The organism is Pedobacter sp. ASV28 (genome assembly GCF_016428855.1).
Classification (GTDB): Bacteria; Bacteroidota; Bacteroidia; order Sphingobacteriales; family Sphingobacteriaceae; genus Pedobacter.
The window spans coordinates 1-55,498 of the sequence record NZ_JAELTN010000035.1; the positions used below are offsets into that span (position 1 = coordinate 1).

Genomic DNA, 55,498 nt, shown 5'->3' on the forward strand with positions numbered 1-55,498 from the left:
CCCCCCCCCCCCCCCCCCCCCCCCCCCCCCCCCCCCCCCCCCCCCCCCCCCCCCCCCCCCCCCCCCCCCCCCCCCCCCCCCCCCCCCCCCCCCCCCCCCCCCCCCCCCCCCCCCCCCCCCCACTTTTTCATACGCAGGTCTCGTGGGCTCGGAGATGTGTATAAGAGACAGCTTTTAGCCAGTCCCTCCATTCCTCTCTGTTTGTTGGATAAAAGGTTTCTATATGTATTTTATTCGCCATGTTTTGTAGGTTTTGAAGTTAATCCTTAATCAATATGCTGTTTTCTAATCTATGCCACAAATGTAAAATGGCATGGTGACAGCCTTATGTCAGTGGAAATAAGAAAATTATTATTCATTATTTTTCCTATAAACGGGTAGGAATCATTGATCAATTCAATGTCTCCGATTGACCATTCAGCTAATATTTTTGTCGTTTCACTGAATAAATCACTCGGACAACTCTTTTTGATCTTCTTCAGATTCGACCAACTCAACTTTTATGACTATCGTATCCTCTCTTCTGTTGGATGATGGAATTGGAATACCTCCTCCAAGGCCAACGCCAACCAGTGCTAGAACCATAAAAAAGACAAGTGTCAATAGTCTGAATATTCTCTTGAAATTCTTCATTATTGCACAATAAATTAAGGGGATAACCGCTTGGTAACCCAGTTGTTTTATGAAATAGAATGGGGCCAAATCATTTGGCAGTGGATAAGAATTTTATCCTATTAAGGATTGGGAAGTGTCCTCGTCGGAACTTTGGGGAATGGTCTTTACCTGTATAAAGTGACTAGTAGGGTGCTGTATGTAAAGTGGCCGGGAACTGTTGTCGAGCCTAACTTTAATCAAACTATTGTAAGCGAATAACTCGTTTGCGCAATTGTGGTAGATGTATTTTATAGGTTCAGCAAGTGCTTTAAGCATAGATGCTTTCTGATAAGAAATGGTTTGCTTGCCAATCTGCTGAAGATTTGAAATGGAGACTTCCGTTTGGGTAGCCTGCTTTTGTGTCGATGAAGAACCGTAACTATATCCCGAAAAAGTAAAGATGCCAAAAAATAAAGCTACCATCAGTAACCATTTTGTAAGCCTGTCTTTATGTTGTTTAAATCGGATATCCATTATTGCCTTTTCAAAGATAGTTATTTTATCATGTTGGGGTTAATTTAATACTTGAAACACAGTGATATGGGACGTTATCTATTTCTTTTAATTCTTTTTATGCCATTACAGCCACCATTTTCAAGGCCTGTTTTCCTAAGCTTTGATCTCCCTTAATTTCCACTTTATCCATTACCTGATCAGAAGACCAACTTTTTGAAAACAACTTCCAAGCGGTATGTGGATCGATGATCACTTTAGCATTTGGGTCGATATCGAGATCTTTATTTAAAACCCAACCGCTTTCCATTTTAGTGATGTTCCACTGACCACCGATAGCCGTAGATATTTCTAGTGAAACCGTTGTTCCGTTTTGGGCGCTTACCTGCCTAAAAGTAGGAGCAAAGGCAAGCATAAGTGTATCAAGAAATGGATAATATAATTCTTTTGTGAGGATGGCTTGTTGGTTAACGGCTTCTCTGATTTGTTGTTGGTGCAAGAATTTCTCGGTGTATTCGCGAGCAATATGAAACCAATTTGGGGAAGTTTCCTGTCCTGCCCAAGCCACAGAAAATATGGCATCTCCAAATGGATTTAGGGACTGAAGGTGTTCGGTGTACTGTTTTCCTGTGGTTTCCAAAAGGAACGTTAATATTTGAGGACTAAGTCTTTTGGTGGCATTTGTCCAAGTCATGTTCAGCTTGTTCAAAAATGAAACCAGGTCTTGGTAAGAATTTACATTTTCTGGCTTTTCCCCGAAATAGGCATCTCTGGAAGTAGATAGGCCCCTTAAGTTTCCGTCAAGTAAATGAGAGGCAATGTCTTTAACTGTCCATAATCTGGCTACTGTAGGTAAATCCCATTCTTCATCGCTGAGCGAGGATAAGAGCTGGATAAGCTGTTTATCGAGAACTGGAAACAGGTGCAGCGTTTCTATTGGGAGGTTATTATGCTTTAGTTTGGTCATAGACTTGCAGATAAGAATGTAAATTTCTTCGATTTTATTCGCTACATTTTGCCTTTGACTAAAAGTAATAAAAGATTGTCAATCTCCTCAGAAGTCTTTTTCCAAAAAATGGCCATCTTTAAGTAGAAGCAAATACCTTTTGTTTTGGGGCGAGACCGAATACTTTCCTAGTAAAAGGAATAAGCATCACCTTTATCATATAATTGAAAAAAAACAGGCCTTGTTTCAGTTTGTTTTTGCTGAACATGGCAAGCATTTTATTTAGGGCGTTCGGCTGGTGCATCCATTGGGTGTTGAACAATGTCATTTGGCCAACGCTTTCAAATCGGCTAAACATTTTTCTCTCGTAGGTTTGGATGGCTTTTTGTGTATCTGTAAAACTGGGATCTGTTAGGGCTTCACTCAACTGTAGTGCGTCTAGCATGGCCATGTTAACGCCCTCGCCTGCAAATGGAGGCATCCAGTGAGCGGCATCGCCAATCAGCGTAATGTTTGCTTTGGCTTTCCATTTCTGATCTAATGGCATACAATATTGTGGTCTGGGAATGAAAAGGGTATCTTCACTTTGGAATAGCTCGTGCCATATTTGGTCCCATTCGGCATATGCTTGTTTAAACCAGGCCAAAACCTGTTTGTTGTCTTTAAAGTCGATACCACTTTCCCTGTACCAAAATTCACTGGTTTTATGGCTTGTGGAAAAACCAAGGCTGCCATCTCCTTTTGCGCTTACAATTAGGGTTTTATCGTTTCCGTAGGCAAATATTTTTCCACCTTTCAACAGCCGATGAATATTTGGTGCTGTTTTGTCTGCATTTTTAACCGAGCCTTCCACCATGGTTATTCCTGTCCAAAAGGGTTTGATAGGCGTTACGAAAGGTCTGATCTTAGAATTTGCCCCATCTGCGCCGATTACGATATCGGCAATAACTGCATGTCCATTTTCGAAAATGATTTTCCATTGATCTGCTAGGGGTTCGATGGATAGGATATGACAGTTCCAGTGAACGGTATTGGTTGCCAATGAATCAAGTAAAATATTTCTTAAAGGGCCCCGGTCAATTTCTGGCCTATAGTTCTTGTCCTCAAATTGGAGATGGTTTTCTTCCAGGTGTTGGTCAAAATATATTTTGGCCTTATGGTCTACCACTCTTGTAAGGTCTGCACCAGGTCTGAAATTAGCTTTAAATTCATCCATCAAACCTGCTTTTTCCAATGCAGCTAAACCAGAATCGGTATGTAGATCCAATGCACCACCTTGAATTCGAGCTTCTCTGTCAAGGTCTCTTTCATATACATTTACGTTTAATCCTTTAAGTTGTAAGAGCCGGGCTAAGGTAAGTCCACCCGGACCGCCGCCAATTATGGCTATTTCTTTATGCTTTAACATCGTTGTAAAATTTTAAGATTACGATGCAAAATTACTTAGTGGGCAAAGCGGATAATAGTATAAATCGGTCGTTTTTGTTTTTGGAAAGTTCTTTTGGGGTAACCCCCGACATTCTTTTTATCTCTTTGATAAAATGGGTCTGATCGGTAAAATTGAGTTCTGGAAATAATTTACCCTCCTTGATGTGCTGTAGAGAAGATCGAAACCTAAAAATATTGCAGTAGGCCTTTAGGGAAAGGCCAAATTGTTGGTTGAAATAACGATTGATCTGCCGACTACTCCAACCTACTTTTTCTGCCAATTCCTTTACGGGCAGCGTGCCATGTGAGGTATAGATCAAATTGAACAAACGCTGCTTCCTTTGGTCAATATTGGGTTTGATGAGCGAAAGCATTTTTGTAGCAGCTTTTTGGCAAAATAGCTGGAAATCGTTTAGGTTGCTGTCTGTTATGCCCCAAAAGCCAAGTGGTAAAGGGGTACCATCATTTAACAGGGAAACAACTTTATCGTCCAATAAATATTCTATGGCCAGTAGTTTGAAGCTTACCGCGAATAAAATGGTATTTGAAGGGACAGTTGCTTTTTCGGGTTGGGTATCCAAGCCCCTAAGTATGGCCTGAAATAACACTTTGTTGGAAAGGGAAAAAATGATATCAAACCTGCCATCTGGTAATAGCACAATCTGATGGTCTTTGCTGGAAGGATTGGAAATCATCCAAAAACTCTCCACAAAATCGTTTAATGGCTGTGGAGGCTTAATGGTTTCCCACTCCATGTCATTTGTTTCCTGCATTTTTCAGCCTTCAATGTATTGAATAAAATGATGGAATTTATAATACAAATTTTATCAGTCGATGTTGTTGACTAGGGCAATTACCATTCCATCATGTTCTTTAGCGCCAACGGTCTGTAGAATTGTGGCAGTCACGCTTTTATTGTCCCTTAAACTTTCGTTTAGTTTTTGAACTCCTTTTACTTTTTCATCGGTAGTATTGCGATCGAGAACTTTTCCTTCTCGTATAACATTATCGCATACGATTAAAGTTCCAGGTTTGGAAAGTTTTAGGGCATAGTCGAAATATGCGGCATAGGGAGGTTTATCGGCATCAATAAATATAAAGTCAAACGGCTGTTTAGTTTGGGCAATAAGGTCGGGTAGGAGCTCTATTGCCTTACCAATTCTTATTTCAACTTTTTTGGAAAGCCCTGCATTTTCAATGTTCTTTCTAGCCACTTCTGCATGGTGTTTGTCTACTTCCAAGGTAATGAGCTTTCCATCTTCGGGTAGTGCCCTTGCCATCCAAATGGTGCTGTATCCAGCTAAAGTTCCCAGCTCTAGTACTCTTTTGGCCTTGCAGGAGCGCATAAGAACCTGTAAAAATTTGCCATGATTTGCCGATACACTTATCTGCGGCATATTTTCGTTATGAATGGATTGAATGGTATCAGTCAATGCCTTATCTTCTGGTGCCAATAAATCACTAATGTAGTGGTCTACTTGTGAAAAAATATCTTCGTTCATTTTATTGAAATTGTTATTTATAACTTTTTCGATGTTAGTATCCCAATCTTGTTAAAAAGCTTTCTCTGTATTCATTTACCTGTTTGCCAAATCTTCTATCGTACCATATGAAATGTCCGGCACCGTCAAGTATATGCAGTTCACAGTCATTGCCCAAGGCTTTCATTTTATTTGCAAAATCTATTACAGGCTGTAAGGGTACGTTGTTGTCTTTATTTCCTTGAAGAATAAGGATAGGGGGCAAATTTTTGCGCAGCTGATGGAGTGGGGAAATACGTTTCAAAAATTCTTTATCGGTAAAATATTGTTGCCAAAAATCGCCTTGTGTAAGGTCTGTAGCTACGCTGTTGAGCATAATGGCATTGGGTACCGAACTTATCTTTTGGTTTTCATTTTTTTCGTCAAGCGTGTCTATTACCGCTAGTGTTAGGGCCAGATTTGCTCCTGCTGAATTTCCTGAAGCTACGATTTTATTGGCGTCGATCTGTAGGCGATGAGCATGGGTACGTAGATAGCGGATAGCCGATTTTCCATCGGCAATGGCATCGGGCGGTAATGTGCCCTGGCGGTTACGCAGCCGATATTCTACGGCTACCGCAACCCATCCTTTTTTTGCATATTCCTGACAGGTGTAGAAAAACCAGTCTGGCATACCTTCGCTCCAACCACCACCATGAAAGAAAACTATAGTAGGGTGTTGTAACTGATTATCCTTTGGTTGGAAAATGTGGAGATCAAGTATCGTTTTTCCTATGGTCTTGTAAGGTACTATCAAATGCCCTTTTCTTCCTTCCAGTCCATCACGGTATAAACTGTCAATTTTTGTTTTTAGGTTTTGATCGATATTGCTTTTGTCAAAAAGGGCTACTTGTTGTGCTATGTTTTTCACGCCATAATTATCTATATGCTGATAGAGTAGTTCGTAACTCATCTGGTTCCGGATTTCCGGATTTTTAAAGATCTGCTTTATTGTTTTTAGGCCGGCATCCAGACGTTGATTATCGGAGTTTTTGTATTTATTTCGGTTGTACTGTAGTTCCTGATCCAGTTGTTGTTCCAAAACCGATTGTAAATATTGGCGGAAAGCTTTGTATTTCAATAAGGACGGATTGTTGGTATTAATCTGCTCTAATCTATGTTTTGTACCGGAACTTAATGTTGTCAAATTTCCTGTAATGCGTTTGTGTACCGGAATATAATCTAAAATGAATTTATCAAAAGTGTAGTTCAGGTCGGTGTATTGCTCTTCAAAAAAAGCATTTCCAATTTCGGGATTAGAGTTTTTTAAATGGTTTAACGGGTTTATGAAGGTGTTTCGCAAGGAATCTATCTTTTGGATGAACACTTGCTCTTCTGCGCCATATAATGTAGAAATACGGCTGTTGAAATAAGCATTAAATGATCTACTTATCTGTTTTTGTTCTTCTAGAAATTTAGCTTTTGCAATGCTATCTTTAGGATTTGTTTGGGCATGAATTTGAAATGAGACAAAAATATAGGCGAGTGTTAAAAACAGATATTTCATTTTTGTGGTTTAAAGATTAATACAAATTTAAATTTAGTAATTTTTCGATACGAAACACCAGTAAATCATCTTAGTGCGTAAGTTGTTGTTTTCGTGTTAATGTTGTTGGTGTATAGCCAAATTGCTTCTTAAAGGCATAAGAAAAATGAGATAAGTTTTCAAATCCAACTTCATAGCAAACATCAATTGGTTTTTTGTGCTTTTCTACAAATTGATAGTGTGCTAATTCGAGACGCTTTTGCGTAAGCCATCTTTGTGGGGTCATGTTAAAGGCCCTATTAAAATCACGCTTAAAGGTAGTCAGGCTACGACCTGTTAGGTAACCAAATTTTTCCAGTGGTAAATTGAACATAAAGTTCTTTTCCTTATAGCTGACCAGATCAATCTTGCCAGGTTCCTCAAAGTTTGCCAATATATTATCTATTCCCTTATCAATTGTTCTAAGAATGGTAATGGCTTCCATAATTTTCAATGAAGCGATATCTTCTGGCAGTTCTCTCATTTCAAAATAGGTAATTAAGGAGGAGAGGCAGCTTTCCAATAAAGGATGGTTATTGAAACAATTTATTTTTGGTGTTTCTAAGGCTTTTGGTTTCACATTCAGATGGCTATAGAATTCCCTTAGTCTGTTGGTTGACAAATGCATAACCACTGTTTGGTGGGGTTGTCCGTCCTTTGGGTAATTAATAATGGTAGCCAGCTGGTTTCTGGGAATTAAAAAAATATCTCCTTTTTTAAAGAAGTAAGTGGTATCGGCCTGTATAATTTTGGTTTCACCTGAAATGAACCAAACCAGCATATGGTGATCAAACATGATGTCCGATTTAAAAAACTTATCCTCGTAGGCGGAAAGCTTAATGTCGGCCGTTATATATTTTGCCTTGTAATCCATGGGGCTGTTTTTACTTGTCTTTTTATAGGGAAACCAGTGATACAAAAATAGCAGGAAATATGCCTTTTTCTTCATATGGTCAATATTATTGGTTATAACATAGCTGAAGGCTATTTACTAATCGACATTGAACGTTAGTCCGGTCATTTTCTCACTTAATGTCCATAAATGCTTTGCGTTGGTTTCGTCCAATGAATAAGGTTTTACACCAGTGCTATTTGTGGTACCGAGTGCTATTTCAGCAATGTCTGCATCTTCACAGTACACTCCTCCTATAGTATTGAGCATAGGACTGGTAGCACACCAAACGGTGGTAGCGGCACCTTGTGGAATGGTTTTTAGTGATGCCGCTATTTCTGGAAGAAGCTTGCCATTGGAATCGCACAAACGAGGTTTACCAAGTTCATGTTGTGCCTAGAAGGATAATAATAAATTGTAGCTATTTAACCTTTAAAGCAATTCGAGTTCTTTTTTTAAGTTTTGTTTTGCCTGTTTTTCCAATTGGTGATGAAAGAAATCTGTTTTGAAGATTTTTTCCATGGCGAGAAAATGATTTAGTACCTTTTTTCGTCCTGGGTTATAGAGAAAATCGGGGTAAACCGAGTATTCTTTTCTTACCTTCTGGGAGTAGTGTGAATAGGTTTCCCATGTTTGCCCCAGTATGGAAAGATCCGCATCGGTAAAATAGTTGGTATCACTGTCAGTGGACTGAATGTGTGATTTAGTGGCTAATATTTGTGCCTTACAGTGCTCAATTATAGGGTTAGGTACAAGAATTTCTTTCATTCGCTTTTCTGCCAATTCAGCACTTTTTTCTTCGTTGTCCGGTTTCAGGGGATCACAAATGATGTCGTGATAATAGAGCGTAAATAAAACGGTTTCCCAATTTTGCAATTGCGCTTTTACCTCCATCAATTGTTTCAGCAGGGAATCGAGATGTTGTAAGGTATGATAATATCTTTTGGGGTTTGAATAGCTGTTGTCGATCTCAATCCATAGTTCATTGATCCGATTTTTATCGTCTGTATATTTTATCAATAATTTTATGAAGGTTTCTTTTAGCATTATGTATCTCTTAATATTATGGCATCAGGGTTTAAACAAATAACGTCGTCATTTCTATGAGGAGGCATGAAGAAGAGAATTGAAAATCAACGAAGTTAGATCTGATCTTCAGATATTTCACTTTATTTGGGTATTTTGCCAATGATTGGACCAAATTAGTAGGGTTTGTTTATCCTTAATCCTCATTTTTTTTTGTGGCTATTGTCTTATGGTTCCTGCTCCATTCGCTCCAGGAGCCCACATAAAGTTTTGGAATGTCCAAGCCTGCATAAGCAATGGCCAGCAGCGAATGACAAGCGGTGACCCCAGAACCGCAGTGAACAATGATATGCGTATTTTTAATATCCCCAAAAATTTTTTCGTATTTCATTTTTAGTGCTGCTGGCTGTAGAAATAGGCCGTCTTTGTCCAGGTTTTCCATAAAAGGGACATTGATGGCACCCGGGATATGTCCTGCAATGGGGTCTATAGGTTCTATATCTCCGTTGTAGCGATCTTCATCACGTACATCGATGACAATATGGTCTTTATCTTGCGAAACTTTCTCCACTTCAGCCATGTCTGCCAGGGGCAACCGCCAATTTTCTATTTGATAAGGCGCTGTAGGTTTGGGCATTTCAATAGTTGCATTTATGGGGAAACCTATCTTTTCTGCAGCTTGAAATCCTCCATTAAGCACTTGTACTTTTGGGTGTCCGACCGATTTTAGCATCCACCAAAAACGAGCTGCAGCATTTGAGCCATTGTTGTGGTCGTAAACTACCACATGGCTATTTGTGGAAATACCAAAGCTTGACAAGGTTTTAGCAAATTTTTCAATGGTGGGCAAAGGATGCCTGCCTCCATTGGATAAGTCTTCTTTGATGTCTGCCAATTGGGTATTCAGCTCCATGAACAAAGCGCCCGCTAGATGCTTTTTCTCGTAATTGTCTTTTGCATTTTTTCCATTACTGGCCTCTACAATTACCAAATTGTTGGTGCCTGTTAGTGTTATTAATTCTGTAGCTTGTATAATTGGTGAGATATGCTCGGTCATTTCTTTTCTTTTTAATTCATTTCTTAAATGCTGATAGTGTTTGGTCTATTAAATGGTCTATCTCTAAGAATTGGTTGGCAAGTGAATGTTCAACTTCCATTTTCTTATTTGCATTAAATATTGAATTTTTTTGTCTTTCTACTATAATATTCTTGATCAAAGTATTCGCGAGGTACAAACTATTTTTTATGGGTAGCCAGTTTTGCAGCAAAATAGGCCATGGGCAGGTATGCTCCGATTAGATCGACTAAGGTATACCAAAGTGGGGAAGGTAGCATGAAAATATTAGTAATTCCTCCAATTAAGAAAAATACACCAATACCCAAAGCAAATTTCATTTTATGATTGGTGGCAATTAAGGCAGCTAGGAATGCACCTACAAAAGTACCGAGTGCATGGGCTAGGAAGGGGAAAATAAAGTGTTTGGGCCCGAATAAATGCATAGATGCTTTTAAGCCTTCCATGGTGGTTACGTCTGCCCCGTTTGGAGGGGGAATGATGGTACTACTGATCATGATCAGTCCCATATTTACTAAACTGCCAATGATAATACCTGCTATGACAGCCAAAATGTTTTTGATGAGAGTCATGCTTTTTTATTTTGATGATTCAACTTGGGAATGATTTGCGGGTTCTGGAGAATGTGGGGTAAAAAGAGAAAGAAAGTCATAAGGACTCGCCAAATGAGGCTAATGTTTAAAAATACACAATTTTTAAATAAAAAAGTTGGTGGATAATGGTTTTTGATAGAAGATAAATTTGGTCTGTTAAGCTTACTTATTCGTTATCAGGCTTTTATATTGCCAGTTTTAATCCGTTCATACAGTCTAATTATGGTGTAGTTTAATCCATTTTGATTACAGTAATATTCTTTAATATGCCCATAAGTTTCATAAGGTGAATGTTGAAACCTTTTTCTATGTCATTGTAATATATAACTTCGATTTATATGGAATATTAAAAGGGATTTCGAACAATTGTGGGACTTATACTTTTTAATTTATACAAATCATCGGCTTTCCATCTTTGAAATTTAATAAGAAAAGCTCGATTTTATTTTGGTATTAAAACGGTACTTTTTTTTCTCTGCATGCTCAGCGTTGGTCTTTATGTGTGTTAATACCCTGTTGTGAATTTTGTGAATGATATAATTGCTCCAAAGTTGCCAATAAAATGCTGGTTTTATGTTGTGGTAATACCAAGTGGTTCCTTCTAAAAGTGTCTTGCCATTTGGCAATGCCGTCAATTTGAATTGGCCCTGTTTAGAAACAAAATAGTCGTGCAAATGTGGGGCGTCAATATTCCAGAAACTAAGTTCTTTCATTGGTGCAGGTTGTTCAACTACGTCAAACTTTAAAAGTCGTGGCTCATTCCAAACGGTTATGGGTTCTACAAAACTTCCCGTCGTAAAATTGCAATGCCTAACTGCACCAACGCTTGTTCCTTCAATTTTTGCATCTATTGGATAGGCAATTCCCGTTTTAAAAATAAATTCGGTCGGCTTGTCAAGTTGCGGAAATTCAATAACGTTTTTCCAAACTGTTTGTGGGGGCGCATTAATTTCGATAGAAGTGACAACAGAAGTCAAAGCTGGTTCGTTGTTTTTTTCTATAAACGCCATTGTAGGAATTATACCAACTAAAAGCAGCAAAGTTGTTGATGCGTTATGGGGTGTTTTGTTAATTATGGCATGGCCAATTAAACTGCCAATCCAAGTCAATAAAAGTGCGATTGGGGCAGCCATGGCAATGCATATTATCCCTTCAATTGCGAAAACCAAAAGTCCTGCTGTAAAAATTGTGAGCGTCAATAATCCGATTTGCCACGCTTGCCTCTTTGTTATTCCTTTCTTCCGCCCATATAAGATGGTTGAACCGGCACCAATGAAAAGAGGTGTTAGAATGAACAAAGCTATTCCGTATTGTCCAATTTCGTAAATGCCCCAAAGTGTTAGCAGGCCCGAAACGATAACAGTTAGTCCGATTGCTGTCCATTTGCGCTTTCTGTTATCAGTTGGTAATATTTTTTCTATCAGTTGCTTCATTGTTGCGGTGCTCTTAAAGTGGTTTTGTGCTCGGGAAATCGGAGTACAAAGGTCTGAATTTATCACGAGTTCCAAACGGTAAGGATTTATCGAATTACAAAAACAGAGTTTTGTACTTCAGCTCGCCTTAAGTAAAACAAGTGTAAGCTGTAGCTTTTATTTAAAATCAGTATATTCTTTTGTTTCTAATTCGTTGATGTTTATTGGTGGCTTCACATAGTTTTTTTCGGGCCTGTTCAGTAGTTGTTTTTCTTCACCCATTGCAAAACCAAGTTTATATCCAATATTATCAGATGTTGTTAAGAAAACATTGTCATATTCAGTGTCAAGATCGCTAACAAACAGCATTACATTTTTATTGACACTTTTTTCGGTTATCCAAATGTCTGTTGGTTTTGTTGTTGCCCAACCAATAGTTTTAAACTGTTTATCAAATCCCATTGGATAATTTATATAATTGATTAAGAAGCAATAGGTCTCAAAGTTAATGTCAAATGGAAAAGTCATAGCAAATTTCCTATCTGATAACTTTGTTAATCTTGGAATAGCTTGATAGGTTTCTTTGTTGTATGAATTACAAAATTCCCGAATTATTTTTTTGATGTCATTTTCACTTATATCTTCAACTATTACAAGTTTGTCATTGGTTACGCTGTGGGTTGGAAAATGATTTTCTGCCGGTCTTCTTGTCTCTGTATCGGGCTGCGGTTTTTGATTTTTTAGCTTTGTCCAAGCAATGAATATTACCATTGCGACAATTATTATGATTCCAAAAATTAAGTACTGGTGTTTCATTTCTGCGGATTAAATATTCTATTCTTTCAAAGTTGCAACTAAGGGGTTAAGACCTGGCGAAGGATGGGGATTTACGGTGCTAGCACTTTTCTTCATTTATAGTCATCAAGTTCAAGTTTATACAACCAATAACATTTCCCAAGTCGTTGGTCAATTTCCCTTAAAATTTTAAATCCTAAACTTTCATAAATGTGTCGAGCTTTGTCCATCATTTCTGAAGTATGCAGCGCAATTATTTTCTCTCCATTCTGTTTGGCATTGTCAATACACATTGCGGTCAATTTTCTACCCATTCCTTGTCCAGCAAATTCGGGATCAACAGAAACAAAACGAATATAGCTCCATTCTTTCAAATAGATGTCGGTTGGGTTTCCGCTTGGTACAAGAAAAGCCATTCCAACAATATCTTCATTGTCTGCAACGCAAACTATGCAGGTTGATTGATCAATTAATTCTTCATAAGTTTTGTTGTTCGAAATGGTCTGGTTTAGCAAATGCCAATTTTCATCGGTCAACTGTTTATTAAATGGTGTCCAAGCTTTAATGCCTAATTGTTTCAGTTTTTGTAAGTCGTGTTTTGTTCCCGTTCTATAGGTTAAGTTCATTTCCTAGCGTTTTGGTATTGTTATTGTTTGCCACCAAGATCCTGTTGCGGCCAGGTATCAACATTCAAATTTACTAAAAACGGTTAACCAATGCATTTGTTCTGTATATGTAAAACCGTTGTTTAACGTGTGTTTTTCAATTCGTCAATCTTTGAGTTTTATGATACCTGTTCTGTATAAGTCCAACGCTTTTTGTAAAATGTGCTCAATTGTCTTTATGGGCAAATCTTTGTTTGGATTAACGTTGAAGATCTTCATTCTTGTGCGGTTGCCTTCTTTCAGTTCAGGGTGGTCAAGGTATTTTCCTTCTACCATGAGAAGATAGGGGGAATCTGTTTTTTTATCGGTCCATAAATAGCAGAACATCTTTTTTTTATAGCAGAAACAGGGCATTCCCCACTTTTGCGTTTCGGTAATGTTGGGGTCTTGTTCAAGAATAATACTTCGTAGGGCAAGCAAGCAGCTCTTGTTGGGTTCTTCTTTATTTAAATAATAGTGGTGAAGTTCTGTGAACATTTTGTAATCTATTTTATAGCAATTAAAAAGTATATTTCTGTATTCAATGAATTTTGTACTTTTTCGCCAAAAACGTCAAAGTCGGCGGTAAAAAATCGTTTTAGGCCTATTTTCCAAATTTTTGACCACTTTTTTACGATGGGTAATTCGGCTAACTCCATTATTTTTTTTGATTGTGCTAAACAGATCGGCTCTTTAAATCCCAAGGCAACATTATTTATTTAATAAGGTCGGAAAAATTCAGCAGAAATTTTCGCTATGAACTTCAGCCTGCCTAATGCGAGCTTCTTATTGTTGGTTGTTCTTATTTTATCCATCCGACATCTTTTTTCCATTCCTCAATTTCCTGTTGTCTTTTTTCAAAATCTGTTGGTGGCGATTGATTTTCGTTTTGGGCTTGCCTTCTTATCATTTCGGTCTGTTCTTCAAGGGTATTAAGTCCGATGGATTTTCTTCTTTCATTGACCTTGGTTAGGTTATCAAAAGGATTTGGACTTAGTTCTCCCTGTTTGTCCCAATCAAATTGAGTTCCATAAAGTTGTGGTTTCCCTTCAAATACAGCTATTCGATCAGTGAGATAAGCTAAATTTTTTTGGTCTGCTTTGTTTTCATTAACTGCACTTTCCAATAGCTGTACACACTTTTTCATGAATTTGGGTTGTCCAATTGAATGTTGTATTATCAACCAAGTTGCTTCATTGGCTTCTTTACCTACCTTGTCTATTGTTGGATAACCTATGCGGTCTATAATATCACTTAAAATATTGGTATTTCTGTTATGTAGCTCCTTCATTTCTTCATTATATCCTTTGCCAAGTTGTCCATTTTTGGCAAGTTTGTTCCTGAAATCTAAATCGGCATTTTTCAGGTCAATTATGTTTTGTGCAATGATTTTATAGTTCATTTCCTGATGTCTTTTTGTCCTTGCGTATCACGCCTGTTTAAAATCGCAATTGTTCCTAACTCATACCCTTTTCTGTTGACACCTGCATCATAAGTTTTATTGAGATACGGATAATCAAACAAACTTTTACACATTAAAAAGTTGTTGAAAGGAAAAGTTGGGATTACGCATTTCTATTTCGTTCCTGCTCGATTCCACCTGTGCTTTTGTTGCATAGGCAAACATTTTTTGTTCATAGTGGTCGATAGCATTTTGTATGGTTTCAAATTTTCCGTTCGTGAGGTTTTCAGATAGGATTAAGGCATCCATCAGTCCAATGTTTACACCTTGCCCTGCAAAAGGTGGCATCAAGTGAGCCGTATCGCCAATTAGCGTTATGGGCAAGGGACGATTGCTTTTCCAGGGCTTGTCCAATGGAAATTTTCTTATCGGCAAACCAACAAAAAAAGTTGTTGCGCGAATTAACTGTTGGTATTCATTGCTCCAATCTGAAAATCTGTTTAAAAGGAACTCGATTACGCTGTTGGTATGTTGAAGGTTTAATCCTGTTTGGTCATTCCATTCTTCTGGTTTCTTGAAAATGATACCGTAAGATAAGGCGCCATTGTTGAATGGATTTGCCACAAATAAATTTCCTTGATGTGCGGCCATTAGTCGGTTCCCATTGCATAACTGAAAAAAATCAGGGCAATTAGCTTCAGGTTGATGAATATCGCCCTGAATAATAAAAGTGCCTGTTTCTTCTACTTCGCTATTGGAAACAAAGTTTCTTGCTTTTGACATTCCGCCATTGGCGATGATCACAAAATCTGCATCGGCATCAGGTTTGTTTTCAAAATGCAAAATCCATTTTCCTTCCTGCTCTTCAAGTCCTATAAGTTTCCTGTCCCAAATAACGGTGTCATTCTTCAAACTGTCGAGCAACATTTTTCTTAGGGCATTTCTGTTTATTTCGGGATTGTCAAACTGGTTTTCTGGGCTTGGGTTTCTCGTGGAAATAATATTGCCTTTCTCATCGGCAAAATGTACCCCCATAGGCAATGCCAGGTCATAATAGGTTTGTAGCAATCCTGCCTTTTTCATGGCTTCCTGGCCTGAACCTTTGTGAAGGTCAAGTGTGCCGCCCCAAATTCTTGCTTGGGGATCGGTATCTCTTTCGTAAACAGTGATGTTAATGTGGTTTTGTTGTAGCAATGTGGCCATGGTCAACCCAACGGGCCCAGCACCGATAATGGCTACTTTTTTATGGCTTAATAAATTCATATGAAATGTATTTTAATTCCGGATTTTATTTTTTTGTTTTGGCGGTGGCAATTCTCTAACTGAAACTCTGATGAGTTCACTTAGCCAATCACTGTCTTCAATTTTGTCTTCTATCAGGAAACTTGGCTTTGCTCCTTCGTATGGAGAGGCTTCAGTGACATGATTAATAAATTCTCGTCCCGAATGGGTTGGTTTTATGAATAATTTGTTGTCGCAAATCAGTCCGAATAATTTTCCATCAGCGTAAAGGCCATATTCGCCAAACATTTTTTTAGCGGTTATTTCTCCTGCATTTTTGATTTGTTCTAAAACAAAGTCCACAAAATTTTTGTCTGAAGCCATGGGTTAGTTGTTGAGTTTAAATTGAGGATTATAAGTTATTTGTTGAGTTGCAATATGATGTTGGTTGCTCGTTTCTTTAATTGCTTTTTGTCAATTTTGCCATAGCTCTTACTGGAAATGTGCCAACTCCTTTAAATTTCGGCGGAATGGCACTAAAAGTAAAACCGTCTTTGGGTAATAAATAAAGGTTACAAAGATGTTCGACAATCAATATTTCTGCACCTAAAAGTGTGGTGTGAACGGGCCGTGTTTTTCCAGATGTGTTGTCGATGTTGTGAGAGTCAATGCCCACTAATTTAACGTTGGCATCTCTCAAATACTTGGCAGCTTCTTCTGTTAAATAGGGATGGTTCTCATAATATTTTTCAGTATTCCAATGGCTGTCCCAACCGGTATGTATTAAAACGGCCCTATTTCTAATTTCGTGATTTTTTAGGTGTGCTGCTGTGATTGCTAATGTTTCTGAAAATGGAACATTTATTACAATGGCGTCAAGGTCTGTAAAATATTCTAAACCAATTTCCGAAAGGTCTTTGCCATTTTCGAATCTATGAAACGGACAGTCTACGTAAGTTCCTGTATTGGCCACCATTTCAATTTTTCCAATTTGAAATTCAGTTCCTTCTGCATAAAACTGTTTCGAGTTTTCTCTACTCAAATAATCGCAAATAATGGGTGCTGGTAAACCTTTGTAGGTGACCAGTCCATGTGCTATGGTATGGCTTAAATCAATTAATAAATTGGCCTCAATTTTTTCGTTAACTGGTTTTCTCTTATGGGGTTCGCTAAAAATTTCTTTATTCATAATTTTAGTTTGTCCAACCATAAGTAGCCTCAAATCGGCTACAAGATAGTCGGCAAGCTCTTGATCTGAAATATTTTCGCCTAATATGTCAAGTCGAAAGTCTTCACCTTTTAGGCTTCCTCCATTTGTAAAATAAATTTCAAAGTCAAACTTTACTCTTTTGTCCATAAGTGCAATTCTTTTTGTCTCTTTCTATTTTTGTAGCCAGTTGGTACAGCGATCGTTAAGGGTTTTTAGTTGAGTGATGAGGCTAATTTTTATCACAAATTTTAAGCCCCGCACTAATGTTAAATTTATAATAAAAAGTTGAAGTTCATACGTTGGTCCACCTCATTAAACCATAAAGTAGTATTGTAGATAAAATCTTGTTAGCCGTTTTTCATTCAATTATTAGTTTTCCGTCTTCTGCTAAAATGATTTGTCCTCCTTTTTCAATTTCAAGTTTAATATCAGGCGTATTTTCTTCTCCAATAATATTTCTGTAAATTTTGTACGTGTAATTTCCTTTAACAAAAGTAATCACGTGATTTCCTCCGCTTCCTTCAAATTCTAATTTTCCGTTATCTATAATAATGTCGGGTTTTGAAGATGCTTTTTCGCCTATTTTCCAAGATGCGTATCTGTATTTTTGATTAGTTAGCTCGTCAATTCTAATCAAATAATTTTTCGTCTTTATGCTGAAAATCGGACTTTCAAAAGTTTTTAATGAAATGTATAAGTTTTCTTTTCCCTTGTCAATCAAATCTTTCCTTAGTTTTTTTTCAAAATTGCTTTGATGGTTTACAGCGGTTATTATCCCATCAGCATTGGCCATCCACACCTCACCGTTGTCTAGCATAATTCCCCGCCAACCCACTTTTGTCCATTGTTTGATTTTGGAATTAGCAATCTTTTCGATCAGAATTTTATCAAAAACTTCATTGAACCGCTGTTTAAATTCGTCTTTATCTTTAATTGGTGGAATTGGATACTGTCTGTAAAGTGGGAAACTGATTTTGTCTGAAATTTTGTCCAGATTTTTTGTCTTGAATAACGCTATAACACTTTTGGTGCTGTCTATTTCTTTGTCTTCAAGTTGGCCGTGCTCTTTAGCATTTTCTTGTTGTGCTGTTTGACTTTTCGCGGTATCAGTCAATTTTTCATTGAATGCTAATGCATTTTTGTTACCTGTTTGGTTACAGCCGAAAAGAAAAAGTCCAAAAACTATAAATGTCAGTTTAAAATGTTTCATTTCTATTTATTGTGTTACGCTAAAAATGTAGATTTTTTTAATATAGCATAAAGTTTTGGGGTTTTACATTCGGTTAAGAAATTGGAGTATTGAGGTTGAATTTTGCATTCAGTACACTTGATGCAAATGACGAAGCCCTCATCGAAAGTAAACTCCTATTAACGGCCGAATTTATTCCTCTTTCAATGTTGTTCCAAGTATCTTTAAAGATTTCGATAATTCAATAAATGAAGGCAGAAGTGCATTTAATTCTTTCCTATCCTTTGTCGATAATACCGCTGTTACAATCGTTGATTTGCATTCAACCACAAGTATAACCTCATTTCTTCCGTTTGGATATTGGTAATTAATGACCAGGTAATTTCCAGTCGAATAATCGGTTTTTTTAATGTTTTCAAATTTGTGATCTAAAGTGTCGATTTTAACTCCCTTAAATTTTTCTGAAATGTAGTCGTTGTTCCCATTTACCCAACCACTTAATTCAGGTTTGTCATTATAGTCGATCCCATAAACATACATATAGGTTTCATTACTGATCTCTTTCTGATCGGGCTTTATGAAAAATGGTAATTGATCGTTTTGAGCTTGAAGCCAATTTTTAGGAATTTCTACAAGAATGCTGTGTTGCTGTCCAACCACCATTTTAGATTGCCCAAATGTTTGTCCTACAAATAGCATGGTGAAAATTAGTACTGGTAAAATTTTTTTCATTGTGTCTATGTTTCTGGTTTAAGCTTACCGCTAAGGGTTTTGGGTTTGGCGAAGGATTTGGTTAAGATAAATCTACTAAAAGATCTACAAGGTTGGAGATGGATTTTCTGCGGTTTTTATTTCGTAGCACTCAAATGTTTTGCATTCACTTTTCCGATTTTTAAAGAACTGGCATTAATAAATTTTAATATTCCTGGGGTTATTTGGTATGTTGACATCATTTTGATACCATCAAATGGGAAGATACATATCAGAAACTGTAGTGTTTTTGGATAGGTGGGGTAGTCTAGAATTACGAATGAAGGTTCGGCTGCCACTATATAGCCAAACCGATGTTAGAGGGTTGTTGTTTTTATTTCTTTGACAGTTTGTATCTTATATGGGTTGTCAGTTTTGACGGTATTACCTCTTCAATTTGTAGGTCATATTTGCCTTTGTCAATGCCGTCAAAGAGTCGGATACCGCTTCCTAAGAAAACAGGTGCAATGTGAATAAAAAACTCTTCCACAAGTCCGGCGTTGAGAAATTGTTGAATAGTGTTTGCTCCACCTTGTATTCTTATATCCTTTCCTTTTGCCGATTGTCTTGCTTTCTTTAAGGCACTTTCTATTCCATCATTTATAAAGTAAAAAGTTGTGGTTCCTTCTTGAACCCAAGGTTCTCTTTTTTCGTGTGTTAATACATAAACATCAGCTTTATATAGGTCATTCGGCCAACTGGCTTGGCCTTCCTCAAACATACGTTTTCCCATAATGAATGCACCTGTCCGTTCAATCGTCTCTCTAATAAGTTTGCCATCAGGTCCATCTTCTTTACCGCCTTCTAATCCCAAATACTCCCAGAAGGCTTTTTGATTAAACATCCATGAGTGAATTTGTCCAGAAACCCCACCCATAGGATTTTCAGGACTTCTGTGATCTCCTGCGAAAAAGCCATCAAGAGATATTCCACTGTCGAATATTATTTTGCTCATATTTTACTTTTATATTTGTTTTTTAAGTTGTTTTTGTCTGTTTTCTAATTATTGGAACTGTTGTCCTATAACGGTTCTGGGCTTGGCGAAGGTGAAGATTTTTAGTGCTAAATCTCAATCAAAGAACGAATGTTGAACCCTGCACAAGTGCCCAATCGAAGCTGTTTGACCCCGCTTTTGGCAATATCTTGTTAGCGACTGGCTTTTTCAATTTCGTCAATTAGCCTATTGGTATTTTTTTTATTTCGTCCCATTGATACTACTGAACTTCGTTTGTCAAGGTCGCAAATACTATTTACTAATACTCTTTTGTTGTCGAAAAGTATTGTGATCTGTTCGCCCCAACTTCCTGAAAAGAAACTCGGAAAAGTCTTTGCTTCTATAATTCTCTTGTTGGATGTAATAATTGTCCATTTAAGTTCTATCGAAACCTGATGGATTATTTTGTCGAGTTCATCTCTTGTCAAATTTGTTTCTGCAATTTTGAAGTTTAGTCTATTGCGTTGAAGTCTATAAAATAGAAGTCCAAGTATAAAAGGAATAATTGTAAACAAAAGCATTCCTCCATTAATCTCTTTTGAATTTCCATTCAACAAGTCTTTGAAATAAAGAAAAAGTGGTACAATTGGAATGAAAAAAAGAAAAAACACAATGCCATAATGTTCAAACTTTCCCCAAGCAGTAAGTTTTAATTTGTTTGTCTCGATGGACTGGTCTATTTGTTGGTCAGTCATTTTAGGCTCACTTCAAATTTGTTGTTTGTTGTAACTTCTGGTAGGCTTGCCGCTAACGGTTTCGGAGCTATATGAACTGGGGGATTTAGAAGCTCTCACTTTCAAGCTACTACAAATATAAATAAAAAGCACTAACGTTCAATCAAGCACGTCAGCCCACATTTCATAAACCCCATGTTAGCGGTTCGTTGTTTTCTTGTATTTCGTAATATTTATTTTATAAAACGATGTACTGCTTTGTCAGCGTTGTCTTGAAATGTAGAATTTCTTAAAGGAGCAAAAAAAGTACTTTGGTCTACCATGTCACCCGATAACTTACCCTTTTTACTAGCATAAAAAACACCACTTTTATAACGCTCATCTGAAATGCCATCTACAAACCGTTTTGCACCTACTTCCAGCTTATGCACCATTTCCCCCATCAATGGGAATACAATGGGCATCATAAAATTCTTCAACATAAATTTCATGGCCGGAGGAAGATTATCCGGTGCAAGAGTTCCTTTTGTGTTCCCCGGGCTCACAACAACAAATTTGAGTTCAGGGTATTTTCTTGCCATCGATAACATCCACATGGTTGCTACATATTTAACGTATCCGTATGCTTGAGTGACATCAAATTTATTACCAAAATATGTTCCATCCAGAACAGCAGCAAACTCATCTACAGAAGAAGTCTTCATGGCGACTGGTTTCATTCCGAGCATCTTTACTCCCGGCACAGCTTCCGCACTGGGATATAATACTGCTTTTCTTAACTTATCATGTTTTATTAATTCATCCACTAAAATTACATGACCTAAGATATTGGTAGCAGCCAATTCATTCATACCTGAAGGCGTAAGTTTTGCAGCCGTTTTCCCCACCATTCCACCTGCATTTAAAATTACTGCATCAATAGGTTCTTTTATTTTTTCTACCGCTTTTCTTACGGAATTTGCATCTGAAACGTCCCCAATAATAATTTCAAAAATCTTTTTCCCTGTTTGCGCCTCAAGGTCTTTTTTTGCTGCTTCGGCTTTCGCTTGGTTTCTACAAAAAAGAATTACCTTTTTTGTTTCTTTTTTCAAGGCTAATTGTCGGGCAGTCTCTTTGCCAAGCCCAATATTTGCTCCGGTTATTAATATACTTTCGTTCATTTTATCGTCTTTTATCAGTGAATATCATGAGGCAAAAATGAAGCCTAAAATAAATTAAAACTTGGCTGTAAAGTTCAAAAACTGGTCAATTCGGTTCAACTACTTCTTGCGATACTCAGAAGGGGTTTGATTAAACTTTTGTTTGAAGGTTTTTGTGAAATGTGAAGTGTCCTGAAACCCAACTTCGAAACAAATTTCTGATACAGATAACTCGGTTGATTGGAGGAGCTCAAGAGCCTTTTCCAATTTCTTTTCTTTAATATAATTGGCTGGCGTGTCACTAAATTGTGTTTCAAAATCTCTCTTAAAAGTTGAGAGACTTCTCCCCGTCAAACGGGCTAAATCCACAATAGAAATAGATGAGTATACATGTGCCTCTACTACCTCAAATAAACCTGCTTGTCTTGGATTAAATAAATGAGAGATTAAAGTAATGATATTTTCTGCATTGTCTGTTTGCAACAGTAACAGGATGAGTTCTTTGATTTTTAATTTAAGCAAATCGTCTGTAACCAGGTTTGGGTTTTCAAAGTAAAAATCAAGGTTTTGGATAAAATGGGTTATCACTCCTTGTTTTTCTATTTTCCTGATATATGGTTTGTGAGCATCGCTTTTTATGAAATTTGGAAATTCATTTTTGTATAATTCCTTCAAAATGTCCGGATATAAATGAACAGCATAAACTTCACAAGTCTTGTCAGGATGTTTTTGAATAGCGTTTGAGAAGTAGTTGCCACACCTAAGTAAAACGCTTTCCTCTGCTTGAATAGATAGATCATCAGTTGGAGAAGTTAAAGACATTTCCCCTTCTTTAAGGTAAGTAAAACAGGCTTCGTCTTGAAAAACTGAGCCAAGTCTGATTGGTGGCTTGATGATTATTTTTTCAATGGCACATTTATTATTGAGGTTAAAATATTTTCTGTCTATTATCATTTTTTAGTGTTCGTGGCTTAATAGTCGTGGTGTCTTACATGACCGCTAACGGTTCGGGCTTTGCGTTCGGGCTGGTTTCGGAGCACTAAACTGTCAACCGGCACTAAACTTGAATAGAAGCACAAAGCTTCAAGTTTGCACGTCAGTCCGCCTGACGCAAAACCCGTGTTAGCTGCTGGCATATTTTTCAATTTGTTCCTTTAAATTATTTTTTACGTTTTCTTCCCATTCGTCTTTCAAAATACTCAATTTAATAGCGTCAATAACTTTTCCATCAGCATCTTTACTGAATTGTCTTAATATTCCTTCAACCTTACATCCAATACTTTTCATTGCGTTTATACTTCTTTCGTTTTTGCTGTTTGCTCCGAAACCTACTCTTATCATTTGTAGTTTGTCAAAGGCAAACTCTAAAAGAAGATATTTGCAGTTTTTGTTTAGTCCAGTTCCTTGAAATTTTTTTCCATACCAAGTAAACCCAATGTCAAGACGTTTAAATTCGTTAGAGATTTCGTAAAGTCGTGTCATTCCTACATATTCATTATTTCTTTTGTCAAAAACAATAAAAGGGTAATGATTTTTCTCTTTAAATAATCTTACTGCTGTGTCAAAGTAGGTGTCAAAATTTTCCTTTCCGTTTCCTCCATTAATATTGAACTTCCAAATTTCGGGTTCATTAATTGCAAAGTTTATTAGGTTTTCTTTGTCTGAAACACACAAAGGCCTTAATAAAACAAAGTCGTTTTCTAAAATATATTTTTCTGTAAAGTCAAAATTCATAATTGTCAATGTTAAGCGGTATTTTGGAATGCTTGCAGCTAACGTTTTGCAGGTTTAAGTTGAGTCTTATTACTTGCACAAATTATCCATATCATTAATCTAATAAATAGCTTCAAATTCCAGTGTTCTCACTTCGCCCGAGGCTTAACTTAAACCTGTTGTTATAGGCAGTAGTATTTATTGTTCTTCTTTTCTACACTCACTCTCAATATTTATTGTTCCAATGTTTTCTTGAAAAACTGGCGGTATATCGAAAGTCAAATATTGGTCTTTGCTAGCAATGTTAGTCCCTTTAACAAACTGATTGTTGGTAATTTCGACTTCGCCCGTAAACCAGCAGTCGCAGAAATTTACAAATTCTTTAAATTCATTGTTTTTAATAATAATTGGAGCGCCTATTTCATTGTGTCCGCCCGCTTCGAAATCAAGATAATTATCAAAAACACAATCTTCAATAAGTAATCCTTTTTGGAAATATGAAAAGTTGAATACTGCGTTCTTAAAGTGGCAATTTTTAAAGGTCACCGGCTTATCAAAATAGACCATTATACAAGTTAGGTTTTCAATATCGCAGCTCAAAATCGTTACTTCTTTATCCCAAATTTCTCCACCGTCTATACCCAAATTTTCCAAAACTATTAAATCCGTCAATGGATTTCCATTTAGGAGAAGTGACGAGGCTATTTTCGGGTGTATTATCGTTTTCATATTAGTAGTTCAGACTATTGCTTATAACGGTTCGGGTGTTGCCGAAGTTGGTGGGCTTGCATTAATTTTCTAGGCAATATAACAGGTTGAAGATGAATTTCCGCCAATTTTGTAAAACCCTTGTTAAGTGCAGCTAGCCATTTCGTAGCCTTTAAAATCCGCTCGAATTTAAGTCTTCGAATAGATTCTCTTTTGTCATATTAGGAACATTACAATATTTAATGGCTACTCTAACTTTGTCTGAAAGTTCAAGATAGTCCTTAATTATGTCGCCTGTATAATCTCCGCCATGAACAATTGAACTTCTTGTGTTATAAAGTTTCTTAATTCGTTTATAGTTTTCTTTGAATTGTTCCTTGTTATCTGAAAGAATGATTGATAAATGCCTTGAAATAGTGTGCGCAATTTGCTCTTTACCAAAGTTAAACAAACTTTCTAGGCAGGTTACTAAAGTTATGAAACGCAATCTTACGTCTGGAAGATCATAAACTACATTGAAATTTTTAATTGAAAGTTCAGTCAAATTATTAGTCTCATATTTTATAATCAATTCGTTGGATAATTTTTCCGCTTCCTCATCTGTTAATGTGTAATCGCCTCTTGAACCAATCGAAATCCCTGTCTTTCTTAAACCAATTTGTCTTGTTTCTGAAGTGATATTGAAAAATTGAGAATATCGTATCTCTCCAATCTTGAAGAGTCTCATTTGCAACAATAGGTCATTAGCAAAATCAAAAAAGGTCTTGAATTCTATGTGCTCAATTGTGGAATCCATTATGTCTCCAGTTATATCGAAATCTTTCAATTTATACAGCAGTAAGATTCCGGGGAACTCCATATGCATAATTTCTCCAAATGGAGGTGTATGTACAAGTGCATTATGTAGTTCGTGGGATATACCTTTAAATTCTCTACCAATCATTATTGTGAGTGGTCGTTCATTGCTCTTGGGAACGTTAAATATTTCAGAGAAATTAGCTTCAAGTTCTGTCTCGTCAATCCATTCGAATTCATAACCTAACTTTTTGAGTGCTGGGTTTAATTTTAAAACAGTCCTATCCGCATTCAGAACAATGGCATACGATTTAAAAGTATATTTTCCTTCATTTATCATTTCTAGTTGTTATTAATATTTGCCAAGTTGGTATTGAATATTCATTATTAGTTTGGTGGTTAAAGATAAATTTCCTGCCAGTGTTAAATGCAGTTATTTTATACTGTTTTAACTCGATTTATAGTATGTCGACTAAATGTAACACCTCCTATATTGAATAAATCAGATAGCACATTGATATGATATCTGCTTTGTAAATTCTTTATTATTTTATCAGCATGCTTATTTGATTTTCCTGAAACCATTAACGTAGTTGCAAGATGTCGTGAACCACTTCGATTTATTGTTCTAAGTAAGTTAGGCCTTAGTTCATTTACAACACCAATAAAATTAAAAAGCAATTCAGGGTAAGGATTGAAATTCTTGACTTCGCAAAATGAAACCAATTCCTTATTTTTAACATAGTAATATTTCATTTTACTATCATAAAAGTCATCATCTTCAATAATTGAATCTGGCTTTATTATACAGATATCGGGTGTCGTAAATGTATCTATATTATGATATGACTGTACATTGATATTATGTCTGATTTCAAAAACGAATTCTACTGTTCCGACTTGCCTTTTTACTTCAAAATACGAATAATTTGCTGGATTTCCAGCGGTTGTACATTTATAACAAAATTTGCTTTTTTGGAGGTTTTTAATTTCAACGTTATAGTCATTATTCTCATAAAACCTAACAATATTATTATAACAAGCCATTTCAAAAAAATCGCTAATTCGTTTAGAGTTATTGTAGATAGCTGAAAGATTTGTGCCATGAGGGTTATGCGCCCAGAGTTGCACTTAACGTTTTGCAGCTTGCCGAAGGCGGAGCTTTCGGAGCACCACCCTGTCAAGCTAATACTAAATGTTTATTCGGAGCCAAAAAGTTTCTTCCACCACGTTCTCCCCGCTTTTTGCAAGGTGCTGTTATGCACAGGATTTTTCATTTCTCGATGATATATGTTTAATGCTTTGTCAAAATGTTTAATGCTGAACCAATCTATGGTTGCTAAGTCAATAATCTCATTAGTTCGTTTAGTTCTCTTTAAATTTTCCAAGTCCTTCGGGTGAACTTCCTTTATTATAAGCTTGTCTTTATCTACCTCATTAAAACCATAATAAATTGAAGTCGCATCCCATTCTATAAAACCAAAAGTTTTTTCTGTCGGCTTAATAAGTATAAATGGAAAGTCAGGTCGGTTTGAGTTTTTGTTGTATGCAGGTTTTCTGAAAATAAAACAGTCTGTAAGCGGAGCATAGTCGAATGTCTTTTCGTTGTCAAACCAAACCCAGGTGTCGGATGAATTTATTAAAGGTTTTGAATTTTCCTTGTCACTATAAATGGCAATTAGTCCAGCGTAGGACATCATTCTCCACTCGTCAATACTATGGATGTAAACACCATATTTTCCGTCAGCCGTTTCTGAAAAATAGTCGTCTGTCCAACCGCTTTTTTTATGGTCGGCAAGGAATGATGTGTCTATTTCCCAGTCTTTCGTGTTTGTCATTTTAAGCTTGTGTATAATTTATATATACCGGAATCTTTTTCTCCAATAACTTCCTCAAGCCATCCGATATTCTAATATAGGCGGAAGTTTTCTAAAATTTTAGTTTCCCGTTATTAATATTCCCTTACGTAAGAGTAAGCATCCCGATTTATGGGAATAAAACGAATAGCGGGGCTAACGATAATAAGGCGGTAATCCTAATTTGCATGATGGCCCACCATCCAACCAACCAAAAAACTAAATAACCAAAAAACTAAGCAAGCAAATCCCTATTTTTGCATCAAATTTTTGACCTTATAAATGAGCATAGCTACAAAATACAATCCACAGGAAACAGAAGAAAAATGGTACAGTTACTGGTTGGAAAAGCGATTTTTTCATTCAGAACCCGACGAACGTGAGCCTTATACCATTGTGATCCCTCCACCAAATGTGACAGGGGTGTTGCATATGGGGCACATGCTTAACAATACCATTCAGGATGTATTGGTGCGTAAAGCGCGTATGCAGGGCAAGAATGCCTGTTGGGTACCTGGTACCGATCATGCTTCTATTGCTACGGAGGCCAAGGTAGTGGCCATGCTTAAGGAAAAGGGGATCAACAAAAAAGACATCAGTAGGGAAGAGTTTCTGAAGTATGCCTGGGAGTGGAAAGAGAAATATGGGGGCATTATTTTGGAGCAACTGAAAAAACTGGGCGCCAGCTGCGATTGGGACAGGACCCGCTTTACCATGGAAGAAGATTTGTCTGAAGCGGTGATCGATAGTTTCATTCACCTATACAAAAAAGGCTGGATTTACCGAGGCGTGAGGATGATCAACTGGGATCCTGCGGGTAAAACTGCCGTTTCTGATGAAGAGGTGATCCGTAAAGAAGTTAACCAGAAGCTATATTACATCAAATACCTGATTTCGGGAACAACCGATCAGTTTTTAACCATTGCCACTACCCGTCCGGAAACCATTATGGCCGATTCGGCCATCTGTATCAACCCTAATGACGAGCGTTTTGCCCATTTAAAGGGTAAGAAGGTTTTTGTGCCCTTGGTGAACCATGAAATTCCGGTGATCGAAGATGAATATGTAGATATTGAGTTTGGTACCGGCTGTTTAAAAGTGACGCCAGCGCATGACCTTAACGATTATGAACTGGGGATAAAACACAATCTGCCAGTTACCGATATTTTAAATGACGATGGCACGCTGAACGAGTTGGCAGTTATCCTGGTAGGTGAAGACCGCTTTGTTGCCCGCAAGAAAATAGCTAAAATGCTAGAGGAAGCAGGTCATTTAGAAAAGGTAGAAGACTATAAGTCGCAGGTGGGTTTTTCTGAACGTACCGATGCGGCCATTGAGCCAAAGCTTTCCATGCAGTGGTTTGTGAAGATGAAGGAAATGGCACAGCCGGCTTTAGACGATGTGTTAAATGGAGAGGTTAACCTTATCCCGAATAAATTTGAAAATACCTATCGCCATTGGATGGAGAATGTTCGCGATTGGAACATCTCTCGTCAGCTATGGTGGGGGCAACGTATTCCGGCTTGGTATGACGATAAGGGCAATTGGGTAGTGGCCAAGACAAAAGATGAGGCCCTTGAAGAATTTTGGAAGAAGAAAAACTTAGATCAAATAGGTGCTGAAACAGATAAGGTAGGGTTTAAGCACCAATTGTCGGGATTTGTTAAGCAAGATGAAGATGTAATGGACACTTGGTTTTCTTCTTGGTTATGGCCAATCTCGGTTTTCGATGGATTTAAAAATCCAGAGAACAAAGATTTTAACTATTATTATCCTACAAATGATCTGGTTACGGCGCCAGAGATCTTGTTCTTTTGGGTAGCACGTATGATTATGGCCGGCCGTGAGTTTACGGGCAAAAAGCCATTCACCAATGTTTACCTAACCGGTATTGTTCGCGATAAGTTGGGCCGTAAGATGTCCAAGTCGTTGGGAAATTCGCCAGATCCGATTGGATTGATCGACAAATACGGTGCAGACGGTGTAAGGGTTGGTATGCTCATGTCGTCGCCGGCAGGTAACGATTTAATGTTCGACGAAGCCTATTGTGAGCAGGGCAGGAATTTTGCCAACAAAATATGGAATGCCTTCCGCTTGGTAAAGGGATGGGAAGTAGATGAAAATCTGGAGAATGCCAACCAGCAGGCCATGGTATGGTTTGAAAACAGGTTTAATGAGGCCTTAACTGACATAGAGGCCGATTTTAAACAATACCGCTTATCGGAAGCCCTAACCACTACCTATAAATTGGTATGGGATGATTTCTGTGCCTGGTATCTAGAAATGGTAAAACCAGCCTATCAGCAGCCCATAGATGCAGCTACGAAGCAGGCCACTATTCAATACTTTGAACGGGTATTGAGGTTGCTGCATCCTTTTATGCCATTCCTTACAGAGGAACTGTACCACGACGAACTTTTCGGTACACGTTCGGAACTTGATTGTTGTATTGTAGCTGCTTATCCGGTTGTAGAAAGTGTTGATGCCGCCTTGCTGAAAGAGGCCGAATTGATCAAAGGTTTAGTTTCTGAAATTAGAAATGTAAGAAATACCCGCCAAATTTCACCAAAGGAAGCCTTGCCATTGAGCATTAAGGTGAATTCTGAGGTCAACTATAAAAACTGGTTAAATATTGTTTATAAACTGGCCAATGTAAGCGAAGCCAAGTTGGTAGAAGATAAAGTGACCGGGGCTGCAAGCTTTATGGTGGGCAAAGATGAATTCTTTATCCAATTAAGTGAGAATGTAGATCTTGCTGCAGAAAAAGAACGTTTAACCAAAGAATTGGAATACCTGCAAGGTTTCTTAAAATCGGTGGATGCGAAATTGGGCAACGAACGCTTTGTACAAAATGCAAAACCAGAAATTATAGCCAATGAGCGTAATAAAAAAGCAGATGCAGAATCTAAAATAGCCACCATTAAAGAGAGCTTGGCAGGATTGTAATTGGGCTTTTAGCAAATTTGAAACCTTAATATACGCATGCTTCCTGTAATGGGCAGGATTCATGAATACAATTGAAAAAATATAGACAGATGAAAAAAATATTCTTATTTATGGTGGTGGCTACAGCAGTTGCCTGTTCAAATGGAAAGCCAAAAGATGAACCTATTGTTTCTGACATTTTTGTAGAGCAGAAGGTAGGCGATTTTATCGCACAAAATCCTGATTGGGCAACTGGAGAAAAGGTTTCAGATGCCACCGTCGATAAATTCAAACATGAAGTCATCAGGTGGAGCAATGAGCAGGAATTTCTAAACCAAATGCCTTTACAGTTAAAAGGACTAAGGGATACCTTATTGAACGATCAATCTTTTAAAATTGCCACATTTACAGGCTATAACGATACCAATAGGAAAATAGGTTCTTTATTGAACTATATCCAATTACAGATTGATGGTATTGTACCAAATGACCTGTTAAAAGAGCTGAAACCTAACCAAAATTATACTTTGACAGGGCTGTTGTACAAGCAGGGCAAAAGGGCCGATGTGAAATTGATCAAGGTGGCCGATTTTAAGGGGTATGACCTGGGCAAATATACTTTTTCGGTTACGGCAGTTAAGCCAGTGAAATAAATGGTTACTTAGGAATTGCCCGTGTTATCACTTATAACAATCGGTACTCGGGCAGTTCTTCTATAAATAAAAAGTGGCCATTTTGATGGTCAATTTGGGCATAGTAATGGTCTATGCCATTGGTAACCGCTAACCATTTGGCCTTATATACCGAGTTATATCTTGCCGCTTGGTCAAAAGTGGCTTGGGTAATGGCCACAGATGGGGCCTTGCACTCAATGACCATGAGTTTTTCGCCTTGTTGGTTATAAACTAAGATATCACTTCGCTTTTTGGTCTGATTGAGGTTCAGGCCTCCCTCAATTTGTAATAAAGCGGTAGGGAAAGACTTTTCGTTTACGAGGTATTTGATGAAGTGTTGCCTTACCCATTCTTCGGGCGTGAGCACCAAATGCTTCTTCCTGATTTCGTCAAATATAAAAAATACGCTGTCCTTTTGGGTAATCTTAAAAGGATAGGGGGCAAGGTTGAGCGGAGTGGGTTTGAACATCTATGGCCAAAAGTAGAAAGTTATCGGGCAGAAAGCAAAAAATGAGTAATGAAAGTTAAGGCTTGCAACCATAGCTAGGTTTTGGGGATGGATGGCCTGGATCAAAAAGAAGCGATGAACAGCAAAAAAACTAAAATTGTATTCCGATAACTTTCGGAACTAAAATTGTAATTTTACGTCGATGACTGCCGAGGAGCTAATTAAAGAATTAAAAGCGAGAAAATTTAAGCCCATCTATCTATTACAGGGTGAAGAACCCTATTATATCGATCAGATTGTCGATTATATGGAGCAATCTATCCTTTCTGACGGAGAGAAGGGATTTAACCAAACCGTACTGTATGGTAAGGATACAGATATGGCGACCATTCTGAATGCGGCAAAGCGCTATCCGATGATGTCGGAATACCAGCTGATTGTAGTTAAGGAAGCACAGGATTTAAAGTGGAGTAAAGAAACCGAAGGCGGTAGTAAGGAAGCGGAATTTATACAAAGCTACTTTGAAAGGCCACTGCCGAGCACCATATTGGTTTTTGCCTATAAGTATGGCAACTTTGATAAGCGTAAAAAGACTTATAAGGCCATTAATAGCAGCGGTCTGGTTTTTCAGAGCGATCCGGTGCGCGACTATAAGCTTATGCCCTGGATTGAGGACCACGTTAAAAGTAAAGGTTATAAGATTGCCCCTCCGGCAGCGGCCCTAATGGCCGAATATCTGGGAACCGATCTGTCCAAGATTGCCAACGAGGTAGAAAAACTCTGTTTAAATATAGATAAGGAGACGGTTATACAGACAGACCATATTCAACGTAACATTGGGATTAGCAAAGAGTATAATGTTTTTGAGCTACAAAAGGCTTTGGCCGGTAGGAATGTATTGAAATGTAACCAGATCATTAATTATTTTGCCAATAATCCAAAGGCGAACCCCATGATCATGGTCATGGCCAACCTCAATTCCTATTTCACCAAGATATTGAAGTACCATTATCTGCCCAATAAGAACGATGCACCCAAAGAGCTGGGGGTTAATCCATACTTTATTAAAGATTATGAAATGGCTGCTAAAACCTATGGGCCTGGAAAGACTTTTGACATCATCAGTTTGTTGAGGGAATATGACCTGAAAAGTAAGGGCCTGGACAGCACAGGCAATACAAGCGATGGGGAATTGCTAAAAGAACTCATTTTTAAGGTACTACATTAGTACCTTCGTAGGTTTATTCGATCTTATAGACCGTAGTATTTGAAAGTTAAGGACATAGAAATCGTGACAATTCTCTTTTTGTAACTAAGAAGTTATGGCTAATGCTCACTACTTCTTCTTAGTAGCGTTATTTTTACGTGTCAATTAACTTATTCAAAAATTAATGAAGAAAAATCTATTCACACTATTGTTGGTTGCTGGAGCGGTAACTTTTGCCCATGCTCAACGACCAACCCAAGGGGGGGCTGCGCCAGCCGATAGTACCCGTAGGGCTCCAGGTGCATTTGGAGCAGCCGCACCTAGGGCACAACCCAAACCTTATGATCAGGTAATTACCAACAAGGCGCTTACACGTAAGGGTATGATTACCGCACATAAAATTGAGGACAAATTTTATTTTGAAATAGCCGATAGCACCCTGAATAGGGATATTTTGGTGGTAAGCCGTATTTCTAAGTCGGGCGCAGAAGTTAGGGCGGCCCAAGGGTATGCTGGTGACCAGATCGGTAGTTCGGTGATACGTTTCGAAAAAGGACCAAACAACCGGATTTTTATGCGCAAGATAAGTTTCAGGGCTTATAGTGCAGACAGTACGGCTTCTATGTACCAGTCGTTAAAGAATTCGAGCGTACAGCCTATTGCGGCTTCTTTTAATATTGCGGCCTATACACCCGATAAAAAAGGGAGCGTAATCGATATTACCGATTATGCGAATAGTGATAACGACATCTTTTATTTCAGTTCTCCTATGTTCAAAACCAGATATAGGATGGGCGCACAGCAAGCAGACAGAAGCTATATCCAAGATATCAGAAGTTTTCCTACCAATGTAGAAATCAATACGGTTAAAACATATGCCCAAACAGCAGCCACTTCAGGTATGGGTGGCGGCGGCGGTGGTGCCATGATGGGTGCCGGTGCTTCTTCTGGTTCTGTTACGGTAGAGCTTAATACTTCATTGGTGATCTTGCCTAAAAATCCAATGAAACCACGTTATTTCGATCCCAGAGTAGGTTATTTCACCGTAGGTTATACTGATTTTGATGCCAATCCACAGGGCGTGAAAGAAATAGAATTGGTAAAACGCTGGAGGTTAGAACCAAAACCTCAGGATATGGCCAAATACAAACGTGGTGAGCTGGTAGAGCCGGCAAAACCGATTATTTTCTATATCGACCCCGCTACACCTAAGAAATGGATACCTTATTTAATTGCTGGTGTTAATGATTGGCAAAAAGCATTTGAAAAGGCAGGTTTCAAAAATGCCATTATTGGTAAAATTGCTCCTACCAAAGCGCAGGATTCTACCTGGAGTTTAGATGATGCCCGTAACTCGGCCATTGTATACAAACCTTCAGAAATCCCTAATGCCAGCGGACCAAGTATTTCAGATCCGCGTACTGGCGAAATTATGGAAAGCCATATCAATTGGTACCATAATGTAATGAAGTTGGTACGTGATTGGTATTTTATCCAAACTGCCGCGGTAGACAAAAGAGCCCGTACCGTAAACTTTAGCGATGAACTAATGGGCGATCTGATCCGCTTTGTGTCGTCGCACGAGGTGGGACATACTTTAGGTTTGCGCCATAACCATGGTTCGAGCTCAACGGTACCTGTAGAAAATCTTCGCAACAAAAAATGGGTAGAGGAAAATGGACATACCCCATCTATCATGGATTATGCACGTTTTAACTATGTGGCCCAGCCAGAAGATAACATTAGTAAAACAGGTTTGTATCCACGTATTGGAGATTATGATAAGTGGGCTATTGAGTGGGGATATAGGTATTTCCCAGACAGCAAAACTGTAGCATCGGATATGAAAATATTGGATAAGATGACGACAGAATCTGCTAAAAACAGACGCTTATGGTTTGGTACCGAAAGCAACCCAGACGACCCACATTCACAGAGTGAAGACTTGGGCGATAATGCCATGAAGGCAAGTGAGTATGGAATTAAGAACCTGAAAGTGATTTTGGCCAATTTAAAAACTTGGACTAAACAACCTGGAGAAGATTATAGCGAATTGGGCAATATGTATGGCCAATTAACTACGCAGTTTGGACGTTATATTGGCCACGTAAGCAAAAATGTGGGGGGTATTTACGAAAATCCAAAAACCGTAGATCAGGAAGGTTTGATTTACGAGCGTACCCCTGCAGCTATGCAGAAAGAGGCACTGAATTTCTTAAGTGCACAAGTATTCACTACTCCAAAATGGTTGTTGGATCAATCTATTTTAGATAACATCAATGAAAATCCTTTGGTCGTGGTTTCTAAATTGCAGAATGCAGCTATATCTCGTGTCGTGTCGACAAGGGTTTTGGGTAACCTGATTGCCGCCGAGGCTGCCGATGGTGCTGCTGCCTATAAAATTTCAGACCTGTTTAAAGATTTGAATGCTTCGATCTTTACGGAATTGAAGGGCGGTGCAGCAATTGATGTATATCGCAGAAATTTACAAAAAGCTTATGTAGACAGGTTGATCTCGATTGTTAATCCTCCTGCTGCCCCAGCTGGCGCAGCCGCACCTACCTTTGGTAGGGGTTCTGCAGCTCCATCTGGTTTAACTGCCAACCAAACAGATGCGGTTTCGGTAGTGAAAGGACAGTTGCGTGAACTGGATAAAGCAATTAAAGCCAGTGCTGCATCACAGTCAGATACACTGAGCAAATACCATTTAGAAGATTTATCTGATCGTATCCAACAAGCTTTGGATAAGAAATAGTCTTTGATTTAGTTTAATTTTTTAGTCCCTCTGGAATTTTTTTCAGAGGGATTTTTTATTTGCTTTTACAAGGTGTACAGTATTGGAATCTGTAATTTTTAGCTACATGGATTTTAACACCAAATTAATCTCGTTTGGATATGGTGAATGCTGATAAATAGTTGTTGGCCCGAATGTTTGGTTTGACTTGAGCGCAGAAGGTTAGCGTGTATAGGAGGAACCTTGTCAAATAAACCTGATTGACGGCGATAGCTCCCGATGTGAAATCGGGACTAAAGCCAAAAAGCAGGGCTGACATTGTTGGATGTACTTACCCTGCTTTTCTGATAAAATTGCCATTCGTAAATCTACAATCGTAATTCCTAATGGCTGGGTCCTGCACCATCAATGCGCTTAATTTGCGCACCTAAAGCACGTAGACGGGTATCAATATCCTGATAGCCACGTTCGATCTGTTCAATATTGTAAATGGTCGATTTACCTTCGGCCGATAGTGCTGCGATAAGCAATGATACGCCCGCCCTAATATCGGGAGAGGTCATGCTGATGCCACGCAGTTTATATTTTTTGTCGATGCCGTTTACACTGGCACGGTGCGGATCACAAAGGATGATCTGTGCGCCCATATCAATCAGTTTATCAACAAAGAACAAACGGCTTTCGAACATTTTCTGATGGATAAGCACGGTTCCCTTTGCTTGGGTAGCTACAACCAGCACAATACTCAACAGGTCGGGCGTAAAGCCAGGCCAAGGTGAATCGGCAATAGTAAGAATAGAACCATCGATAAAAGTATCGATAATATAGTGCTTTTGAGAAGGGATGTAGATATCGTCGCCCCGACGTTCTAATTTGATGCCTAATTTTTTGAATACTTCTGGTATAACCCCTAATTCGTCATACTGTACGTCCTTAATGGTCAGTTCAGATTCTGTCATGGCTGCCAAGCCAATAAAAGAACCGATTTCGATCATGTCTGGTAGCATTCGGTGTTCGGTACCGCCTAGCTTTTTAACGCCTTCGATGGTTAAAAGGTTGGAGCCAATACCTGATATTTTAGCCCCCATTCTGTTGAGCATTTTACAAAGCTGTTGAAGGTAGGGCTCACAGGCTGCATTATAGATGGTGGTGGTGCCGTTGGCCAAAACTGCAGCCATTACAATATTAGCTGTTCCAGTTACCGAAGCTTCGTCTAATAAAATGTAAGTGCCTTTTAGGTCAGTAGCATCAACATTAAAAAATTCTCTTTTGTTATCGTAAACAAATTTGGCTCCTAGTTTTTCAAATCCGAGGAAGTGGGTATCCAAGCGTCTGCGGCCAATTTTGTCGCCACCTGGTTTAGGAATGGCCGCTTTGCCAAAACGGGCCAATAAGGGGCCAACAATCATGATCGAACCACGTAATCCTCCACCTTTAGCCTTAAAAATGGCAGATTGAAAGAAATCAAGATTGATGCTTTTGGCTTCAAAGGTATAGGTGTCTTTATTTAAACGCTCTATGGTTACACCCAGGTCGCCCAATAGTTCAATGAGTTTGTTTACATCTTTTATATCGGGTATATTACTAATGGTGATTTTTTGGTCGGTTAGCAATACGGCAGATAGAATTTGTAATGCTTCGTTCTTGGCACCTTGGGGGGTGATTTCTCCTTTTAATTTTTTACCGCCTGTAATTTCAAATGCGTTCATTGTTTATAAATTATGTTAATCATTCCGGGTACCTGAGCAAAAGAGGTGTTCGGGTACCTTGCAATGACGAATTGCGTATTAGTGTCTTTGTTTATTGTTGTTATTGCGTTGGCGGTTGTTGTTGTTATTGTTCTGACGGCCTTTATTGTTGTTGTTGTTGTTGTTGTTCTGGCGGCCACGGTTATTATTTTGCCTGTTGTTCTGTGGCCTGAATTCTACTTTGTTCAAGTTCACATTTTCTTCTAAGGCCAATGCCCCACCAGAAAGCTCACCTAAGTTTTTAAGGATCACTTCATCAGCAACGTTGTCTTTATTCCATTGCACATAGGCCATTTTCATGAAATTGGCTACTCCTTGTACCATAGCGGCCTTGCGTTCTGGGTTTTCCTCTTCCATGGTTTTGGCAATTAGTTTTTCAACGGTTTTGCCATAGTGCTTGTATTTTATTTTCTGTTGAGGATAGCCAATATGATCTGGCTTGAATTCCTTGGTTTCTGGTGTTGGCTTAGGGTAGGGGCTGTCCACATCGATCTGATAATTGGAGATGATGTGCAGGTGATCCCATAATTTATGTTTAAAATCGGCCACATCACGTAAGTGCGGATTTAAGAAGCCCATTAAATCTATTACTGCCTGTGCATATTTGTTGCGTTCTTCTTTTGTAGGTAGGGTAATAATGTACTTTACCATATTTTGTACATTACGGCCATATTCTGCCAAAATTAATTCGCTTCGGGTGGTATTATAATCGAAATTCATGAATTAAATTAATTATTGAAAATTAGTTGATCTTGGGCGCATTATGAAATAACCAAGGCAAAAAAACAGATAGCTGAAGAGCCATATATTTTAAATAGAGAAGCTTTGGTTAAGAATTCATCGAAATGGCGCTATTCTTATTGGTCAAAGATATAAAAAATAATCACCAAAACAGAATTTCTAAGCTGTTGAACAACTGATAGGATTGTTTATCTTACCAGTTGCTGATCATCTGCAGGTTTTTATGCCTTTGTTCTTATTTTACAATTCGCAATTTGGCAAACTTTAATAGCAATTGCTTATTGCCCAAGCCTTGAAAGAAGACGGTGGCCTTCACATCTGGTAGTGTACCTTCCAGGTTTACAATTTTGCCAAAACCGAACTTTTCATGTTCTACTTCCATACCGTTCTGAAATTCATTGGCTGCGTTTGGTGCAAAGCCTGCGGTAGGTACATGGGCTTTGGGCAGAATGCTTGTTGTTTTGGGACGAAATGCGGTTGAACTACTGCTTGTTGTTGTTTTTTGTGCAGTTTCACGTTGTTGTGTCCAAGTTTTGCGTTCTGTATCAAAACTATTGCTTCCAAAACTGCTTTTTGCCGGTTTTATGGCATCCAGTTCTAAATAGGCCGGACTGATCTCGTTAATGAAACGACTAGGTTCGCAAGAGGTGAGGGTACCCCAACGGTATCGGGAGGTGGAATAGGTAATGGTCAGCTTCTTCTCAGCCCTGGTGATGGCTACATAAAATAAACGACGTTCTTCTTCCAGGTCAGTCCTTGAGGTTAAGGACATTTGAGAAGGGAACAGGTTTTCTTCCAAGCCTACCACGAATACATTTTTAAACTCCAGACCTTTGGCAGAGTGTATGGTCATTAAAGACACGGTATCTTTGTCCTTATCTTTATCATTGTCATCGTTGGTCAGTAACGCTACGTCCTGCATAAAAATGGCTAGGCTGCGGTCTTCAATATCTTCACGTTCGGCAAATTCTTTGATCCCGTTGAGCAGCTCCTGTATGTTTTCATAGCGGGAACGGCCTTCCACGCTATCGTCACTGTGCAGCTCTTTTAAAATGCCTGCATGTTGTGCAATGTATAATGCGGTTTCATAGGCATCTAATTTTTTAGATTCTGCCGCAAAACTTTTAATCATCATAGCGAAGTCGTTCAACTGATTCGGGATACGACCATCCAAGTATGTATGCGGATCACAAACGACCTGCCACATGGTGATGTTGTTTTGGTCGGCGGCTACCGAAATCTTTTCGATGGTGGTGTCGCCCAATCCACGGCGTGGATAGTTGATAACCCTTTTAAGGGCTTCTTCATCGGCGGGGTTAAAGGTAAGCCTGAAATAGGCAATTAGGTCCTTAATTTCCTTACGTTGGTAAAACGAAAGTCCACCGTAAATTTTATAGGGTACATTTAGCTTACGCAAGGCTTCTTCCATGGCCCTGCTTTGTGCATTGGTACGATAGAGAATGGCAAAATCATTATAGTTAAGGCCTTTCAGGGCACGCTCCTGTGCAATGGATTCGGCTACCAGTTTACCTTCTTCATTGTCTGTAAAAGCCCTGGAGATCTTTATTTTGTCGCCTTTTTCATTGGCAGAAAATACATTTTTCTCTAATTGGTTTTTATTGTTGGCAATGATGCTGTTGGCAACTTCTACAATATTTTGGGTAGAACGGTAGTTTTGCTCCAGTTTATAGACTTTAAGGTCTGGATAATCGCGTTCAAAGTTCAGGATATTCTGGATATTTGCACCACGGAAAGCATAGATACTTTGGGCATCGTCACCTACCACACAAAGGTTTTGATGTGCTGCGGCTAGCTTTTTTACAATGGTATATTGCGAAAAGTTGGTATCCTGATACTCATCTACCATCAGGTATTTAAACTTATGCTGGTATTTATTCAGCACATCGGGATGGTTCTTAAGCAGTACATTGGTCTTGAACAGCAGATCGTCGAAATCCATGGCTCCTGCTTTAAAGCAACGTTTGGAATAGGTTTCGTAAATTACACCCAGTAATGGACGCTTATTGCCTACATCTTCTGCCTGTATATGGTCGTTCTCCAAATATTCGCTGGCCGAAATCAGGTTATTTTTGGCTGCAGAGATACGGTTGTAGACAATATTTGCAGCGTAGAGTTTGTCATCTAACTGCATTTCCTTTAGGATGGTCCGAATTAAGCTTTTGCTGTCATCCGTATCGTAAATGGTAAAGTTGCTCGGATAGCCTATCTTCTCTGCCTCCACACGTAATATTTTGGCAAAAACAGAGTGGAAAGTCCCCATCCATATATTTTTGGCTTCGCTACCTACCACCTTACTGATCCTTTCACGCATTTCCTTACTGGCCTTGTTGGTAAAGGTAAGTACCAAGATATTGAAAGCATCTACACCTTTTTGTATGAGGTGTGCCACACGGAAAGTAATTACCCTTGTTTTTCCAGATCCTGCGCCCGCAACAATCATTGCTGGTCCCTCGGTATTTTCTACTGCTGCTCTTTGTTGTGGATTTAACCCTTCTAAATAGTCCAAATCTTTCCTTTTTTAGGGTTCAAAAATAGCAAAACAAACGCTTTTATTCAAAAATAGCCTGCATTTAAATTCAATGTTGAAGAAGGTTATTTACGTGGTCGTACGGGAGGTTTATAGGTATCTGCACCGTCTGTAAGCCAATGAAGGCTGAATCTTACAAAGTACATGTTGTAGACATCGCCGTATTCTCCATTTTCGTAATAGATGCCAATAGAACCATCCTTTAAAATGGTTAGGCTTGAATAGGCGGATGTCGAAGGAAAAATGGTTTTTTTTATGGGCCAGGTTATACCTTCATCTGTACTTAACAGCACGGAGACGTTAGCCCTTCCCGCGGCGAAAGGGATAGAATGCAGTAATCTATTTTTATCATAGCCATCTAAGGTAGAGGTATAACGAATAATATCGCCATTGCAATTGGGATCTTTAAGGTCTGTTTGGTTGTAGGCCTTGCCCCAGCTTAGTCCTTGGTCTGTAGAGATGTTCATTCTTCTTGTTCCGGTATTGCGGATGCTCATTAAAAGATTGCCATTGTTCAGTTCTACTATTTTGGCTTCATCTCCATCTAATTCTGCCCTTCCTGTAGAGGCCGTCCATGTAAACCCATGGTCGTTGCTGCTGATCATGTAATTGTTGATTTTTTCAACTCCAGAAACATCTTCACGTACGGCAATTGCGGCAACAATTTTGCCATCCCGCAATTGATGGGCCCTGCCCGATGCTACAAATAGTCCTTTCCATCCCGCATTTAACGTAGGACTATATATCTGACTGGTGATGTCTACAGGCGATCCCCAGGTGAGGCCATGATCTTTGCTGCGAATAACCAGTACTTTTGCAGGGGCGGCATTGGTAGAAGCAAAAAAGCCCTTCTCGGCAGAAAGTAGACAGATAAGGTCGCCAGTGCTTTTATCTAATACAATAGCTGCATCGCCGGCCCCAGTGGCCGCACCAAAATTAGCGATGGTAAGGGGGGCTGACCATGTTTTTCCATTATCGGTGCTACGCATTACTATAGGATCGATCTTGTTGGCCAAATCACCAGTGTTATTCCACCTTTTGTCGGTTATGGTTACCAATGAGCCATCTGCGGCAGTAATAATTGCGGGGATACGATAGCTAACAGCCCCGTCGTCTCCGGGAGCCTTTAAGCGTATGTTTGATAACAAAATGGTTCTAGAGCCTTTGGAGGTGTGGTTGCTCAGGGCGGTCTTGATGCCATTAACGATAAGTGATTCGCAGGTAGCAGCTAACAAATGACCTTCTGTGGCATTTTGATGAACATTGTAGGTGATGAAGAAGTAGTTGTCGCCTTCTGCCAAGGTTTGCTTGCCTATGGCCATTAGATTTCCTGTAGCGGGTGCAACCTGAGCAAAAAGCTTATTGGTATTAAAACGGTCTGTGCTGTAGTATACTTTGATTGCAGTGACATCGGCCAATAAATCTGTAGTGCCATTGGTGGTGAAATTGAGTGCAGTTAAGTTTATAGGGTTGTTAATGCCGCTTGTGGTTACTTTAACAGCAATTATTCGCTGATCGACATCGCCCTTTCCAACTGGTAGTTGAGTTTGTACAATAGCAGTACCTATCAGCTGCATCTCATTGGAGCTGATGTTCAGCAAGGTAGGCGCACCTATCAATGTAGCGCTATGTCCATGTCCTGAAATATCGCCTACGGTATTATTGGAAATATTGTCGTTTTCGAAATCCCATGCAGCTACGATATGTGGCGTATGGCCATTAATGGTGGCGAGGTTCATGTCTGCTGCAATAGCTGCCGCATTCATGCCTGTACTATAGAAACGGATGTTATCTATTTGCCCATTAAATCCACTGGCGGCTGCTTGGTTTGTATTGTTTAGAGAGGCGCCTATGGTCAGGGCAAAGGTATTAATAAAACTGGGGAAGCTTGCTGTGGCAGTATAAGATACGGGCGAATTGGTTACTTGTATACCATTCAAAAATATTTTGGCTGTTGTAGGGGTATTGTTTACGGATAGATCTACTACCATGGCCACATGGGTCCAGGTTCCAGGGGCAACCGTTTGGGTGGAAAAGGTGCCGCCAATATTATTTCCACCAGCAGGGATAAGGTTAAGCCCTAGCTGCCGGGTAGCACTTGTAATGAATTCGTAGCCAATTCCACTCCCGTTGTTTCTTTTAGAGAAAATGCGGCCTGCGCCATCTGTGGTTTTTATCCAGGCGGTGAGCGTATAGCCCTTGCCTGGAGCCATATCGAAATGGGGGCTATGTGGAATGCTTAAGTATTGACCGTTTCCATTGAGAACAAGAACATTTCCGCTTTGCGCAAAAGATGATTTAGACATCATTGCATAGGCAAAGACAATCACAAAATAGCAATAAGTTTTTTTCATAGTTAGGATAGTGGTGTAAATTAATCAATTAATTTACTTTTATGCAAAAACTTGTTTTAGCTAATCTGAAAAGAGTTTGTTTATATATAGTATCTTTTAACTATTATCAAAATTGGACCTGTTTTGAACCCCCTTTTAAAGTAGGTATACCTACTTTAAAAGGGGGTTGTAATTGTTAATTATAGTCTTAGGAATTTTTTGCTGAGTTTTCCTTCTGTGGTGTCTATCGTAGCAATGGCAAGACCAGATAGTTTGGCCGAAATAGTTATGCTGTTGTTTCCTTCGGATAGCAAGACTGGCTTGGACACTAATTTTTGGCCCAAGATATTATGAATGGAAATATGCGCAGCCAATTGCTTTGGGGCAAAAATATTTAAAACCACCTGTTCATTGCTGATTTTTTCTATATTAAAATCTAAGGTCGTAGCCAAAATTTTTGCAGATATGGTGGCAGATAAGGTTTTGGTTCCATCATAATCTGTGGGAATTAGCTGGTAATAATTAGTTCCCTTTATTGGAGAAAAATCGGTAAAGTGGTAACTACTGGCTTTACCTAGGGCCTTAACTTCCCCAATTTTTGCAAAGTTTTGGCCATCTGCAGATCGGTTTACACTAAAGTGGGAGGCATTGACCTCGTTTGCGGTTGACCAGCTAAGGTTTACAGAATTGGCATTGGCTTTTGCTTTGAAATAGGTTAATTCTATAGGCAATACCCCTCCGCTACCATCGGTAGGGAGATAGCCAATGGCCAAGTTGTCTACCGCCAAAAAGCCAGTCCATGTTCCGGCAGTTCTAATGCGAAAATCGCCTAGTGTTGATGCTCCGGCATTTGCTGGTGCAGCGGCATCTATATTTATTTTGACATTGCCCACCCATACATCATAGTCTCCATTTGCAGTTAAACTATGTACAGCATCATCAAGACCGATGTAATTTATGGTATTTGTTGATCGGTTAATGATCCAAGTGATTTTTTGCTTGCCCTGAAAATTGGGACTATTGGTACCGTTAATCTTTATATAAAAAGTAGCATTAGGCGTTACGTTCCCTGCCGAGGGAAAGAATACCGCTAAGGATTGGTATAGTGCACTATTTTGATCGGCATTGCTATTTGTTGTGTAGCCATTGCCAAAATAAAAAAAAATGGGAGTACCACTGGGCAGCATACTGGATATAGAGGTGCTGATGTCGAATTGGGCAAATATTAGGTCTGTACCATAGGATAACCCTTTGATCTGTGCGGTTGCCTGAGCTACAGATCCTGTTGATTTGGTAATTTTTAAGCCATCCCCATCAATGGCGTAGGTGGTATTGGCAGGAAGGCTGCCGTAAAATTGACCAAAACTGTCAAATCGAGCACTATTATTGTCTATAATAGCGCCACCATTGGTGCCGCCGGCGCTGTTGTTTGAAGATAGTATATAATCTTTAAGTGCATTAGATTGATTAAAGTCTTGCCAGAAGATAACATGCTGATTTTTGATTACGGCAGGCACTGCCTGTGTAACATGTGTAACAAGTAAGGGAACTAAATAAGGGATAGGATTTTCTTTTGAAGCAAATTCTACGTTGGTTTTGCTACCACTTGTGGTAGATACGATTTTAAGGGATAAAATTTTATCTCCATGATATTCTCCCTGTAACTGTGCTAAGATATCGAACTCTACGGTACTTCCTACAACAGCTCCTGCAGCGCTAGTCAATTCTGTGCCCATGGTGGGTTTATTATTCCAGGTTAATCCCGTTTCGGTCCAACTATCGTCATTTAGGTAATATATTTTCCAAGCATTGGTGGCCACATCATCGTCTCCAGAATCTATATACAGCCTTAGCTTACCAATAGTAGGAACTTCGTTCAAACTGCTTAAGTCAAATTTAAGAAAGGTTTCGCGTTCGTAACTTGTTGCATCTTTTTTTACGCTTAGTGTGCCCAAGGTGCCAAAATTAGTATTGGCATAAGAACCGTTCCTTACATAAGTGTCTGCTATGGGAACAAGACCTCCCAAACTTGGGGCAGGTGGTAGGGGAGCAACATCAGGATATTCTATAGCACCAATATCTGCCTTATTACTAACATAAAGTGGGGTATTTAGGTAGTCTCTATTCCCATTATTGCTAATGTTAATGCCTGCATTGATCAAAGGAGATGAACTGAGCAACTTAAAGCCATTTACATTATTAAGTCCATAAGCTACAAGTGATGGATCTGTTAACTTGGGATCTTGGGAGATGAGGCCCGGATGTGACTTTGGCCCATTGATATTGGTGATGTTGGCGGGATAAAAACAGTTATTGGCAAAGTAACTACTCGGGCTAAATTCATTATCGGCAAATTTGGTAATGGTACCCTCTACTTTAATGATGTTGTTATAAAACTTGACTGTTCTGCTGCTATTGCCATCTCTAAATAAGGTTGTTGTAATACCTGCGCCAAGGTAAAAAGTATTGTTATAGATATAGTTGGTAGCATTTGCATTGCTGGTGTAATGAAACAACTCTTTGCCGTTTCCGTCGTTCTGGCTAATGTTGTAACGTATGGTAATGTTTTTGGCGCTGGGCATCATCAAAAAGAAGCCGCCTACGTTGTTATGTGAATAGTTGTATTGAAAGGTATCACCATCGCAGTTGTTATCTGCATCAAAAGCTTCTCCATCGTTAGACCCTCCAATCATATCGCAAACTTCATTAAATTGTATAATAGACCCGGTGCTGTAGTGGGTCCATATCCCGGCATAGTTTGCCGAATTGGTATAGGCTACGTTTTTCACAAAATTATGCTCGACCACACCGCCGGCAAATATTTCTCCCAATACAATCCCGTCGCCAAAAACGTTTTCTACGTGGTTGTTCCTGAATATAATATTACTGTTTACCCTTGGAAAGGCTCCATTGTTATCGCTTTTGTTCCTAATGCCTTCTTTGGTTACATTATATACTTTGCAGCCTTCAACCAGTACATTGTTAAATCCCGAATTTACATTTACATAATTCCCATCCTTGTCAATACTGCTTCCAAAAATGATAATTCCTCCAGAGTTCTTATTGTTGCTGTTACTTAGGTTGGGACTTGGGTTGGCATTTACATCATGTACTTCACAATTTTTGATGTGGATATGGTTTTGAATGGTGGCACTAACGCTTAAGGCGATAATTCCAGCTCGGGCATTTACTAGGGTTTCACTGTAATTGGTTACTTCCAGGTTATTGATTTCCCAGTAGGACTGGTTATAAAGCATGACAGTTCCGGTAATGAGTGTAGAAGGATAATTGGTGCCTTGACCATTTATGGCGGGTTTATTGCCTGTGCCATATTGGTCAATGATGATAGGGGAAGACGAACTGCCCGAACCTTTGGGCCAAAGCTGCCCATTCCATGTGCCACTTGCTTTTAGCAAGATGCGGTCTCCTGGTACAAACGTAGTGTTGTTAATTTTTGTAAGTGTTTGCCAGGCTGTTGCCGGACTTGTACCATTGTTGTTGTCATTGCCGGCAGGATCCAGGTAATAATCGGCAGCCGAAACTTGTAGATTGGTGAACAAGAAAGATAATAAGAAAATGGAAGAACTTTTAAATAGAAAAAGTAGCTTGTGCTTCATAAGTTTTATTTGTTGATAGAATGATTTTGTTGGGCCTGGAGGAAAAACTAGATCTTATTTATGAGGCAAAAAGTCGAGATTTTTTTGGATTGTAAGGGGTGAAAATCTGAGGAATATGGGATGAAAATTTTTGTATAAATTGGTGTTGGTTATGGCTCCATATCGGTTAACCCGCTGTTATGGTATCGGTAAAACGTTTGTGTAGAGAAAATGGCATTTTTACGGGAGTTCGTATAGAACGTGCTAATATTGATCTCCCAGTGATTGACCTGACAAGCACTTGGCTATTGCGCTACTCACTTCATCAGCTTTGTTAAGAACCATGAGATGTCCCCCGCCCTGAATTCTAATTTTGTTTTTGATAAAATACATAGGTAGAATTTTGTCTTTGGTACCATGGATGTGGATTAGTTGCTGGGGAATAATGGTATTTTTCCAGTTTACAATTTTATCTATTGCCCATTTTAAGAATACAGGATCTGTATCTTTTAATATCTGTTTAAATAATTCTTTTTCTTCTTTTGATTTGATGTTAAACAACCAATAGCTAAATATATTGGCCGTTTTCAACATGGAAATGGGAACATACCGATTTAGGTGGAGTTTCCCTGCCAAACGATAAATAAATGGGATTTCATATTTGGTCTTTGCCGAAGAAAGTAGAATAATTTGTTCTGTATCTATGATTTTGGAAATCTCTACAGCCATTATTCCGCCAAAGGAAAGTCCGATCAATATGGGACTGGTTTCTTCGAGCTGTAGGCAAAGACGTTTGGCATAACTACTTATGGTCTCATTTTGCATGGGCTCAATCCATTTGACAAAATAGAGGTTCAGGGGGTTGAACTTTAAGTTGATAAATACCCTTTCATCAGCTCCCAAGCCACTAAGCACATAAGCTTTTTTCAAAATTTATTTTTCTTCTACCAGTTTTTTAAAATTGTTCAATATCGCCTGCCAGCCACCTTGTTGCCTTTCAATAGGGTTTTGTTCTTCGGCTTCGAAAGTTTCTGTAATCTTTGTATTTTCTCCAGTGGATGAAAATAAGATGTCTACCTTTCTGCCATCTCCCAATGTGTAGGCAATGTATTTGTTTTCTTGTATATCATCATATACTCCACCAAAATCGAAGCTAAAACTTCCATCCTTGGCAGCCATGGTATAGGAAAAACGGCCGCCTATGCTTAGGTTGTTGGTGGCCTTTGGGGTGTGCCAATCATCAGAAGCATTATTCCATTGCTTAATATATGCCGGTTCGGTAAAGTATTTCCAAACTTTTTCTATGGGAGCGTTAACCAAAGTTTCTAAGGTTATTTTCATCATTGGCCCTATTGATTTTTAAGGGTTTGCTAATTTATAAAGATCATCATACTCTATCAAGTATTTGCTTTGAATATGGTGAGTTAAGCAAACGTTTGTGCTGACATTCATTCTCTTTAACTAAAGCTCCCTTTCTATATTGTGTTAAGATATGGTTAACAATGGCATTATGCTTCATGGTAACTTAATATATAAAATCAATGACATGAACTCCCTTGGTATGCTTGAGTATCAATGGTGTTCCTGCTACTTGTTTCATATCGTAATCTAACCAAACAAAATATCAATTTATGAAAACAAAACTCATTGCATTTTTAGTGCTTTTTGGCATACATGCACTATTGAAGGCACAAACGGCCGATTTAATGGATGTAAGGTTCCAATCGGGCGGTAGCGCAAAAAACTTGGCCGTTTCCTCAACTATTAGTCCACTGGCTATTACTACGCCCAGTTTGGTACCTAATACGATTTATGAGCCTAGCATTAATCAATTTGTAAGTCGCTTTGATGGTACAGGTGGGAATACATCGGGAGCCATTTATAAACTATCATATAAAAATAATTCTGAATTTAAAGCTGCTATAGCTGGAAGCTTTACCATAGAAGCCTATATAAAATCTAATTCAACTGCTAATAAGTGTCCTATAAGTGCTCAAGAGAGTGGTGGATTTGGCATGGAGCAGGCTAGTGGTACCGCTGGCAAGATGCAATTTTGGTATAATTCTACAAATAAAACGGCAAAAGCAGGAGATGTATCTATTAGTAATAGCACTCAATATCATCATATTGTCTATGTCGTTTCAAGAAGTGATAATAACGCTACTATAACAGCATATTATAATGGTGTGGTTGGCGGTACGGACAATGTTACCACAGCGTATAAGGAGCCGAGTAATGCCGATGCCCATTGGATTGCTATAGGTGGTGATGCACACCCTACTTATGCTTCACAATACTATTGGAACGGAGATGTTGCTTTTACTAGAATGTATAGTTCGGCATTATCCGCTACCGAAGTAAGTAGGCTATATGGAGAGGTAGCTGCACGTAATGCGCTTACCAAAGTTGGAGATTTGAATACTGTTATTGGTACTAAATTGCCTGCTTATATTGGTTTTACAACAGATGCAGGTAAAAAAACTACTGCTCAAACCTTGCTGAACGAAGGTTGGGATTTAATGGGTAATCTTACTGCTACCGATACTGATATACAAACCTATCTAGATAAAATTAATACCAGCATAGGATCGTTGGAACCTGAAGTAAACACCTTGCCTGTTTTTGCCGTAATTTCTGATACTCATGTGGGTAACGATAAAGGATGGGCTTTAAAGCTGAATCGGGGTATTGATCAACTGTTAGCACAATCACCAAAGTTAGATGCAGTTTTTATTAATGGCGATGTGACCGATTGGGGAACACAAGCGCAGTACACAGATGCCAAAAATTTGTTTGCTCGTTTGGAAGCGGCAGTACCTGTATATTATCTAATGGGTAATCACGATTGGTTTACTTCGGGTGCAAATAATTTTTTTACCAATACCTTGGGGCAACCTGTAAACCAGTATATTACCATCAAAGGTTATCCTTTTATTACTATAAGCATGGAAAGATCTACCTATCCCGATGCTTATACGCAACCATCACAAGATTTTTTAACTGAAAAAATTGCACAGGCCAAGATAGATTGCCCAGGTAAGCCCATATTTGTGTTTGCACACATGCCGGTAACTGGTACTGTTTATGGTTCTTATACCATTGGCGGTAACGATAACTGGGGTACTGCTGGCTTAAAAGCCATATGTGAGGCAAATCAAGAGGTAATTTTGTTTTCAGGCCACTCTCATTATCCGTTGGGAGATGAGCGTTCCATCCATCAGGATAAATTTACTTCTATTAACGAAGGCAGTATGACTTATTCGGAAATAGAAACAGGAAAAAGCGAAGGTATTCACCCTCCGGGATACCTTGATGTAACTGAAGGCTGTTTTGTATACATACAAAATAATGGCGATGTAAAAGTTAAAAGATGGGACTTTACCCGAAAGGAAGAAATTAAAACCCCATGGATCATCAAAGCACCATTTACCACAGCAAATTTTACCTATAAGAACAGGACAGGAGGAACAGCGCCATATTTTTTGGTGAACGATAAACCAAATGTGAGCAATGTTACCGATAATGCCTGTACCGTTTCCTTTCCGCAGGGAAAGGACGATGATTTGGTGCATCACTATGTTATTGAAGTAATGGACGAGAATAACGTGGTATTAAGTTCTCCAAAATACAGGGTTTTTTCTGGATTTTTCTTGAATAGCGCCACACCTACCCAGTTAACATGGAATGTTACGGGCTTGGCTTTTTCAAAAAAATATGCCATTAGGGTAACAGGTATAGATTCTTATGGTAATGTTTCGGTACCACCAATCATCAGCAATCAATTTACCACCAATGCTTACCAGGTAGATCCTGGCGCAGTATTGGCCATTGCCGATCTATTGGATGTTAAATTTAAGCCAGCAGGAGATGCAGTTGATGTTTCTGCAAAACAGTTTACATTAGCCAAGGGTGCTACCCTGCCAAGTACCCTATATGATGCAGGAATCAAGCAATACATCACTAGATCTAATGGAACAGCTTCACAGTACTTTAAGGTCGATTACCAGAATGATGCGGCTTTTAAAACAAGCTTGCAAAATGCCTTTACGCTAGAAACCTATGTAAAAACAAGTTCTACAGGAACCATAGCTCCTGTTTCTTCGCAAGAGACCGGAGGATTTGGAATAGAGCAGGCAAGTGGAGGAGATACAGAGTTTTGGTTTAGAAAAACTACTGGTAGCTATGATAGAATTAGTGTTGGGCAATTGGCTACTGGGCAGTATTATCATTTGATATTTACATGGGATAATTCGACTAAAAAATTAACGGCATATCGTAATGGGGTATATGTGACAGAGAAAATATTAGCCAGTAGCGACGGTTTAGTTTTTTCATCAAGTGCCAGCGCCCAATGGATTGGCATAGGTGGAGATGCCCATACGAGTGCCAATGTACAGTCTTCTTTTAGGGGAGATATTGCCACCACCAGAATGTACAGCAAGGCATTATCGACAGATGAAGTGTTTTTGGCCTACCAACAGCTGCAAGCAAGAACTACTTTAACTAAAGTCGATGATCTGAATACCGCTTTGACCGCTACTATTCCAAACGCAGGCATTAGCCAAATACAGAAGGATGTATTACTGGTGCAAGGTTGGCAGCTTATGGGAAACTTAGCTACAACAGACGCTGATATTAATACTTTTTTGGCCAATTTAAATATGACCTTACCGGTTTCACTTTCTTCTTTTTCGGCAAAGGTAAATGGATCACAGGTAAATTTAAATTGGACTACTGCTTCTGAACAGCATAGTGCCTATTTTAATGTAATGAGAAGCATAGATGGGCAAAACTTTAATAAAATAGGTGAAGTGAAAGCCGCAGGAAACTCAAATGTAGAAAGAAGCTATTATTTTACAGATTTTAATCCTGCACCAGGCACCAACTACTATAAGCTTAACCAATATGACCTGAATGGTATTTTAAATGCACAAGAGCAGGTAACTACCGCAAAGGTTGCCGTATCGTCTATTGCCTTATCTATTTATGGAACTGTACCAAATGCAATTTTATTCAATATATATGCGCCAAAGGCCACTACTGGTTATTTAATGGCAACTGGGGCTAATGGACAAAAAATTAACAGCTTGCCTATTGTACTTGCCGAAGGGAATAATAAAATCGAGTTGCCCGTAGGTACATTTAAAGGATTGGTTATTGTTACCTTGAGTACCGCCGAGGTGAAGTTGAGCAAGAAAATGATCAGATAAAAGATATTGGTTAGGCCCATATTCAATAAAAGTTACCGTCTAAATTAAAATGACGGTAACTTTTATGTTTATAGCCAAGTCTTTTTTATAAGAGGGCTAATTAGGCTTAGTTTACATCCATGTTTTTTCAGTGCTTTCTATTTGGTAGAGCCATAAATTAACCAACTGTTTAATCTCTGTGTAATTACCATATTTGAAATGTAAGGTGCCGGCGGCAGTATGCAGGTTAACGTGACCAACATCAGCCGACTTGTGCCATGGATATTGAAAAGTGGTAATGGATTGTATTTTGTGCGGTTCTATAATTTCTTTCGTGATTTCCCATATGCCGCTTTGTTTAATGATAAAATCTGTTGATACCATAATACGGTGTTTGGTGTAATTTATGTATATCATCAATAACACTATTACAACATAAGTAATGGCCACTGGTAGAAAGGGCCTTACCAAAGTGGTGTAGCTATAAAAAACAGTAAAAATAACTACAGGTATGATCACCTCAAAAAAGATGGGCAGGTTTAAAAAACGCACATTAGGTTTGTACATTGTTCCTGATGAGGGCAGTTTTCCTAGAATCATCTGTATAATTTCATCTTTCTCGCTTGGACTGCAGCCTGGTACTTCCATGTTGTTGTTTTTGGTTTCCTTATCAGACTGTTCCTTGCCTGCATGCGCTTGCTTTAGCACCATGTTAAATAATTCAATCTTTTTCTGGAAGTAATTCTGATTATATGCCGTAATTTGTACTTTGTTTGGGCTAAGCAATGTGTTTTTCTTGGCAAATAGGCCCGAAGAAATCAACAAAGATTGCTGGTGCTTGCTGATTTGAAAATCAAAATATTTTATGAAGGTTCTTATGACATTTGTAGTGAGCAATAAAATGATCAGTACTGCCAATAGCACACTAATAGAAATAAGGGTAAATCCACTTTTGAAAAACTGCTCTATCTGCCCATGGTCATTATCAAAGGCCTTAAGTAATTCTTTCATATTATGAAATACGGCATAAGCAAAGCCTATTAACAAAGCTATACTTCGTCCATAATTTGTAGTAAGGCCTATCTTTAAAAGTGTAGCCGCATTAATTTTGATCAATGGAGCTTCTGTAATATTGTTTTGTGGAAGGGATACTGCCACAATGTGCTCTCCTCCCTGCAAGGCGGATTTGCCATTGAGCAGATGTTCTTTTAAACTGTAGGCCATTTTTTCGTTGACGGCTTTAATGCTTACTTCCTTGCCGTCTGTACCTGCAGTGTCTAGCGCTACACTATAAACGCTGATAATTTTTTGTAAAAAACTCTGGTTGATATTTACCTGCTGTATTTTGGCCAAAGGAATGGCAAGATGTGTTCTGTTAAAAACGCCCTTATCTACTATAAATTCCTGTTTTTTCTCATCTAAATAAAAAGTAAATTTCAAAAAATAGAAATAGGCATAAATTAAACATATGGCTAATAATACCATCAGCCCAATAATAAAGTAAAAGATGGAAGCTTTATCGGATTTAATAAGCAGAATGGCCATGGGAACAAACATGACCCTAATAACCTGCTGCAAGGTATAGGCGGCCATGATAATTATTCCTGCTGTCGATTGGCGCTGCGGCGTACTAAAATCGAATGACATCATTAAATTTTGCTTGAGGTTTCCGATAGATCTAAACGACTAAGCAATGCTTCTTTAATGGCCCTGGCTTTTTCTACCTCAATGCCGGCAATGTGTATATTTCCTGAACTGCCACTAGCGGTAAATAACTGTAGGGTACTTAATTTATACATTCTGGAAAATAAGCCTTCGTTTAAAGCTATATGTTGTATCCGGTTTAGGGGAATAATAGTGGTTGTTTCTACTATTACCCCGCTTTTGTAAATAAGGTCTTTCTCACGCAGGGCAAAGCCCCTTCTTTTAAAACTAGCTCGATAAATGAGGAAAAGCAGTACCGCCAAAAGAAAGAACAGGCCAATCCATAAGAACAGGTGGTTTTTTGCCTGCTCATTAAAGATCAGGAACAGGGTTAAAGTGCTTCCTAAAAAAGCAAGGAACAATAAGATGTTGATGGCGATTACATTCCAATATTTTGGATCGGGAGCGGTCAGTTGCGTGTCCTCGTATTTTGGCAACAGATCTAAGTCTATCGTTTCGTTGGTAAATTTTGACATTTGTCTTACAGTGCTAAGAATTTTAAATATACTTTTAAAATAAAAACTTTCAGTATTGATATTTCTATATTAAGATTAAGAGATTTAATTTTCAATAAATAGGCCAAGCTTTTTTCTAGTTCTTTAGTTTAAAAAATACTACTGGTAAAATCATACTAGAAAATCAATTTACAAATTGTCACAAAACTATGATAAGATAAGCTGGCATCATTTGAATTTCCTTCAGGCTAACTTTAAGTTTTGACTCATTCATTTCACGTATTAAAGCTCAATACTTCTCTCCACATTCACTTGCTGTAAAAAATACTCATCATGTGATACGACAATTAATGTCCCCTGGTATTCATTAATGGCGGTGGTGAGGATAGCAATGTTCTGTAGGTCAAGATTGTTGGTAGGCTCGTCTAAAACAATAAGATCTGGCATATGGTTATGAATGGTAAGGCAACAGAGCAGCAAACGCATTTTCTCTCCTCCGCTTAAAGCAGCACAAGGTTTGCCCCAATCTTCTTTTGTGAATAGAAACCTGTTCAGCCTAATTTTTATTTCATGTTCTTGCAGAGCGGAAGTATTGAACTTTTGGGTCTGCTCATAGATACTTAACTGGCCATCAATTAAAGAATATTCCTGATCAATATATACCGATTGTATGTCAACGGACTGAATTGACCCATGGGAAGGTTTCAGCTCTCCCAAAATAAGCTTGATCAAAGTACTTTTTCCAGAACCGTTTGGACCTTTCAGCGCTATTCTTTCGCCACTTTGTATCTCAAGATCTAAGTTTTGCCACCAAAGCACCTGCTTACCATAAGCATAGTTAATATGGGTGCCGGTAAATAGGCGCTTACCTCTATGTAATACAGGGTTTTCAAAGCCAAATTTTATTTTGTCTATCTCGGGCAGTTCCTTTCTTAGGGTATGTATATCCTTTGAAATCTCTCCAATCCTTTCCTCATGTATATGTTTTGTTTTGGAAGTACTCTTTTCGGCATTATTACGTAGCGTATTTAGCATAATGCGGGCAACTCCAGCTTTTTCCTGCTTTTTCTTGCCCCTGGAATCTAATTTTTGTTGCCTTTCTAAAGTTTCCCTTTCCTTTTCCTTGGCTTTTTTTAAGGTTTTCTCTTTATTTCTCAAATCCTGATAAAGTGCTTCGTTTGCTAGCTCTTTTTGTGTAGCATAGAAATCATAATTTCCTCCATAAGTAGTTATGCCATGTTTGCTCAATTCAAAAGTGGTGTCTAATTCATTTAATAAGGCCCTATCATGACTTGCCACTATTAAAGTACTGCTTGTGGTGCGGATAAAGCTATACAATAACGCTCTGCTCATCGTATCTAAATGGTTGCTTGGCTCATCTAATAAAATAAGCTGGGGTCTATGTATAGAAATTCCTGCCAAGAAAACTTTGGTTTTTTGTCCTCCACTTAAGGAAACTATCTTTTGTTCAAGAGGTAGAGCACCTAAATGCCAATAATCTAGCGCTTCCCTGCATTTGTCTTCAATTGTCCAATCATCGTTAAGTACCGCCAAATTATTTTCGTTCATATGGCCTTCTAGTATTTCTTTAAGTGCATTGAGTTTGTGCTCAACACGTAGTGCCTGGGCTATAGTGAGATGGTTATATTGCCCGAAAATTTGTGAAATGTAATAAGGATCAGCAGCAGCAATTACCTGGCCTCTATAAGGCTGTAATTCTCCTGAAATAAGTTTTAACAAGGTCGATTTTCCAGTGCCATTATGGCCAATAAGGGCCGTTTTCTGATGTTTATTAAGGGTAAGATTAAGGTTGTCGAACAACAAATCTTGGTTGGGATGTATATAAGATAAGTGCTGTAAGGTAAGCATGATTTCTTTTCTTTTAAAAGTGAATAAACCAGGTAAAACCATTTTGCGGCTTTACATTCTATTTTGCTTTAAAGAAAGAAAATCTTACATGAATTTATCTGTTCGTTTATAACTGCAAATTTACAACTTTTTCGATGATAATTTTATTTGGTCTTAGAAAAAACCATTTTAATGGCAAGCCCTGTAAGTACACTGGCCATAAACCATTTTTGAAATTTCACCCAAGCAGGATGTTTAGCAAAGAACAGTGCCGCTTTTGCTGCGGTTAGTACAATTACAAAATTAATGGTAAAACTGATCAAAACCTGTGTGGCGCCTAACTGTAAACTCTGTACCATAACAGAACCATACGCTGGTTTGATGAATTGCGGGAACAACGAGAGGTAGAATATGGCAACTTTAGGATTGAGTACATTGGTAAGAAATCCAATACTAAATAGTTTGCCAGGTTTATCGTGCGACAGGACGGTTTGTGTATCAAAAATATTTCTGCTGTTGGGTTTGATGGCTTGATAGGCCAAATATAATAGGTAAACTACACCCAAAGTTTTTAGTGTGGTATAGGCAAAGGGTATGGCGAAAAGCACTGCGGTAAGTCCGAAAGTAACCATGATGATATGGAACAGAAAGCCGAAAATTACCCCCGTTAGTGAAATTATTCCAGCTTTTTTCCCTTGAGTAATAGAACGGGAAATTAGGTAGATCATGTTTGG

The 55,498-nt window shown here is 38.6% G+C and carries 48 protein-coding genes; 6 read left to right on the forward strand and 42 right to left on the reverse strand.

Annotated elements, in window-relative coordinates; genetic code table 11:
- On the forward strand, nt 1-270 hold a 270-nt coding region (locus JHD79_RS13565), incomplete at its 5' end, for a hypothetical protein (protein WP_199119841.1).
- A gap of 456 nt (nt 271-726) precedes the next feature.
- Here the strand turns inward: JHD79_RS13565 and JHD79_RS13570 are convergent.
- From JHD79_RS13570 to JHD79_RS13715, 30 genes are all read right to left on the reverse strand, one after another.
- Entirely contained in the window at nt 727-1,077 is a 351-nt protein-coding gene (locus tag JHD79_RS13570) for a hypothetical protein (RefSeq protein WP_199119842.1), read from the reverse strand.
- A 148-nt stretch (nt 1,078-1,225) separates the two neighbouring features.
- The gene (locus tag JHD79_RS13575; RefSeq protein ID WP_199119843.1) at nt 1,226-2,074 is read right to left on the reverse strand and encodes a maleylpyruvate isomerase N-terminal domain-containing protein; all 849 of its coding nucleotides are present in this window, start codon (nt 2,072-2,074) and stop codon (nt 1,226-1,228) included.
- A gap of 118 nt (nt 2,075-2,192) precedes the next feature.
- Nucleotides 2,193-3,461, reverse strand: coding sequence for an NAD(P)/FAD-dependent oxidoreductase (locus tag JHD79_RS13580; RefSeq protein WP_199119844.1), 1,269 nt, complete (start codon nt 3,459-3,461; stop codon nt 2,193-2,195).
- Nucleotides 3,462-3,492: 31 nt separating this feature from the next.
- A complete protein-coding gene (locus JHD79_RS13585; RefSeq protein ID WP_199119845.1) occupies nt 3,493-4,254 on the reverse strand; it encodes an AraC family transcriptional regulator in 762 nt (253 codons plus the stop codon).
- Between the two features lie 54 nt (nt 4,255-4,308).
- Nucleotides 4,309-4,983, reverse strand: a complete 675-nt coding sequence (locus tag JHD79_RS13590) for an O-methyltransferase (protein ID WP_199119846.1) — start codon at nt 4,981-4,983, stop codon at nt 4,309-4,311.
- 34 nt (nt 4,984-5,017) lie between these two features.
- A complete protein-coding gene (locus JHD79_RS13595) occupies nt 5,018-6,508 on the reverse strand; it encodes an alpha/beta hydrolase (protein ID WP_199119847.1) in 1,491 nt (496 codons plus the stop codon).
- A gap of 70 nt (nt 6,509-6,578) precedes the next feature.
- Nucleotides 6,579-7,475: a helix-turn-helix domain-containing protein gene (locus JHD79_RS13600; RefSeq protein WP_233164706.1), complete on the reverse strand. Its 897-nt coding sequence runs from the start codon at nt 7,473-7,475 to the stop codon at nt 6,579-6,581.
- 42 nt (nt 7,476-7,517) lie between these two features.
- Nucleotides 7,518-7,787, reverse strand: a complete 270-nt coding sequence (locus tag JHD79_RS13605) for a hypothetical protein (protein ID WP_199119849.1) — start codon at nt 7,785-7,787, stop codon at nt 7,518-7,520.
- A 63-nt stretch (nt 7,788-7,850) separates the two neighbouring features.
- Entirely contained in the window at nt 7,851-8,465 is a 615-nt protein-coding gene (locus JHD79_RS13610; RefSeq protein ID WP_199119850.1) for a hypothetical protein, read from the reverse strand.
- A gap of 175 nt (nt 8,466-8,640) precedes the next feature.
- Nucleotides 8,641-9,501, reverse strand: a complete 861-nt coding sequence (locus tag JHD79_RS13615) for a sulfurtransferase (RefSeq protein WP_199119851.1) — start codon at nt 9,499-9,501, stop codon at nt 8,641-8,643.
- 179 nt (nt 9,502-9,680) lie between these two features.
- A complete protein-coding gene (locus JHD79_RS13620; protein WP_199119852.1) occupies nt 9,681-10,091 on the reverse strand; it encodes a hypothetical protein in 411 nt (136 codons plus the stop codon).
- A gap of 443 nt (nt 10,092-10,534) precedes the next feature.
- The gene (locus JHD79_RS13625) at nt 10,535-11,545 is read right to left on the reverse strand and encodes an SRPBCC family protein (protein WP_199119853.1); all 1,011 of its coding nucleotides are present in this window, start codon (nt 11,543-11,545) and stop codon (nt 10,535-10,537) included.
- A gap of 156 nt (nt 11,546-11,701) precedes the next feature.
- A complete protein-coding gene (locus JHD79_RS13630; RefSeq protein ID WP_199119854.1) occupies nt 11,702-12,340 on the reverse strand; it encodes a hypothetical protein in 639 nt (212 codons plus the stop codon).
- 92 nt (nt 12,341-12,432) lie between these two features.
- Nucleotides 12,433-12,945 (reverse strand): GNAT family N-acetyltransferase, encoded by a 513-nt coding sequence (locus tag JHD79_RS13635; protein ID WP_199119855.1) that lies wholly within the window; start codon nt 12,943-12,945, stop codon nt 12,433-12,435.
- 144 nt (nt 12,946-13,089) lie between these two features.
- On the reverse strand, nt 13,090-13,461 hold the full coding sequence (locus tag JHD79_RS13640) for a DUF1801 domain-containing protein (protein ID WP_199119856.1): 372 nt from the start codon (nt 13,459-13,461) through the stop codon (nt 13,090-13,092).
- A 304-nt stretch (nt 13,462-13,765) separates the two neighbouring features.
- A complete protein-coding gene (locus tag JHD79_RS13645) occupies nt 13,766-14,365 on the reverse strand; it encodes a DUF6624 domain-containing protein (protein ID WP_199119857.1) in 600 nt (199 codons plus the stop codon).
- 126 nt (nt 14,366-14,491) lie between these two features.
- The gene (locus tag JHD79_RS13650; protein WP_199119858.1) at nt 14,492-15,628 is read right to left on the reverse strand and encodes an NAD(P)/FAD-dependent oxidoreductase; all 1,137 of its coding nucleotides are present in this window, start codon (nt 15,626-15,628) and stop codon (nt 14,492-14,494) included.
- Nucleotides 15,629-15,640: 12 nt separating this feature from the next.
- On the reverse strand, nt 15,641-15,970 hold the full coding sequence (locus tag JHD79_RS13655) for a TfoX/Sxy family protein (RefSeq protein WP_199119859.1): 330 nt from the start codon (nt 15,968-15,970) through the stop codon (nt 15,641-15,643).
- Between the two features lie 76 nt (nt 15,971-16,046).
- A complete protein-coding gene (locus JHD79_RS13660; RefSeq protein WP_199119860.1) occupies nt 16,047-16,943 on the reverse strand; it encodes a cyclase family protein in 897 nt (298 codons plus the stop codon).
- Nucleotides 16,944-17,154: 211 nt separating this feature from the next.
- Nucleotides 17,155-18,006, reverse strand: a complete 852-nt coding sequence (locus tag JHD79_RS13665) for a hypothetical protein (protein WP_199119861.1) — start codon at nt 18,004-18,006, stop codon at nt 17,155-17,157.
- 171 nt (nt 18,007-18,177) lie between these two features.
- A complete protein-coding gene (locus JHD79_RS13670; protein WP_199119862.1) occupies nt 18,178-18,717 on the reverse strand; it encodes a hypothetical protein in 540 nt (179 codons plus the stop codon).
- A 352-nt stretch (nt 18,718-19,069) separates the two neighbouring features.
- A complete protein-coding gene (locus JHD79_RS13675) occupies nt 19,070-19,690 on the reverse strand; it encodes a dihydrofolate reductase family protein (RefSeq protein WP_199119863.1) in 621 nt (206 codons plus the stop codon).
- Between the two features lie 191 nt (nt 19,691-19,881).
- Nucleotides 19,882-20,424, reverse strand: a complete 543-nt coding sequence (locus JHD79_RS13680) for a hypothetical protein (RefSeq protein ID WP_199119864.1) — start codon at nt 20,422-20,424, stop codon at nt 19,882-19,884.
- A gap of 212 nt (nt 20,425-20,636) precedes the next feature.
- The gene (locus JHD79_RS13685) at nt 20,637-21,563 is read right to left on the reverse strand and encodes an SDR family NAD(P)-dependent oxidoreductase (RefSeq protein ID WP_199119865.1); all 927 of its coding nucleotides are present in this window, start codon (nt 21,561-21,563) and stop codon (nt 20,637-20,639) included.
- 99 nt (nt 21,564-21,662) lie between these two features.
- Nucleotides 21,663-22,496, reverse strand: a complete 834-nt coding sequence (locus JHD79_RS13690) for an AraC family transcriptional regulator (RefSeq protein WP_199119866.1) — start codon at nt 22,494-22,496, stop codon at nt 21,663-21,665.
- 168 nt (nt 22,497-22,664) lie between these two features.
- Nucleotides 22,665-23,276: a GNAT family N-acetyltransferase gene (locus JHD79_RS13695; RefSeq protein ID WP_199119867.1), complete on the reverse strand. Its 612-nt coding sequence runs from the start codon at nt 23,274-23,276 to the stop codon at nt 22,665-22,667.
- A gap of 177 nt (nt 23,277-23,453) precedes the next feature.
- Complete coding sequence (locus tag JHD79_RS13700) at nt 23,454-23,984, reverse strand: hypothetical protein (RefSeq protein WP_199119868.1); 531 nt, start codon at nt 23,982-23,984, stop codon at nt 23,454-23,456.
- A gap of 151 nt (nt 23,985-24,135) precedes the next feature.
- A complete protein-coding gene (locus tag JHD79_RS13705; RefSeq protein WP_199119869.1) occupies nt 24,136-25,098 on the reverse strand; it encodes a HEPN domain-containing protein in 963 nt (320 codons plus the stop codon).
- 98 nt (nt 25,099-25,196) lie between these two features.
- Nucleotides 25,197-25,889 carry a hypothetical protein gene (locus tag JHD79_RS13710; protein WP_199119870.1) on the reverse strand — a complete coding sequence of 231 codons (693 nt, stop codon included), beginning with the start codon at nt 25,887-25,889 and terminating at the stop codon, nt 25,197-25,199.
- 68 nt (nt 25,890-25,957) lie between these two features.
- A complete protein-coding gene (locus tag JHD79_RS13715) occupies nt 25,958-26,596 on the reverse strand; it encodes a hypothetical protein (protein ID WP_199119871.1) in 639 nt (212 codons plus the stop codon).
- 300 nt (nt 26,597-26,896) lie between these two features.
- Between JHD79_RS13715 and JHD79_RS13720 the strand changes: the two genes are divergently transcribed.
- Nucleotides 26,897-29,560: a valine--tRNA ligase gene (locus JHD79_RS13720; protein ID WP_199119872.1), complete on the forward strand. Its 2,664-nt coding sequence runs from the start codon at nt 26,897-26,899 to the stop codon at nt 29,558-29,560.
- A gap of 89 nt (nt 29,561-29,649) precedes the next feature.
- Nucleotides 29,650-30,192, forward strand: coding sequence for a hypothetical protein (locus tag JHD79_RS13725; protein ID WP_199119873.1), 543 nt, complete (start codon nt 29,650-29,652; stop codon nt 30,190-30,192).
- 31 nt (nt 30,193-30,223) lie between these two features.
- Here the strand turns inward: JHD79_RS13725 and JHD79_RS13730 are convergent, their stop codons facing one another.
- On the reverse strand, nt 30,224-30,682 hold the full coding sequence (locus tag JHD79_RS13730; RefSeq protein WP_199119874.1) for a type I restriction enzyme HsdR N-terminal domain-containing protein: 459 nt from the start codon (nt 30,680-30,682) through the stop codon (nt 30,224-30,226).
- A 181-nt stretch (nt 30,683-30,863) separates the two neighbouring features.
- Between JHD79_RS13730 and holA the strand changes: the two genes are divergently transcribed.
- Together holA and JHD79_RS13740 are read left to right on the forward strand one after the other, a co-directional pair.
- Entirely contained in the window at nt 30,864-31,889 is a 1,026-nt protein-coding gene (gene holA / locus JHD79_RS13735) for a DNA polymerase III subunit delta (RefSeq protein ID WP_199119875.1), read from the forward strand.
- 163 nt (nt 31,890-32,052) lie between these two features.
- On the forward strand, nt 32,053-34,623 hold the full coding sequence (locus JHD79_RS13740; protein WP_199119876.1) for a zinc-dependent metalloprotease: 2,571 nt from the start codon (nt 32,053-32,055) through the stop codon (nt 34,621-34,623).
- A 362-nt stretch (nt 34,624-34,985) separates the two neighbouring features.
- Here JHD79_RS13740 and murA read toward each other — a convergent pair whose 3' ends face one another.
- From murA to JHD79_RS13775, 7 genes are all read right to left on the reverse strand, one after another.
- The gene (gene murA, locus JHD79_RS13745) at nt 34,986-36,311 is read right to left on the reverse strand and encodes a UDP-N-acetylglucosamine 1-carboxyvinyltransferase (RefSeq protein WP_199119877.1); all 1,326 of its coding nucleotides are present in this window, start codon (nt 36,309-36,311) and stop codon (nt 34,986-34,988) included.
- A 78-nt stretch (nt 36,312-36,389) separates the two neighbouring features.
- Nucleotides 36,390-37,070, reverse strand: coding sequence for a DUF4290 domain-containing protein (locus JHD79_RS13750; protein ID WP_199119878.1), 681 nt, complete (start codon nt 37,068-37,070; stop codon nt 36,390-36,392).
- 256 nt (nt 37,071-37,326) lie between these two features.
- The gene (locus tag JHD79_RS13755; RefSeq protein WP_199119879.1) at nt 37,327-39,618 is read right to left on the reverse strand and encodes an ATP-dependent helicase; all 2,292 of its coding nucleotides are present in this window, start codon (nt 39,616-39,618) and stop codon (nt 37,327-37,329) included.
- An 86-nt stretch (nt 39,619-39,704) separates the two neighbouring features.
- A complete protein-coding gene (locus JHD79_RS13760) occupies nt 39,705-41,993 on the reverse strand; it encodes an exo-alpha-sialidase (protein WP_199119880.1) in 2,289 nt (762 codons plus the stop codon).
- Nucleotides 41,994-42,172: 179 nt separating this feature from the next.
- Nucleotides 42,173-45,589 (reverse strand): DNRLRE domain-containing protein, encoded by a 3,417-nt coding sequence (locus JHD79_RS13765; protein ID WP_199119881.1) that lies wholly within the window; start codon nt 45,587-45,589, stop codon nt 42,173-42,175.
- 243 nt (nt 45,590-45,832) lie between these two features.
- Entirely contained in the window at nt 45,833-46,498 is a 666-nt protein-coding gene (locus tag JHD79_RS13770) for an alpha/beta hydrolase (RefSeq protein WP_199119882.1), read from the reverse strand.
- A gap of 3 nt (nt 46,499-46,501) precedes the next feature.
- Nucleotides 46,502-46,912, reverse strand: a complete 411-nt coding sequence (locus tag JHD79_RS13775) for an SRPBCC family protein (RefSeq protein WP_199119883.1) — start codon at nt 46,910-46,912, stop codon at nt 46,502-46,504.
- 287 nt (nt 46,913-47,199) lie between these two features.
- On the opposite strand from JHD79_RS13775, the gene JHD79_RS13780 reads away from it, so the two are divergent.
- Complete coding sequence (locus tag JHD79_RS13780) at nt 47,200-50,778, forward strand: LamG-like jellyroll fold domain-containing protein (protein ID WP_199119884.1); 3,579 nt, start codon at nt 47,200-47,202, stop codon at nt 50,776-50,778.
- Nucleotides 50,779-50,889: 111 nt separating this feature from the next.
- On the opposite strand, the gene JHD79_RS13785 is transcribed toward JHD79_RS13780, so the two are convergent.
- The 4 genes from JHD79_RS13785 to JHD79_RS13800 all read right to left on the reverse strand — a co-directional run.
- Nucleotides 50,890-52,407: a PH domain-containing protein gene (locus JHD79_RS13785; protein WP_199119885.1), complete on the reverse strand. Its 1,518-nt coding sequence runs from the start codon at nt 52,405-52,407 to the stop codon at nt 50,890-50,892.
- Complete coding sequence (locus tag JHD79_RS13790; protein WP_199119886.1) at nt 52,407-52,937, reverse strand: PH domain-containing protein; 531 nt, start codon at nt 52,935-52,937, stop codon at nt 52,407-52,409. Before JHD79_RS13790 ends, JHD79_RS13785 begins: the two co-directional genes overlap by 1 nt.
- Nucleotides 52,938-53,198: 261 nt before the next feature.
- Nucleotides 53,199-54,785, reverse strand: coding sequence for an ABC-F family ATP-binding cassette domain-containing protein (locus tag JHD79_RS13795; RefSeq protein WP_199119887.1), 1,587 nt, complete (start codon nt 54,783-54,785; stop codon nt 53,199-53,201).
- Between the two features lie 143 nt (nt 54,786-54,928).
- Nucleotides 54,929-55,498, reverse strand: a 570-nt coding sequence (locus JHD79_RS13800) for a LysE family translocator (RefSeq protein ID WP_199119888.1), incomplete at its 5' end; no start/stop codon positions are given.

What these genes read in the sequence shown, in the direction of transcription:
- JHD79_RS13570 (WP_199119842.1), bottom strand. Translation starts at nt 1,077, where the DNA reads ATGGTAGCTTTATTTTTTGGCATCTTTACTTTTTCGGGATATAGTTAC.
- JHD79_RS13575 (WP_199119843.1), bottom strand. Translation starts at nt 2,074, where the DNA reads ATGACCAAACTAAAGCATAATAACCTCCCAATAGAAACGCTGCACCTG.
- JHD79_RS13580 (WP_199119844.1), bottom strand. Translation starts at nt 3,461, where the DNA reads ATGTTAAAGCATAAAGAAATAGCCATAATTGGCGGCGGTCCGGGTGGA.
- JHD79_RS13585 (WP_199119845.1), bottom strand. Translation starts at nt 4,254, where the DNA reads ATGCAGGAAACAAATGACATGGAGTGGGAAACCATTAAGCCTCCACAG.
- JHD79_RS13590 (WP_199119846.1), bottom strand. Translation starts at nt 4,983, where the DNA reads ATGAACGAAGATATTTTTTCACAAGTAGACCACTACATTAGTGATTTA.
- JHD79_RS13595 (WP_199119847.1), bottom strand. Translation starts at nt 6,508, where the DNA reads ATGAAATATCTGTTTTTAACACTCGCCTATATTTTTGTCTCATTTCAA.
- JHD79_RS13600 (WP_233164706.1), bottom strand. Translation starts at nt 7,475, where the DNA reads ATGAAGAAAAAGGCATATTTCCTGCTATTTTTGTATCACTGGTTTCCC.
- JHD79_RS13610 (WP_199119850.1), bottom strand. Translation starts at nt 8,465, where the DNA reads ATGCTAAAAGAAACCTTCATAAAATTATTGATAAAATATACAGACGAT.
- JHD79_RS13615 (WP_199119851.1), bottom strand. Translation starts at nt 9,501, where the DNA reads ATGACCGAGCATATCTCACCAATTATACAAGCTACAGAATTAATAACA.
- JHD79_RS13620 (WP_199119852.1), bottom strand. Translation starts at nt 10,091, where the DNA reads ATGACTCTCATCAAAAACATTTTGGCTGTCATAGCAGGTATTATCATT.
- JHD79_RS13625 (WP_199119853.1), bottom strand. Translation starts at nt 11,545, where the DNA reads ATGAAGCAACTGATAGAAAAAATATTACCAACTGATAACAGAAAGCGC.
- JHD79_RS13630 (WP_199119854.1), bottom strand. Translation starts at nt 12,340, where the DNA reads ATGAAACACCAGTACTTAATTTTTGGAATCATAATAATTGTCGCAATG.
- JHD79_RS13635 (WP_199119855.1), bottom strand. Translation starts at nt 12,945, where the DNA reads ATGAACTTAACCTATAGAACGGGAACAAAACACGACTTACAAAAACTG.
- JHD79_RS13640 (WP_199119856.1), bottom strand. Translation starts at nt 13,461, where the DNA reads ATGTTCACAGAACTTCACCACTATTATTTAAATAAAGAAGAACCCAAC.
- JHD79_RS13645 (WP_199119857.1), bottom strand. Translation starts at nt 14,365, where the DNA reads ATGAACTATAAAATCATTGCACAAAACATAATTGACCTGAAAAATGCC.
- JHD79_RS13650 (WP_199119858.1), bottom strand. Translation starts at nt 15,628, where the DNA reads ATGAATTTATTAAGCCATAAAAAAGTAGCCATTATCGGTGCTGGGCCC.
- JHD79_RS13655 (WP_199119859.1), bottom strand. Translation starts at nt 15,970, where the DNA reads ATGGCTTCAGACAAAAATTTTGTGGACTTTGTTTTAGAACAAATCAAA.
- JHD79_RS13660 (WP_199119860.1), bottom strand. Translation starts at nt 16,943, where the DNA reads ATGGACAAAAGAGTAAAGTTTGACTTTGAAATTTATTTTACAAATGGA.
- JHD79_RS13665 (WP_199119861.1), bottom strand. Translation starts at nt 18,006, where the DNA reads ATGAAACATTTTAAACTGACATTTATAGTTTTTGGACTTTTTCTTTTC.
- JHD79_RS13670 (WP_199119862.1), bottom strand. Translation starts at nt 18,717, where the DNA reads ATGAAAAAAATTTTACCAGTACTAATTTTCACCATGCTATTTGTAGGA.
- JHD79_RS13675 (WP_199119863.1), bottom strand. Translation starts at nt 19,690, where the DNA reads ATGAGCAAAATAATATTCGACAGTGGAATATCTCTTGATGGCTTTTTC.
- JHD79_RS13680 (WP_199119864.1), bottom strand. Translation starts at nt 20,424, where the DNA reads ATGACTGACCAACAAATAGACCAGTCCATCGAGACAAACAAATTAAAA.
- JHD79_RS13685 (WP_199119865.1), bottom strand. Translation starts at nt 21,563, where the DNA reads ATGAACGAAAGTATATTAATAACCGGAGCAAATATTGGGCTTGGCAAA.
- JHD79_RS13690 (WP_199119866.1), bottom strand. Translation starts at nt 22,496, where the DNA reads ATGATAATAGACAGAAAATATTTTAACCTCAATAATAAATGTGCCATT.
- JHD79_RS13695 (WP_199119867.1), bottom strand. Translation starts at nt 23,276, where the DNA reads ATGAATTTTGACTTTACAGAAAAATATATTTTAGAAAACGACTTTGTT.
- JHD79_RS13700 (WP_199119868.1), bottom strand. Translation starts at nt 23,984, where the DNA reads ATGAAAACGATAATACACCCGAAAATAGCCTCGTCACTTCTCCTAAAT.
- JHD79_RS13705 (WP_199119869.1), bottom strand. Translation starts at nt 25,098, where the DNA reads ATGATAAATGAAGGAAAATATACTTTTAAATCGTATGCCATTGTTCTG.
- JHD79_RS13715 (WP_199119871.1), bottom strand. Translation starts at nt 26,596, where the DNA reads ATGACAAACACGAAAGACTGGGAAATAGACACATCATTCCTTGCCGAC.
- JHD79_RS13720 (WP_199119872.1), top strand. Translation starts at nt 26,897, where the DNA reads ATGAGCATAGCTACAAAATACAATCCACAGGAAACAGAAGAAAAATGG.
- JHD79_RS13725 (WP_199119873.1), top strand. Translation starts at nt 29,650, where the DNA reads ATGAAAAAAATATTCTTATTTATGGTGGTGGCTACAGCAGTTGCCTGT.
- JHD79_RS13730 (WP_199119874.1), bottom strand. Translation starts at nt 30,682, where the DNA reads ATGTTCAAACCCACTCCGCTCAACCTTGCCCCCTATCCTTTTAAGATT.
- holA (WP_199119875.1), top strand. Translation starts at nt 30,864, where the DNA reads ATGACTGCCGAGGAGCTAATTAAAGAATTAAAAGCGAGAAAATTTAAG.
- JHD79_RS13740 (WP_199119876.1), top strand. Translation starts at nt 32,053, where the DNA reads ATGAAGAAAAATCTATTCACACTATTGTTGGTTGCTGGAGCGGTAACT.
- murA (WP_199119877.1), bottom strand. Translation starts at nt 36,311, where the DNA reads ATGAACGCATTTGAAATTACAGGCGGTAAAAAATTAAAAGGAGAAATC.
- JHD79_RS13750 (WP_199119878.1), bottom strand. Translation starts at nt 37,070, where the DNA reads ATGAATTTCGATTATAATACCACCCGAAGCGAATTAATTTTGGCAGAA.
- JHD79_RS13760 (WP_199119880.1), bottom strand. Translation starts at nt 41,993, where the DNA reads ATGAAAAAAACTTATTGCTATTTTGTGATTGTCTTTGCCTATGCAATG.
- JHD79_RS13765 (WP_199119881.1), bottom strand. Translation starts at nt 45,589, where the DNA reads ATGAAGCACAAGCTACTTTTTCTATTTAAAAGTTCTTCCATTTTCTTA.
- JHD79_RS13775 (WP_199119883.1), bottom strand. Translation starts at nt 46,912, where the DNA reads ATGATGAAAATAACCTTAGAAACTTTGGTTAACGCTCCCATAGAAAAA.
- JHD79_RS13780 (WP_199119884.1), top strand. Translation starts at nt 47,200, where the DNA reads ATGAAAACAAAACTCATTGCATTTTTAGTGCTTTTTGGCATACATGCA.
- JHD79_RS13785 (WP_199119885.1), bottom strand. Translation starts at nt 52,407, where the DNA reads ATGATGTCATTCGATTTTAGTACGCCGCAGCGCCAATCGACAGCAGGA.
- JHD79_RS13790 (WP_199119886.1), bottom strand. Translation starts at nt 52,937, where the DNA reads ATGTCAAAATTTACCAACGAAACGATAGACTTAGATCTGTTGCCAAAA.
- JHD79_RS13795 (WP_199119887.1), bottom strand. Translation starts at nt 54,785, where the DNA reads ATGCTTACCTTACAGCACTTATCTTATATACATCCCAACCAAGATTTG.